Source organism: Lacticaseibacillus hegangensis, assembly GCF_003946465.1.
GTDB classification, from domain to species: domain Bacteria; phylum Bacillota; class Bacilli; order Lactobacillales; family Lactobacillaceae; genus Lacticaseibacillus; species Lacticaseibacillus hegangensis.
In genome coordinates this window covers 1-54,946 of record NZ_RHOL01000012.1, presented here as the reverse complement: position 1 = coordinate 54,946, position 54,946 = coordinate 1, and the positions used below count along the sequence as shown (strand labels likewise).

59 protein-coding genes and 1 pseudogene (1 of these 60 cut by a window edge) are annotated in these 54,946 nt (G+C 58.9%); 37 read left to right on the top strand and 23 right to left on the bottom strand.

The annotated features are described in order from the left end of the window. Positions 1 to 596, bottom strand: the 5' portion of a protein-coding gene (locus EKM86_RS05095) for an LLM class flavin-dependent oxidoreductase (protein WP_125755698.1). 448 nt of this gene lie to the left of the window's left edge; 596 of the gene's 1,044 nt are visible here — the first part of the coding sequence; it begins with the start codon at positions 594 to 596; its stop codon lies off the left edge, out of view. 151 nt (positions 597 to 747) lie between these two features. Here EKM86_RS05095 and EKM86_RS05090 point away from each other — a divergent pair, with 151 nt between their 5' ends. After that, on the top strand, positions 748 to 1,473 hold the full coding sequence (locus tag EKM86_RS05090; protein ID WP_225419356.1) for an alpha/beta hydrolase: 726 nt from the start codon (positions 748 to 750) through the stop codon (positions 1,471 to 1,473). 31 nt (positions 1,474 to 1,504) lie between these two features. On the opposite strand, the gene EKM86_RS05085 is transcribed toward EKM86_RS05090, so the two are convergent. Beyond that, entirely contained in the window at positions 1,505 to 1,918 is a 414-nt protein-coding gene (locus tag EKM86_RS05085) for a hypothetical protein (RefSeq protein WP_125755696.1), read from the bottom strand. 63 nt (positions 1,919 to 1,981) lie between these two features. Between EKM86_RS05085 and EKM86_RS05080 the strand changes: the two genes are divergently transcribed. Both EKM86_RS05080 and EKM86_RS05075 read left to right on the top strand, forming a co-directional pair. Beyond that, entirely contained in the window at positions 1,982 to 3,949 is a 1,968-nt protein-coding gene (locus tag EKM86_RS05080; RefSeq protein ID WP_125755694.1) for an elongation factor G, read from the top strand. A gap of 25 nt (positions 3,950 to 3,974) precedes the next feature. Beyond that, positions 3,975 to 5,126 (top strand): DUF2075 domain-containing protein, encoded by a 1,152-nt coding sequence (locus tag EKM86_RS05075; protein WP_125755742.1) that lies wholly within the window; start codon positions 3,975 to 3,977, stop codon positions 5,124 to 5,126. Between the two features lie 14 nt (positions 5,127 to 5,140). Here the strand turns inward: EKM86_RS05075 and EKM86_RS05070 are convergent, their stop codons facing one another. The 4 genes from EKM86_RS05070 to EKM86_RS05055 all read right to left on the bottom strand — a co-directional run bounded on the left by EKM86_RS05070 (position 5,141) and on the right by EKM86_RS05055 (position 9,013). Continuing rightward, entirely contained in the window at positions 5,141 to 5,728 is a 588-nt protein-coding gene (locus EKM86_RS05070) for a YdeI/OmpD-associated family protein (protein ID WP_225419355.1), read from the bottom strand. Next, complete coding sequence (locus EKM86_RS05065) at positions 5,721 to 6,596, bottom strand: AAA family ATPase (protein ID WP_125755692.1); 876 nt, start codon at positions 6,594 to 6,596, stop codon at positions 5,721 to 5,723. The genes EKM86_RS05070 and EKM86_RS05065 overlap by 8 nt, the downstream gene beginning before the upstream one ends. Before the next feature lie 104 nt (positions 6,597 to 6,700). Then, a complete protein-coding gene (locus EKM86_RS05060; protein ID WP_125755690.1) occupies positions 6,701 to 7,630 on the bottom strand; it encodes a DUF7916 family protein in 930 nt (309 codons plus the stop codon). 36 nt (positions 7,631 to 7,666) lie between these two features. Then, positions 7,667 to 9,013 carry a PTS sugar transporter subunit IIC gene (locus EKM86_RS05055; protein WP_125755688.1) on the bottom strand — a complete coding sequence of 449 codons (1,347 nt, stop codon included), beginning with the start codon at positions 9,011 to 9,013 and terminating at the stop codon, positions 7,667 to 7,669. A 226-nt stretch (positions 9,014 to 9,239) separates the two neighbouring features. On the opposite strand from EKM86_RS05055, the gene EKM86_RS05050 reads away from it, so the two are divergent. Next, entirely contained in the window at positions 9,240 to 10,430 is a 1,191-nt protein-coding gene (locus EKM86_RS05050) for an ROK family transcriptional regulator (protein WP_125755686.1), read from the top strand. A gap of 128 nt (positions 10,431 to 10,558) precedes the next feature. Here the strand turns inward: EKM86_RS05050 and EKM86_RS05045 are convergent, their stop codons facing one another. Next, complete coding sequence (locus tag EKM86_RS05045; RefSeq protein WP_125755684.1) at positions 10,559 to 11,908, bottom strand: PTS sugar transporter subunit IIC; 1,350 nt, start codon at positions 11,906 to 11,908, stop codon at positions 10,559 to 10,561. 196 nt (positions 11,909 to 12,104) lie between these two features. Then, positions 12,105 to 12,227: a hypothetical protein gene (locus EKM86_RS12560; RefSeq protein WP_263853473.1), complete on the bottom strand. Its 123-nt coding sequence runs from the start codon at positions 12,225 to 12,227 to the stop codon at positions 12,105 to 12,107. 210 nt (positions 12,228 to 12,437) lie between these two features. On the opposite strand from EKM86_RS12560, the gene pepI reads away from it, so the two are divergent. Further along, positions 12,438 to 13,316 (top strand): proline iminopeptidase, encoded by an 879-nt coding sequence (gene pepI, locus EKM86_RS05040; RefSeq protein WP_125755683.1) that lies wholly within the window; start codon positions 12,438 to 12,440, stop codon positions 13,314 to 13,316. 21 nt (positions 13,317 to 13,337) lie between these two features. Beyond that, on the top strand, positions 13,338 to 14,090 hold the full coding sequence (locus EKM86_RS05035) for an NADPH-dependent oxidoreductase (protein ID WP_125755681.1): 753 nt from the start codon (positions 13,338 to 13,340) through the stop codon (positions 14,088 to 14,090). Positions 14,091 to 14,146: 56 nt separating this feature from the next. Here the strand turns inward: EKM86_RS05035 and EKM86_RS05030 are convergent, their stop codons facing one another. Both EKM86_RS05030 and EKM86_RS05025 read right to left on the bottom strand, forming a co-directional pair. Further along, on the bottom strand, positions 14,147 to 15,517 hold the full coding sequence (locus tag EKM86_RS05030) for an FAD-dependent oxidoreductase (RefSeq protein WP_125755679.1): 1,371 nt from the start codon (positions 15,515 to 15,517) through the stop codon (positions 14,147 to 14,149). A 167-nt stretch (positions 15,518 to 15,684) separates the two neighbouring features. After that, positions 15,685 to 16,311: a histidine phosphatase family protein gene (locus tag EKM86_RS05025; RefSeq protein ID WP_125755677.1), complete on the bottom strand. Its 627-nt coding sequence runs from the start codon at positions 16,309 to 16,311 to the stop codon at positions 15,685 to 15,687. Between the two features lie 309 nt (positions 16,312 to 16,620). Between EKM86_RS05025 and serC the strand changes: the two genes are divergently transcribed. The 5 genes from serC (at position 16,621) to EKM86_RS05000 (ending at position 20,462) form a co-directional block, all read left to right on the top strand. Continuing rightward, complete coding sequence (gene serC / locus EKM86_RS05020) at positions 16,621 to 17,697, top strand: 3-phosphoserine/phosphohydroxythreonine transaminase (protein WP_125755675.1); 1,077 nt, start codon at positions 16,621 to 16,623, stop codon at positions 17,695 to 17,697. A 12-nt stretch (positions 17,698 to 17,709) separates the two neighbouring features. Continuing rightward, positions 17,710 to 18,885 carry a phosphoglycerate dehydrogenase gene (locus EKM86_RS05015; protein WP_125755673.1) on the top strand — a complete coding sequence of 392 codons (1,176 nt, stop codon included), beginning with the start codon at positions 17,710 to 17,712 and terminating at the stop codon, positions 18,883 to 18,885. A gap of 74 nt (positions 18,886 to 18,959) precedes the next feature. Continuing rightward, positions 18,960 to 19,622 carry a DNA alkylation repair protein gene (locus EKM86_RS05010; protein ID WP_125755671.1) on the top strand — a complete coding sequence of 221 codons (663 nt, stop codon included), beginning with the start codon at positions 18,960 to 18,962 and terminating at the stop codon, positions 19,620 to 19,622. 60 nt (positions 19,623 to 19,682) lie between these two features. Next, positions 19,683 to 20,072: a hypothetical protein gene (locus EKM86_RS05005; RefSeq protein WP_125755669.1), complete on the top strand. Its 390-nt coding sequence runs from the start codon at positions 19,683 to 19,685 to the stop codon at positions 20,070 to 20,072. Positions 20,073 to 20,093: 21 nt separating this feature from the next. Continuing rightward, positions 20,094 to 20,462, top strand: coding sequence for a hypothetical protein (locus tag EKM86_RS05000; protein ID WP_125755667.1), 369 nt, complete (start codon positions 20,094 to 20,096; stop codon positions 20,460 to 20,462). A 61-nt stretch (positions 20,463 to 20,523) separates the two neighbouring features. On the opposite strand, the gene EKM86_RS04995 is transcribed toward EKM86_RS05000, so the two are convergent. After that, positions 20,524 to 21,336, bottom strand: coding sequence for a putative ABC transporter permease (locus tag EKM86_RS04995; RefSeq protein ID WP_125755665.1), 813 nt, complete (start codon positions 21,334 to 21,336; stop codon positions 20,524 to 20,526). Between the two features lie 199 nt (positions 21,337 to 21,535). Here EKM86_RS04995 and aspD point away from each other — a divergent pair, with 199 nt between their 5' ends. The 7 genes from aspD to EKM86_RS04960 all read left to right on the top strand — a co-directional run bounded on the left by aspD (position 21,536) and on the right by EKM86_RS04960 (position 28,570). Next, positions 21,536 to 23,128, top strand: a complete 1,593-nt coding sequence (gene aspD, locus EKM86_RS04990; protein ID WP_125755663.1) for an aspartate 4-decarboxylase — start codon at positions 21,536 to 21,538, stop codon at positions 23,126 to 23,128. Beyond that, positions 23,128 to 23,847 (top strand): GntR family transcriptional regulator, LSA1692 subfamily, encoded by a 720-nt coding sequence (locus EKM86_RS04985; RefSeq protein WP_164506176.1) that lies wholly within the window; start codon positions 23,128 to 23,130, stop codon positions 23,845 to 23,847. Before aspD ends, EKM86_RS04985 begins: the two co-directional genes overlap by 1 nt. 51 nt (positions 23,848 to 23,898) lie before the next feature. Further along, positions 23,899 to 25,212, top strand: coding sequence for a Sapep family Mn(2+)-dependent dipeptidase (locus tag EKM86_RS04980; protein WP_125755659.1), 1,314 nt, complete (start codon positions 23,899 to 23,901; stop codon positions 25,210 to 25,212). Positions 25,213 to 25,227: 15 nt separating this feature from the next. After that, entirely contained in the window at positions 25,228 to 26,181 is a 954-nt protein-coding gene (locus tag EKM86_RS04975) for a N(4)-(beta-N-acetylglucosaminyl)-L-asparaginase (protein ID WP_125755657.1), read from the top strand. Positions 26,182 to 26,225: 44 nt separating this feature from the next. Then, the gene (locus EKM86_RS04970) at positions 26,226 to 26,750 is read left to right on the top strand and encodes a GrdB-related putative oxidoreductase (RefSeq protein WP_125755655.1); all 525 of its coding nucleotides are present in this window, start codon (positions 26,226 to 26,228) and stop codon (positions 26,748 to 26,750) included. A gap of 21 nt (positions 26,751 to 26,771) precedes the next feature. Continuing rightward, a complete protein-coding gene (locus tag EKM86_RS04965; protein ID WP_125755653.1) occupies positions 26,772 to 28,085 on the top strand; it encodes a PTS sugar transporter subunit IIC in 1,314 nt (437 codons plus the stop codon). A 173-nt stretch (positions 28,086 to 28,258) separates the two neighbouring features. Further along, entirely contained in the window at positions 28,259 to 28,570 is a 312-nt protein-coding gene (locus EKM86_RS04960; protein WP_125755651.1) for a PTS lactose/cellobiose transporter subunit IIA, read from the top strand. Positions 28,571 to 28,699: 129 nt separating this feature from the next. On the opposite strand, the gene EKM86_RS04955 is transcribed toward EKM86_RS04960, so the two are convergent. From EKM86_RS04955 to EKM86_RS12360, 4 genes and pseudogenes are all read right to left on the bottom strand, one after another. Beyond that, positions 28,700 to 30,118 (bottom strand): hypothetical protein, encoded by a 1,419-nt coding sequence (locus tag EKM86_RS04955; RefSeq protein ID WP_125755649.1) that lies wholly within the window; start codon positions 30,116 to 30,118, stop codon positions 28,700 to 28,702. A gap of 78 nt (positions 30,119 to 30,196) precedes the next feature. Further along, positions 30,197 to 31,084 (bottom strand): annotated as a pseudogene (locus EKM86_RS04950) (IS3 family transposase); the annotation flags it as partial. Then, a complete protein-coding gene (locus EKM86_RS04945) occupies positions 31,072 to 31,620 on the bottom strand; it encodes a helix-turn-helix domain-containing protein (RefSeq protein WP_225419353.1) in 549 nt (182 codons plus the stop codon). The pseudogene EKM86_RS04950 and the gene EKM86_RS04945, both read right to left, overlap by 13 nt. A 51-nt stretch (positions 31,621 to 31,671) precedes the next feature. Beyond that, on the bottom strand, positions 31,672 to 31,845 hold the full coding sequence (locus EKM86_RS12360) for a hypothetical protein (protein ID WP_164506174.1): 174 nt from the start codon (positions 31,843 to 31,845) through the stop codon (positions 31,672 to 31,674). Between the two features lie 17 nt (positions 31,846 to 31,862). Between EKM86_RS12360 and EKM86_RS04940 the strand changes: the two genes are divergently transcribed. Continuing rightward, entirely contained in the window at positions 31,863 to 32,933 is a 1,071-nt protein-coding gene (locus EKM86_RS04940) for an exo-beta-N-acetylmuramidase NamZ domain-containing protein (protein WP_125755643.1), read from the top strand. A gap of 36 nt (positions 32,934 to 32,969) precedes the next feature. On the opposite strand, the gene EKM86_RS04935 is transcribed toward EKM86_RS04940, so the two are convergent. After that, positions 32,970 to 33,653, bottom strand: a complete 684-nt coding sequence (locus EKM86_RS04935) for a type 1 glutamine amidotransferase domain-containing protein (RefSeq protein WP_125755641.1) — start codon at positions 33,651 to 33,653, stop codon at positions 32,970 to 32,972. Positions 33,654 to 33,917: 264 nt separating this feature from the next. Between EKM86_RS04935 and EKM86_RS04930 the strand changes: the two genes are divergently transcribed. From EKM86_RS04930 to EKM86_RS04910, 5 genes are all read left to right on the top strand, one after another. Further along, positions 33,918 to 34,847 (top strand): L-lactate dehydrogenase, encoded by a 930-nt coding sequence (locus EKM86_RS04930; protein ID WP_125755639.1) that lies wholly within the window; start codon positions 33,918 to 33,920, stop codon positions 34,845 to 34,847. Positions 34,848 to 34,865: 18 nt separating this feature from the next. Continuing rightward, positions 34,866 to 35,489, top strand: a complete 624-nt coding sequence (locus EKM86_RS04925; RefSeq protein WP_125755637.1) for a class I SAM-dependent methyltransferase — start codon at positions 34,866 to 34,868, stop codon at positions 35,487 to 35,489. Further along, on the top strand, positions 35,473 to 36,051 hold the full coding sequence (locus EKM86_RS04920; protein ID WP_125755635.1) for a uracil-DNA glycosylase family protein: 579 nt from the start codon (positions 35,473 to 35,475) through the stop codon (positions 36,049 to 36,051). The genes EKM86_RS04925 and EKM86_RS04920 overlap by 17 nt, the downstream gene beginning before the upstream one ends. 136 nt (positions 36,052 to 36,187) lie before the next feature. After that, the gene (locus EKM86_RS04915) at positions 36,188 to 36,388 is read left to right on the top strand and encodes a hypothetical protein (protein ID WP_125755633.1); all 201 of its coding nucleotides are present in this window, start codon (positions 36,188 to 36,190) and stop codon (positions 36,386 to 36,388) included. Between the two features lie 30 nt (positions 36,389 to 36,418). Further along, positions 36,419 to 36,619, top strand: coding sequence for a hypothetical protein (locus EKM86_RS04910; RefSeq protein ID WP_125755630.1), 201 nt, complete (start codon positions 36,419 to 36,421; stop codon positions 36,617 to 36,619). A gap of 196 nt (positions 36,620 to 36,815) precedes the next feature. On the opposite strand, the gene EKM86_RS04905 is transcribed toward EKM86_RS04910, so the two are convergent. After that, positions 36,816 to 38,096, bottom strand: a complete 1,281-nt coding sequence (locus EKM86_RS04905; RefSeq protein ID WP_404820085.1) for an MFS transporter — start codon at positions 38,094 to 38,096, stop codon at positions 36,816 to 36,818. A 187-nt stretch (positions 38,097 to 38,283) separates the two neighbouring features. Between EKM86_RS04905 and EKM86_RS04900 the strand changes: the two genes are divergently transcribed. The 4 genes from EKM86_RS04900 to EKM86_RS04885 all read left to right on the top strand — a co-directional run bounded on the left by EKM86_RS04900 (position 38,284) and on the right by EKM86_RS04885 (position 40,414). Beyond that, on the top strand, positions 38,284 to 38,505 hold the full coding sequence (locus tag EKM86_RS04900) for a P8 family protein (RefSeq protein WP_082397761.1): 222 nt from the start codon (positions 38,284 to 38,286) through the stop codon (positions 38,503 to 38,505). A 92-nt stretch (positions 38,506 to 38,597) separates the two neighbouring features. After that, positions 38,598 to 39,362, top strand: a complete 765-nt coding sequence (locus EKM86_RS04895; protein WP_125755628.1) for a class I SAM-dependent methyltransferase — start codon at positions 38,598 to 38,600, stop codon at positions 39,360 to 39,362. Next, complete coding sequence (locus tag EKM86_RS04890) at positions 39,362 to 39,988, top strand: LysE/ArgO family amino acid transporter (protein ID WP_125755626.1); 627 nt, start codon at positions 39,362 to 39,364, stop codon at positions 39,986 to 39,988. The genes EKM86_RS04895 and EKM86_RS04890 overlap by 1 nt, the downstream gene beginning before the upstream one ends. Before the next feature lie 15 nt (positions 39,989 to 40,003). After that, entirely contained in the window at positions 40,004 to 40,414 is a 411-nt protein-coding gene (locus EKM86_RS04885; RefSeq protein ID WP_125755624.1) for a peptide deformylase, read from the top strand. A gap of 83 nt (positions 40,415 to 40,497) precedes the next feature. Here the strand turns inward: EKM86_RS04885 and EKM86_RS04880 are convergent, their stop codons facing one another. The 5 genes from EKM86_RS04880 to EKM86_RS04860 form a co-directional block, all read right to left on the bottom strand. Next, positions 40,498 to 41,544 (bottom strand): DUF916 and DUF3324 domain-containing protein, encoded by a 1,047-nt coding sequence (locus EKM86_RS04880; protein ID WP_164506173.1) that lies wholly within the window; start codon positions 41,542 to 41,544, stop codon positions 40,498 to 40,500. Positions 41,545 to 41,687: 143 nt separating this feature from the next. Beyond that, positions 41,688 to 42,836, bottom strand: coding sequence for a hypothetical protein (locus EKM86_RS04875; RefSeq protein ID WP_125755620.1), 1,149 nt, complete (start codon positions 42,834 to 42,836; stop codon positions 41,688 to 41,690). Between the two features lies 1 nt (position 42,837). Continuing rightward, the gene (locus EKM86_RS04870; protein WP_164506172.1) at positions 42,838 to 43,215 is read right to left on the bottom strand and encodes an LPXTG cell wall anchor domain-containing protein; all 378 of its coding nucleotides are present in this window, start codon (positions 43,213 to 43,215) and stop codon (positions 42,838 to 42,840) included. An 85-nt stretch (positions 43,216 to 43,300) separates the two neighbouring features. Then, positions 43,301 to 43,921 carry a WxL domain-containing protein gene (locus EKM86_RS04865; RefSeq protein WP_125755616.1) on the bottom strand — a complete coding sequence of 207 codons (621 nt, stop codon included), beginning with the start codon at positions 43,919 to 43,921 and terminating at the stop codon, positions 43,301 to 43,303. Positions 43,922 to 44,261: 340 nt separating this feature from the next. Beyond that, a complete protein-coding gene (locus EKM86_RS04860) occupies positions 44,262 to 44,957 on the bottom strand; it encodes a DUF554 domain-containing protein (protein ID WP_125755614.1) in 696 nt (231 codons plus the stop codon). A gap of 122 nt (positions 44,958 to 45,079) precedes the next feature. Between EKM86_RS04860 and EKM86_RS04855 the strand changes: the two genes are divergently transcribed. From EKM86_RS04855 to EKM86_RS04815, 9 genes are all read left to right on the top strand, one after another. Beyond that, the gene (locus EKM86_RS04855) at positions 45,080 to 45,910 is read left to right on the top strand and encodes a PfkB family carbohydrate kinase (protein ID WP_125755612.1); all 831 of its coding nucleotides are present in this window, start codon (positions 45,080 to 45,082) and stop codon (positions 45,908 to 45,910) included. Positions 45,911 to 45,913: 3 nt separating this feature from the next. Continuing rightward, positions 45,914 to 46,468 carry an ECF transporter S component gene (locus tag EKM86_RS04850; RefSeq protein WP_125755736.1) on the top strand — a complete coding sequence of 185 codons (555 nt, stop codon included), beginning with the start codon at positions 45,914 to 45,916 and terminating at the stop codon, positions 46,466 to 46,468. Positions 46,469 to 46,529: 61 nt separating this feature from the next. Then, positions 46,530 to 48,332, top strand: coding sequence for an oligoendopeptidase F (gene pepF, locus EKM86_RS04845; protein ID WP_164506171.1), 1,803 nt, complete (start codon positions 46,530 to 46,532; stop codon positions 48,330 to 48,332). 250 nt (positions 48,333 to 48,582) lie between these two features. Then, entirely contained in the window at positions 48,583 to 48,888 is a 306-nt protein-coding gene (locus EKM86_RS04840; protein ID WP_125755608.1) for a helix-turn-helix domain-containing protein, read from the top strand. 23 nt (positions 48,889 to 48,911) lie between these two features. Next, positions 48,912 to 49,196 carry a hypothetical protein gene (locus EKM86_RS04835; RefSeq protein ID WP_125755606.1) on the top strand — a complete coding sequence of 95 codons (285 nt, stop codon included), beginning with the start codon at positions 48,912 to 48,914 and terminating at the stop codon, positions 49,194 to 49,196. A gap of 185 nt (positions 49,197 to 49,381) precedes the next feature. Continuing rightward, positions 49,382 to 50,032, top strand: coding sequence for a response regulator transcription factor (locus EKM86_RS04830; RefSeq protein ID WP_125755604.1), 651 nt, complete (start codon positions 49,382 to 49,384; stop codon positions 50,030 to 50,032). After that, complete coding sequence (locus tag EKM86_RS04825) at positions 50,019 to 51,011, top strand: sensor histidine kinase (protein ID WP_125755602.1); 993 nt, start codon at positions 50,019 to 50,021, stop codon at positions 51,009 to 51,011. Before EKM86_RS04830 ends, EKM86_RS04825 begins: the two co-directional genes overlap by 14 nt. Positions 51,012 to 51,062: 51 nt before the next feature. Further along, on the top strand, positions 51,063 to 51,728 hold the full coding sequence (locus EKM86_RS04820) for an ABC transporter ATP-binding protein (protein WP_125755600.1): 666 nt from the start codon (positions 51,063 to 51,065) through the stop codon (positions 51,726 to 51,728). Between the two features lie 4 nt (positions 51,729 to 51,732). Next, a complete protein-coding gene (locus tag EKM86_RS04815) occupies positions 51,733 to 54,102 on the top strand; it encodes an ABC transporter permease (protein WP_125755598.1) in 2,370 nt (789 codons plus the stop codon). A 100-nt stretch (positions 54,103 to 54,202) separates the two neighbouring features. Here the strand turns inward: EKM86_RS04815 and EKM86_RS04810 are convergent, their stop codons facing one another. Then, positions 54,203 to 54,721, bottom strand: coding sequence for a GNAT family N-acetyltransferase (locus EKM86_RS04810; protein WP_125755596.1), 519 nt, complete (start codon positions 54,719 to 54,721; stop codon positions 54,203 to 54,205). Positions 54,722 to 54,946 lie beyond the last annotated feature (225 nt).

Here is a 54,946-nt window from a genome sequence, read left to right as displayed (position 1 = left end):
ATGTCGTAGGCCACGGCACGAATGATCGACTCTGGCGACCCGCCGACGGCCAGCGAGGTCGAAATGGTCTCCCCGCTTGGGAGCTTCGGGTAAACCGTGGTGTCAGTCAGCTTCTGGGTGTACTTGCCGGTCCAGTTCATCGGCTTGCCTTCCAGCAGCTTTTGCCACATCGCGATTTTTTCCTCAAACAGGCCATTGTAGTCTTCCAGGTTGAAGCCAAACAGCGGGAAGGATTCCGTGAACGAGCCGCGGCCCAACATGATCTCCTCGCGGCCGTGACTTAGCCCATGCAACGTGGAAAAGCGTTCGAAGACCCGCACCGGGTCGTCAGAGGACAGCACGGTCACCGCGGTGCCCAGCTTGATGCTTTTGGTCACGGCGGCCATTGCGCCGAGGACGACCTCGGGGCTGGAGATGGCGAACTCTGGGCGGTGATGCTCGCCCAGCGCAATGCGGTAAATGCCCAGGTCGTCGGCCAGCTTGGCCTCCTTGATCACTTGGCGCAGGGTTTCATCGCCGTTGAGTGGGGTGCCGTCATCTTGAAATGCCAGGTCGCCGAATGTGTCGAGTCCAAACTCATACTTTGTGTCAGTCATGGTTACGCCTCCGATTGCTTACTTTTTGTAAGTTTAAATGTATCGTACCTGCTGGCGAACTAAAAAGCAAGTCTTTGGCGGGATTTTTTCCTGACCGGCCGCGTGGGTTATAATTGCGTCAACTTAGATGCGGTGAAAGGGGCTGTTTCACGTGAAACGAAGGACGAAGATTTGGCTCGGCGTGCTGATCGGCCTGGTGCTGCTGGTCGGGGTCGGCTGGGGCGCGCTTGAGGCGACCATGCACCAGCCCAGTCCCGCAGCGGCACGAGCCGCGCGCAGTGCCGTCAAGACGGACTACGGGCTGGCGTTCAAGGCCAAGCACCCGGCAGGCGCCGGGGTGCTCTTTTATCCGGGGGCACTGGTCGCGCCGGCCAGCTACAGTATTTGGGCCAAGCGCCTGGCCGCCTCAGGGACTTCGGTGTACATTGTCCGCTTTCCGCTCAACTTGGCGGTGCTGCGCGGCAGCCAGGCCGACCGAGTGCTGGCAGAAACCACGGGGCCAGTCGTCATCGGCGGCCACTCGCTGGGCGGCGTCATGGCGGCGCGCTACGCCAAGGCGCACCAAACCAAGCGCCTGGCGGGGGTGTTTTTCCTGGCGAGCTACGCGGACCAAAAGGGGCGGCTGACCAAGCGCGGGCTGCCGGTGCTTGCTGTCACCGCCGACCATGATCAGGTGCTGAACTGGTCGGCGTACCGCAAGGCGAAGACCAACCTGCCGCAAGCGACGCAATATGTTGAACTGGTTGGCAACCACGCGGGCTTTGGCAGTTATGGCAAGCAGCGCGGCGACGGCCAAAGTCCGGTGTCCGATGGGGCCCAGCAGCGCGCCGTTGCGCAGACGCTGCGCCGGTGGCTGAAGACGCAGGTTAACCGCTAAAAGCGCCTGCCAGATCCTGGCAGGCGTGGGCTTAGGCATGGCGGCGGAAAAAGTCGGCGGCGGTAAAGCCCGGCGGCTCCTTCAGGCCGGCCGTCAGCTCGGCAAACAAGGCGCGCCGCTGCTTCGCGTCCAGCGGGTGGCCGCCGGCTTTGGCCAGAAACACCGCTGCCGTCAGCCTTTCCGTGAGGTCCGGGTGCTGGCTTTCCCACAGCAGAATCGCCGCCTTTTTGGCTTTAGCCGCCGCCAGCTTTTCGGGGTAGCGGTGATAATAATAGCCGACGTTGGCACTGTGGAACGACCGGTAGCCAAAGCCGTGGGCGTCGTCGAGGACGGCGTGGGTGTCGGGATCGACCACCCGGATGCGCCGCAGCGGCTTGGCGTCTTTGGCTGCGCCGGCCGGCAGCGGCAGTTCGTAGACTTCCATGACGTAATCGCGTTTGATCATCAGCGAATCTCCTTTCCTTGCGCTAAAATGAGATTACGCATTTCAACTCGGAGGCAGCTAGCCATGAAAAAAATTACCGCCGGCATCATCGCCCATGTGGATGCCGGGAAAACGACGCTGTCAGAAGCGCTTCTATACAAAACCGGTGCGTTGCGCCAGCTTGGCCGCGTCGATAACGGGGACGCCTTTTTGGACTCCGACGCGCTGGAAAAAGCGCGCGGGATCACGATTTTTTCGCACGAGGCGAAGCTTCAATACCAGGACCTGGAACTGACGCTCTTGGACACCCCGGGGCACGTGGATTTTGCCAGTGCGACCGAGCAGGTGCTGTCCGTGCTGGATGACGCGGTGCTGGTGGTTTCAGCAACCGATGGCATTCCCGGCTACACGCGCACATTATGGCGGCTTTTGGCGCGCTACCAGGTGCCGGCGTTCATTTTCGTGAACAAAATGGACGTGCCAGGTGCGGACCAGGCCGCGGTACTGGATCAGGTGCAAGGCGCGTTCGGGGAAGGCTGCATCGCTTTTGCCGACCTGAACCAGGACCGGCAGGAGGCCATTGCCCTGCAGGACGACGCGGCGCTGGACGAGTTTTCGACTGTTGGCCAGCTGGCGGATGCCACAATTCAGCGGTTAATTGCCGCTCGCAAGGTGACGCCGGTGTACTTCGGCTCGGGTCTGAAACTGCAGGGCATTGATGACCTGCTTGCCGGGCTTGAGCGCTGGACCCAGCCGCTGCGGCCGACCGCCGACTTTGGGGCGCGCGTGTTCAAAATTTCTCACGACGACAAAGGCGAGCGGCTGACCTGGCTGCGCGTCACCGGGGGCAGTCTGAAGCCCAAGCAGGTGCTGCTCGGCGAGCAAAAAGCGAACCAGCTGCGGCTTTATAACGGGGAAAAATTCTCGGTGGTGCAGGAAGTGAGTGCCGGCCAGGTTTGCGCGATCCCTGGCCTTAAGGACACCCACCCCGGGCTTGGTCTGGGCGCTGAGCCGGACGCCCAGGCGCCGCTGATGGCGCCGGTGATGACCTACAAGCTGGCGCCCCTTGCGGAAGACCCGCGGGCGTGTCTCACCGCGCTGCGGCAGCTGGAAGACGAAGACCCGGCGCTGAAGGTGACTTGGTCGGAGCAGCTGCAGGAGCTGCGCGTGTCGATCATGGGCAAGGTGCAGCTGGAGATCTTGACCCAGCTGCTGGCCCAGCGCTTTGACCTGCACGTCGCGTTTGGCACCGGCAGCATTTTGTACCGGGAGACCATCACTCAGGCCGTCGAAGGGGTCGGCCACTTTGAGCCGCTGCGCCACTACGCCGAGGTGCACCTGCTGATGCAGCCGGCGCCGCGCGGCAGCGGCATGACCTACGCGAGCGACTTGCCGGTTGAAGCCCTGAGCAAAAACTGGCAGCACCTGGTCCTGGCCAACTTGAAGGCCAAGCAGCACATTGGGGTGCTCACCGGCTCGCCGTTGACCGACGTGAAAATTACGCTGGTGGGCGGGCGCGGCAGCAACGTCCACACCGTGGGCGGCGATTTTCGCGAGGCCACCTGGCGCGCCGTGCGGCAAGGTCTGATGGAACTGAAGCAAACTGGCGGCGACCTGCTGCTGGAGCCGTGGTACAGTTTTCGGCTGGCGGTCGCGCAAGACCAGGTGGGGCGCGCCATGGCCGACGTCGACCGCATGGCCGGCACGGTGGACCCGCCCACCGTCCCGGACCGCAATGGCACTGTGACGCTGACCGGTTTTGCACCGGTTGCGGCCATGCAGGACTATGGCCAAACCGTCAGCACCTACACCCATGGTCAGGGCCAGCTGGAGCTGCTGGTGGCGGGCTACCGGCCGTGCCACAACGCGGCGGATGTGATCAAGGCCATTGGCTATTCGGAGATCGGCGACACCGACAACTTGCCGGGCTCGGTTTTCTGCGCGCACGGCGCCGGGTACCCGGTGGCGTGGCAGGACGTGCCGGCGGCGGCCCATGTGCCGTACCGGTACACACCGGCGGAACTGGCCGCCATGACGGGAAAGAAGGACTAGTTTGACGCTCGCAGAATCAACATTCATGCTGCCAGAGCAGGCGCAGCTGACTGGCGAACAGCAAACCATTCAGCAACAGGTGCTGGCCTTTATTGCCGCGCACCGCCGCGACTCAAAAGCCGCCGTGTTCGTGCTCGAAGGCGACGCCGGCACGGGCAAAAGTGCGCTGCTCAGTGCCGTGTTCAGTGCCATGCAAAAGCAGGCCCGAACCGCTAAGGGCGCGCTTGCCGGCACCACCAATCGGCTGCTGGTCAACCACAACGAAATGCTGAAGATTTACTGGGAGGTGGCCAGTCAGGCCAAGTGGCTGCACAAGGCCGATTTTCTAAAACCGACGCCGTTTATCAACGCTGGCAAAAGGGCGGATGTCGTGTTCATCGACGAGGCCCAGCTGCTGCTGAGCCAGCCCGATCCGTTCAACCGGTTCCGCCAAACCAACCAGCTCATCGAGATCTTAAAACTGGCCCACGTGGTCGTGCTGGTCTTGGACTTGCACCAGGTCACCAAGTTGAAAAGTTTGTGGACCCCGGCGATGATCAAGCAAACGCTGGCCGGCCATGTCGTCCAGCGGGTGCAGCTGACGGGGCAATTGCGGATGCAGTCCCCAGCTGTCGCGGCGTGGGTCGACGCCTTTGCCTCTGGGCGTTTGCTGAAGCTGCCGCATCCGGCCAACTACCAGCTGCGCGTGTTTGACGATGGGGTGCTCTTGTACGACTGGATCAAGCAGATGGATCGCCAGCACGGCCTGGCGCGGCTGCTGGCGACGGCGGATTTCCCGTTTCGCGTGTACACGAAGGAGCCGTGGTACGTGCAGGCCGGTAAGCTGCGGTTGCCGTGGGACCGGGTCAATTTCACCGACCGTCCCTGGGCCAGCCAGCCGCAAACGATTAATGAGGTCGGCTCGATTTACACGATTCAGGGCTTTGACCTCAATTACGCCGGGGTAATCCTGGGACCGAGCGTTGATTACGACGCGAAAACGGACCGGATCACGATCGACCCGGCCCGCTTCGAGGACCAAACAGCGTTTCGGCGGCGGCCCGATGGGACTGATTCGGCGGCCGACCGCACGGCGATTATTTTTGATGTGATCAACATTTTGCTCAAACGTGGCCGCATGGGGCTGGGCCTGTACGCCGTGAATGCGGCGCTGCGCCAGCGGCTGCTGGCATTATAAGGCGATTGGCCTGGTCATTCCTGCTTCTTGCGAGGGTGCCAGGCCATTTTCATGTAGACATTGCCGGCCTTGAGTTCGGCCAGCATCTGGGCCTGGCGCTTGGCGCGAGTCGCCGGCCGCTTGGCCTGAGCGATCCAGTTGAGGTAATCGGTGCGCTGGTAGGGCGGCCGGGAAGCAAACGCCTTACTGAGGCCGGCTTCGGTCAGTGCATCGGCAATCGCTGGTGGGACGGGCACTGCCGGCCGCCGCTTGGGTGCCGCCGGTGCCGCCCCGTTTAGGCGCAAAGTCACCAGCTCAGCGATCAAGGCTTCAGGCAGTGGCTGATCGAAGGCGAAGCGGATCGCGCCCTTGGAGTGCGGGTACGCCGCAATTTTGGCTTGGTCGATTGCGGACAGCGGCCCACTGGTCGGATAAAGCGCGATATCGTGGGCGTTGGCGCCGAAGTACACCAGATCACGGCCTTCCTCGTAAAAGGTCGGTTTGGCGTAGCTGATTTTCTCCTGGGCGGTTGGCAGCAGCGTTTTTAACAGCTGGTACATGGCCCGCAGCTGCGGCTGGGCGTTCGAGGCAGCCTGGTCAATGTAATCGGTAATTTCAGTCATGGCGAGGCTCCTTTTTGAATTCAGCCGCGTGCGCTGCGAAAAACTGGGCATAGGTCTGCACTTCCGGCAGGTCCTGCCAGCGCGCCGGGGCGACCGGCACCTGGTCCAGGTCGTAGATCTTGGCGTGCGGCAGCGCCAGCAGGAACGGCGAGTGGGTGGCGATCACGAACTGATTGCCGAAAAAGCGGGCACGGTCCGCGAGGTCGGCGGCCAGCTTTTGCTGGTTGGCCGGCGACAGCGAGTTCTCCGGTTCATCGAGCAGGTAGAGCCGCTCGTCCTGCAGCTTGTCTTGGAAGAATTGCAGGGCGCTTTCGCCGTTGGAGAACTCACGGGCGTTTTTGGCCAGGTTGTCGCGCACGTAGCGAGACTGGGTCTTGCTGCGGGCCTCCAGCACTTTCTTCAGTTCATCGTAGTCGCTGAGGTCGTGGTACTGAAAACTGGCGAACTTGTTGTCCAGATAGTCGTCGAACATGTCATCGCGGCGCCGGTCGATCCGCTGGTTCAACGCGCGGGTGTTCAGCATGGCGTCGAACACTTCGTCGGACGAGATAATCGCGGACCCGTCCGGGATTGGGGCGGCGAGGTCAAAATTGCACAGCGCCAAGTAATCGGCCTCAAAGCTCGAGCGGTTGTAGAGCGTGCCGCGCGCCAGGCCCAGTTTTTCGGCGATCACGTTCAGCAGCGTCGATTTGCCCGAGCCGTTGTCGCCGTAGAAAATTGTGATGGGTTCAAAAGTCAGCTCCGGCACGTGCTTTTGCGGGAATATCTGGAAAGGGTAGTAGGTTGAGTACGCCCGTGATTTTTGTTTGATGAAAAAGTTCCACTCCGCGTCCTCATCGGGCAGGGTGAACGTGCTCAGAAAAGTCATGGGCGCACCTCCTTTGGGGCAATTGTACCCAGTCAAGGGCCGGCGTGACAATAAAAAAACAGCGGCGCATGATCATTGCGTCACTGTTTGATGAGAAGTTTAGATTAGCGGTTGATTGACCGGGCCATGCGGGCGATCGCGTGGCGGGTACCACGGATGGCCTTGCTCAGTGGGTAGATGGTTTCGGTTGGCGGCACCACGCCCCAGCCGGCATCGCCGATGTGCTGGATGTCGACCCCGTCGATCTTGTTGCGGATCGCGACGGACTCAATGTAGCTGGCCCCGGAGCCTTCTTGCGAAGTCCCGATGGTGCTCATGACCAGCGCGCCATTGGCGTGGGCCAGCTTGACAATCTTCTTGATCTCATCATCGTCCAAACCAGGCACAGTGCCGACTGCAGGCACCAGAATGACGTCGGCTCCGGCGTCCAGGAAGGACTGGGTGGCTTCCACGGAAACAACCGGCTCATTGACGCCAGCGCCGTGCATCTTGCCGGCGATGATCAGGCCCTTGAAGACTTTCTTGGCGACCTTGATGTTCGCGGCGATTTGGGCGTTAGTGACGCCAGTGCCGGGATTACCGGTCAGGCAGACAAAGTTGAAGCCAAGGCGCTGAACCTCAGTCAGGGTCTTCTCGGAAGCCATGCGGCCCTCGGGAATGACCAAGCGGGTCTCAGCCATGTCGGCGTTGGGGTCGACTGGCTCCAAGTTGACGCCGATCGGGCGCCCGACCAGTTTCTGCAGGCGGTGAATGCTTTCCCCGTCGTGGTGCGGCTCGGCAGTCGAGAGGTCATTTTCGCCGGGATAGAGGCCCAGAATGATGGGATTCAGGACGTCCATGCCGTTGAGCAGGATCAGGTCGGCGCCAAACGCGGCGGCGACTTCGGAGTATGTGATGCCGTCCTGCAGTGGGGTGAGCACGACATTTTCGGACAACACGGTGCGGCCTTCGGAGGCCTTGATGCTTTGCTTGAGCTCGGCCCCGTTCATGGCGAGGACTTCGCTGGTGGTGGTACTGATCAAACGTTTAACCATGAGAAACTTCCTTTCACATTAACTTGATAGTGGTTCTTAAGCAGCGTCCTGCTCTGCCCCAGCCTCTTCAACCTTTTGGACCCGGTTGACCGTAATTAGGAACGGCAGGTAAATCAAGACATCGATTGCAATATTGAAGAGCTGGATCAGTGAGCCCGACAGACTGTTGGTGGTCAAGAAGCCGGAAATTAAAGGCGGCATGGTCCACGACACCATCGTCCCAGTCGTAAGTGGGACGATACCAGTCGCCATGACGAAGTATGTCGTCAGGGTGTTCCACATCGGCGCGAGAATGAAGGGGATGATCAGGGTCGTGTTGAGCACGATCGGCATCCCAAACATGGTCGGTTCGTTAATGTTGAACAGACCCGGGACAATGGTCAACGGTGCCAGAGCTTCCAGCTGTTTGCTGGAGCGGTGCATGAGTACCAGAATCCCGATTCCAAGGACAAGGCCGATGGTGGCACCGCCGCCGCCCATGAAGACGAAGTTGTCGACAAAGGGCTCGGTAATAATATGTGCACCATGCGCCAGGGTCAGCTTGCCGGCCTGGGCCAGTTTTAAGTTAGCCCCAGAGTTCATCAGCCAAACCGGTTGGATGATGTTGTCCACGACATTGGCCCCATGAATCCCGACAAACCAAAACGCACTGTTTAGGAAGGTGATGACCAGGGTGCCGCCCAGCGTATCACCGAGCAGACCCAGTGGCTTGGATAGGATGTGCATGATCAGCAGGTGAATGTTACCCAACCCGGTCCAGGCGAAGATTGCATAAACAACGCCCCAGAGCGCGATGATGGCAAAGCCGGGGATCAACGCAGAGAAGCTCTTGCCAATGGCAGGCGGAACGGTGTCAGGCATGTGGACCTGAATATCGTGGTTGATGAACCACTGGAACAACCAGCCACTGACGAGACCAATCAGAATGCCGACGAACAGGCCTTTAGAGCCCAAAAAATCGTATGGCATACCTTCCGCGGGGACCTTTGCCCCAGTGAAAATGCTTGGGGTGACGACGAAGAACGAGGCCACCGCGATGATGCCAGCCGACTTCCCGTCAGTTTTATACTGCTCCGCGTAGCTGGCCGCGATGCCGAAGCACCCAATCAGCCCCAGCAGGCCAAACGACCCGTTGGTGATTTTTGCAAACACCGATGCCAGCGTCACGCCGTGCATGGTGACGCTGGCGATCCAGGCCGTCCAGGCCGCAACTGGGAAGTTGGCGAGGATCATGAAGAACGATCCGACGATGATCAGTGGAATGGTGGTGGTGATCCCATCACGTACCGCAATCAGTGGCTTGAACTGACTTAACTTAGTGGCAACCGGCATCAGGTATTTCTCAACAGCGCCGGTAAAGCCGCCTTCTTTTGAATCAGCCATGGTGCATTCCTCCTTTGAAGACGGCGCTTAATATCACCGCCTTCGACACTAAATAATGGCATTTATCGCAACACGGCGGGCCCGTCCGAGTTGACCGCACCTCATTACGGTTCAAGAATAAACAATAATTTATAAATAGTCAACCGCTTTCACAGCAAAAAATCCTATTCATTGGTTATTATTTATAATAAATGCTATACTCAGTTAAGGAAGACAAGGAGGGCTGATGATGACGAAAAAGCAGTTGCGCCTGCAACAGGAGATTCTTAAACAGCTATACACTCGCGGACCAATTTCGCGTAGTGATATCGTTAAACAGACCGGGATCACGCCGGCGACCACCAGCGCGATGACCGCGGAGCTGCTGAGCGAGGGCATAATTCACGAGGCTGGTGAAGCGGCCAGCGGCGGCCCGGCCGGCCGACGCAAGATTCTGCTAGAGGTAGCGCCGGGTGGGCCGAAATTTCTTGGGCTTGAACTCACGGCCTCCAATTACACTTTGTGCATCATCGATCGGTTGGGGCGGGTGTATGCCACCCGTGCCCGGCAGACGCCGCGTGACTATGACCTGACTTTTCTGGATCCCACTGCGATTGTCGCTGACATCAAGGATTTTCTCGCCGCGCATCCCGAGTGGCCGATTACGGCAATTGGCGTCGCAGTGCCGGGGCACTACTTGGCCGGCCAGGAATTTATTGTTTCCGCCAATCCGACTTGGCGCCATTTCAGCCTGCACCCTCTCAATGAGGCGTTCAAAGACACGCCCATCTACTATGAAAATAACGTTCACTGCATGACGGTGGCTGAGCAGCTGATCGGGGCGGATAAGAGCGGCGTTAACTTCACGTTTTTGCACGTCGCCCGTGGGGTTTTTTGTTCCACGGTTTATAATGGCCGGCTTTACGGCCGAGAAAACTTCGCCAACGGTGAAATCGCCCACATGATTGTTGATCCCAATGGCGAGCTTTGCGACTGCGGCCGGCGCGGCTGCCTTCAAACAACTGCAAGCCACGAGTGGCTGGTCAAAAAGGCCAAGTTGCTATACGAAAATGCCAGTTCCACCTACCTGCGCCAGTTGGTCAACGACCCTGCGGACATCCACATGGACACGGTGTTCAAGGCCTTTCAAATGGGCGATCAGGGCGTAGTGACCATGCTGCGGCAGGCAATCGAATCACTGGCCGTGACTTTGAACACCCTCGCCTTAGTGATTGACGCCAAGCGCATCGTGCTGCATGGTCAGCTGTTTGACCAGCCTCAACTGCTGGCGCTATTTCAAAAGACGCTAGTTGAAAATCAGTTTCAGCTGACCTCGGTGCAGCCGCAAAATGTGACCGTGAAGCCCTTTGGCCCAACCGATGGGGCAATTGGCGGCGGCATGCTCGCGGTCGCGTACCAGTTGCTTGGCGAGGTCTGATTTCAAAGTGGCGGGCAAAGCTGCAAGTCGCTTTGCGAAAAACGGGAATGCTCGGTCGGACGTCGTTGAAGACGCTGATTGAACCGGGCGCTCCCGTTTTATTTGGCTAACTGACCAAGACAGCTTGACTAGGCGGCGTCTTCCGCAGCCTGGCCAGCCTCTTCGATTTTTTGCGACTTGTTGACGACCAGCAGGAATGGCAGATAGATCAGCGTGTCGATGACGATGTTAAAAATCTGGATCAATGCGCCGGCAAAACTGTTGGTGGTCAAAAAGCCCGAAATGATTGGCGGCATGGTCCATGACACCATGGTTCCGGTCGTCAGCGGCACCAGGCCGGTGGCCATGACGATGTACGTGGTCAGCGTGTTCCACATCGGCGCGAGGATGAAGGGGATGATCAGCGTCATGTTCAACACGATCGGCATCCCGAACATGGTCGGTTCATTGATGTTGAACAGACCAGGCACGATGGTCAACGGCGCCAGTGTTTCCAGCTGCTTGCTGGAGCGGTGCATGAGCACCAAGATCCCGATGCCAAGGACCAATCCCAGTGTAGCACCGCCGCCGCCCATGAAGACAAAATTGTCGATGAACGGTTCGGTGATGATGTGGGCGCCGTGGTCGAGCGACAGCTTACCGGCCTGGGCGAGCTTCAGGTTGGCGCCGGAGTTCATCAGCCACACCGGCTGGATCATGTTGTTGACCACGTTAGCGCCGTGAATGCCGACGAACCAGAAGGCACTGTTCAGGAACGTGATGACCAGGGTGCCGCCCAGGGTATCGCCGAGCAGCCCCAGCGGTTTTGACAACACGTGCATGATGAGCAAGTGAATGTTGCCCATCCCGGTCCAGGAAAACAGCGCGTAAACTGCGCCAAATAGGGTGATAATGGCAAAACCTGGAATCAGCGCAGAGAAACTTTTCCCGATAGCCGGCGGCACGGAATCAGGCATGTGGATCTGGACGTCGTGGTTGATGAACCACTGGAAAATCCCGCCGGCGAGAAGGCCGATGATGATGCCGACGAACAGGCCCTTGGAGCCCAAAAAGTCGTACGGCATGCCCTCGGCCGGCGCCTTGCCTCCGGTGAAAATGCTGGGGGTGACGACAAAGTAGGACGCGACGGCGATAATGCCGGCCGACTTGCCGTCCGTATTGTGCTGCTCGGCGTAACTAGACGCGATGCCAAAGCAACCGATCAGGCCCAGCAACCCGAATGACCCGTTGGTGATCTTGGTAAAAATCGAGAGCAGGGCCACGCCGTGCATGCTGACGCTGCCGATCCAGGCGGTCCAGGCCGCGACTGGAAAATTCGCCAGAATCATGAAGAATGACCCGACGATAATCAAGGGAATCGTGGTGGTGATCCCATCGCGAATCGCGATGAGTGGTTTGAAGCGACTAAGGGTGGTGGCGACCGGCATCAGATACTTTTCAATGATGCCGGAGACGCCGCCTTTCTTTGAATCAGCCATAGATAATTCCTCCTTTAACGCCGGCGCTAGCGCCTGGCGTCATCCTCCCAACAATGAATAGTGTGGTCTCGCAGTGCTCCCCCGTAACTCGATCACTGTTGATCACAACTTAAGCCTAAAACAATAAATTCTCGGTAGTCAATCAATCGCACTGCCAACGGTTTTGTTATTATTAAGGCTATTATAAATATTGTTATTATTGCCACTGATAAGGCTGCTTGGTCAGCTCTTCTGATGACAAGGGGAGTACCCAATCGGTGGCGAGGACGGTCGACGCCGAAGCATTGACCGACAAATTGACGTCGCTGTTAGGTTTCATCTGCAGGGGCCTCCCACCAGGTGCTAGACCAATTTTAATAACTCGTTCAATATACCGCCATGAAAACAGATGGCAATAGATTATGTCAGATTTTCTGACACCAGGACCAATTTTTATTTGCGAGTCATTAGCGCCGCATTCGGCTTTTACACGCACGACGGATAAGGCCTATAATGACGCTTATAAAGCGAAGAAAAGAAGGCATCTCCCATGAAAATCGAAGAAGGCTACATGCCGTTTCACGGCTACAAAACGTACTACCGCATTGTCGGCGAAAAGACGCCAGGCAAGGCGCCGCTGCTGCTGATCCACGGCGGCCCAGGCTCCTCGCACAACTACTTTGAGCTGATGGATGACTACGCCGAAACCGGCCGGCAGCTGATCATGTACGACCAGGTCGGCTGCGGCAAGTCATCGCTGCCGGAGGACGAAAGCCTCTACGTTCGCGAAACCTGGCGCGAAGAACTCGTCGCGCTGCGCGAGTACCTGCACCTCGACGAGATCCACATGCTGGGCCAGTCGTGGGGCGGGATGCTGGAAATGTACTACCTGACCACGCTGGATCCCAAGGGCATCAAGTCCGTGATGATCGATGGCTCGCCGTCGTCCATTAAGCTCTGGATCAAGGAGCAGCACCGGCTGATCTCCTACCTGTCCTACGAGGACCGCACCGCGATTGCCGAGGCCGAGCGCACTGGCGACTTCACCAGTCCGAAGTACCTGGCCGCCAACGACCGCTACATGGAGCGCTATTGCTGGGACGACCCAACACCGGACTCCCCGGAGCCGCTGCGCCGGCCGACCAACGGCAAGCGCGCGAGCCTGATTGCGGAAGGCCCGAACGAATTCACCGAAAACGGCACAATTTCCGACTTTGAAGTGACCGATGACCTGCACAAGATTCACGTGCCAGTATTGGTCACGAACGGCACCGATGATCTCTGCACACCGTTGATCGCCAAAACCGTCTACGATCACATTCCAGGCGCCAAGTGGCACTTGTTTGCCAACTCCCGGCACCTGGCACTGCTCGACCAGCACGACGAGTTCATTTCCGTGCTGGACCAGTGGCTGAACGCGCATGACTAATCATGCCAGAGGGACAAAACCATGAGCGAACCGCTAAATGACACCATCAACCGGCAACTTCAGCATCGCACCATCCGTTACTTTACAGATGCGCCGGTGTCGCAGGAGACCTTGACCCAGCTGGTCGCCGTCGCCCAGCACACCGCGACCTCGCATTATTTGCAAAGCTTTTCGGTGCTCTCGATCACAGATCGGCACCTGCGCGGCCAGATTGCGGCGATCGCCAAGCAGCCGTACATCAATCAAAATGGGCACCTGTTTATTTTTGTTGCCGACCAGCACCGTGCGGCAGTGATCGCCAAGCAGGCCGGTGTTTCGCAGACCCACCTCGGGTCGACCGATAAGTTTATTCAGGCGGTGTCCGACGCTGTGCTGGCCGCGCAAAACGTGGTGAACGCCGCCGAAAGCTTGGGTCTGGGCACGGTGCTGCTCGGCAGTATCCTGAACGACCCGCGGCAGCTGATTTCGCTGCTGGGACTGCCGCAGCTGACCTTCCCGGTGCTGGGCCTGATCGTCGGCCACCCGGCGCAGGCTCCGCAGGCAAAGCCGCGACTGCCGGAAGCGGCCGTGCATTTTGAGAATCGGTACGCGCTGCCAGAGCCACTGGCGCTGGCGGATTATGATCAGGTCATTCACAACTACTATGCGACCCGCGACACCAACCGGCGCGAGGAGACCTTCACGGCGCGTATTGCGCGATTTGCGCAGGTTCTGCCGGAAAAGCGCGGCGAGCTGCAGGCGGCAATTCGTGAGCAAGGATTTCTAGCAGATTAAACTGCGCAAAAGCGGCGTCGGAAAATTTTCCGACGCCGCTTTTGACGTGCCTCAACTCATTCCGCTATCGCAGTGGTTTTACGCAGCAACGCCGCCTGGGCCGCGACGTTGATAATGTGCCACGGCCGGTCGAACCCCGGTTGAAAGAAAAAGTCGGCGTAGGCGAGGTCGCTCAGGGTCATTTTGCCTTGAATGGCCAGGCTGATGGCGTTGATGTTGCCCGTGACATCGACCTTGGACATGATCTGTGCGCCTAAAATGCGCTGGCTATCCGCCGCGTAGGTCAGCTTGAAGTACACCGGCGCGTTGCCCGCAGCCTCTGGGACAAACGGCGGCCGCGCGGTGTCTTCCACGTAGATGGATTTAATGGCGATGCCAAGCTGGTCTGCGGTGCCCGCCTTTACGCCGGTGCTGGCAAAGTGGTAGTCAAACACCGACAGCGCTGAGGCGCCTGAGACAGCCGGCATTTTCATGGGCTGGCCGAGAATATTTTTGGCCGCCGTCCGGCCCTGCCGGCGCGCCACTGTCGCCAGCGCGATGCGTTGTTTGCCCCCGACCGGGGCGTAGGGTGCGAGGGTGGCATCGCCCACGGCGTAAACGTCTGTCGCTGAGGTTTGCTGGTAGTCGTTCACCTTGATCAAGCCCTTGGCGTCAAGGTCGACGGCGCCTTTCAACCAGTGGGTGGCCGGCTTGATTCCGGCGGAGAGAATCACTAGGTCAGCGGGAAACTCCGCCTGATCCGTGAGCACACCGGAGACTTGCCCGTCCTTACCGGTGAATTCCTCCACACTTTGCCCCATGGCGGGGGTGATGCCGTGTGCCACCAGGGTTGCCGTCAGTCGGGTCGTAAATTCCTCGTCGAGGTAAAGCTGCAAGGCACGCGGCAAAATGTCAATCAAGGTGACATGCTTGCCGGCTTTGGCAAACACCTCCGCGGCCTCGACCCCAATGTAGCCGGCGCCAATCACGACGACATTCGCCACATCCGGGTCCACAGTTTTGGCCTTCAACCGGATCGCCCAGTCGCGGCCGCGCATGGCGTAAACGTTGGCAAGCGCTGCACCGGGCACGGCCAGTTTTGCCGGCTCGGCCCCGACCGCCAGGACCAGCTGGTCGTAGTGCTCGGTGCGGGTGGTGTCCTTGGTCAAGTCGTGCACTGTGACTTCGTGCTGCAGTGGCGCCACTGCTGTGATCTCCTGGCGCACGAAGACGTCGACGCCCTTGGCCCGAGCGCTGTCTGGGGTGGCGTAGCGAACATCATTCACGTTTTTCACGACGCCTTCCAGGTACAGCTGCATGCCGCAGGAGAGAAATGAGATAAAGTCCCCTTTTTCGTACCACTGGATCTCGGTTTCCGGCGCTTCTTGCAAGATGCCGCGCACCGCCTCGTATCCGCCGTGGGAAGAACCAACTACGATCACTTTCATCTGTTGAACCATCCTTTTTGATTGCTGGCGATTAAAACAGCCACAACCAGTTTGATGATTTCAGCATATCATAAGGATGGTGTGAACGGTTACATTATCATTAGCTTACTTAGTCAACTATATTAAACCCCTGGCATAACAAAAAAATCGCCGCTGGCGGCGATCACTTAATACGTTTGGGCGTCAAACCGATTGTAGTACCACAGGTGCGCGGCACCGCTGGCGGTTTGCGTGATTTTAGTCACCGAGGTGTTGTCTGGCTCCGGCAGGCTCATGGGGTCTCTGGGCTGCAGCACTGCCAGCGCAGCGGCCTTGACCGTGAAGCCGTGGGTGACGATCACGATTTTCTGGTCGGGATAGGTCTCAGTCTGCGCGGCCATGAAGTCACCCACGCGGGCCACTACGGCATCAAACGTCTCACCGTCCGTGGCGTACTTCACGTAAGTCGGCAGGACGTCGTGCAGGATCGGGTCATACACGTCCGGATACTGCCGTTCCAGCTCGTGGTTATTTTGCCCGTCCCACTTGCCGTAGGAAATCTCGAGCAGCCGCTGGTCCAGCGTGATCGGCAGGTGCGCCTTGGCGTTTAAAATGGCGGCTGTTTCCTGCGTGCGGGCCAGCGGGCTGACCAGCATTGCGGCGCACCCGCTGAGGTCAAAGCTGGCCGCGAGATGTTCGGCTTGCTGCTTGCCAGTCTCAGTCAGGTGGGTCCGCTCGTCGTTGATGATGCCCTGCTTGATGTACTGCGTGTTGGCCGTGGTCTGGCCGTGGCGAATGAAGTAAAAAGTGGTCATGTTATCCTCCCTGACTGCTGTTGCTTGTATTATCGCACACCTCATCAAGTTGACATCGAATTTTAATCATGCTAGAGTGTGAGCATTCAAGGAAGCAGGAGGTTACATTATGACAACCCAACATATTCACAACCTCATTTCATCATCACGGTCATGCTGCTCGCATTTGCGCAGACCGTGATTTGAGCTTCCTTCAAACCAAATGGTCTCGCAGGTGCTAATCCTGTGAGACCGTGAATGTTTCATCTCACGTCCTCACAGTCAGCTGTGAGGACGTTTTTTATTGGGACATTCGAGGAGGAGAAAATTATGCCAGTTTATAACTTTGCTGCAGGGCCCGCTGTCATGCCGGTGCCGGTCGTCAACCAGATTCAAAAGGAGTTGCCGTCGCTGAACGGGTCGGGGATGAGCATCATGGAGATCTCGCACCGCTCCGCCCAGTTCGATGAGATCCTGCAAACCGCCAAACAGGACCTGCGCGACCTGATGGCCATTCCCGACGATTACGCAATCCTGTTCTTCCAAGGCGGCGGCACCGGCCAGTTCGCGGCCGCGCCGCTGAACATGGCGACCAAGCACCACCGCATCGCTGTGCTGGACTCGGGCCAGTGGGCGACCCGCGCGCGGGATGAGGCGGCTAACCTCGGGGTGACCGCCGACACGGTGGGCTCGAGCCTAGCCGACCACTATCACCACCTGCCGCACCTGGCCGCCCCGCTGGCCAAGGACACCTACGACTACCTGCACATCACGACCAACAACACCATTGAAGGCACCGCGTACCGCGACCTGCCGAACGCCAACGGCACACCGCTGATTGGGGATATGTCCTCGAACATTTTGGCCCAGCGCTACCGCGTCGAAGACTTCGCCGAGATTTTCGCCGGTGCGCAGAAAAACCTGGGGCCGGCCGGCGTCACCCTGGTTATCGTGAAAAAGGCACTGGTGCACCACTTGGCCGGGCTACCCAGCATGCTGGACTACGACCTTTTCATCAAAAAGGACTCGCTGTACAACACGCCGCCGGTGTTCGCCATTTACGCGCTGGGGCTGACCCTCAAGTGGGCCAAAGACCAGGGCGGGGTCGATGCCTTGCAGGCGCGCGATGAGCAAAAGGCCGCGAAGCTTTACGCCTTTCTCGACCAGTCCAAGCTGTTTCACAACTTAGTCAAGCCGGAGGACCGCTCGCTGACCAACGTGCCGTTCGTCACTGGCGACGCCAAGCTCGACCAAGCGGCCGTGGACGCCGCGGCAAAGGCGGGGCTGATGAACCTCAAGGGCCACCGCAGCGTCGGCGGCCTGCGCGCCAGCTTGTACAACGCGATGCCGGAAGCCGGCGTCGATGCGTTGATCGATTTTCTTCACGACTTTGAGCAGCACCACTAGGAGGCAAACGACATGTATCAAGTGAAAACGTACAACGCGATCGCCCAGGCCGGGCTCGACCGCTTCACCGCAGATTTTGCGCTTAACCAAAGCGCTCAGCCGGACGCGTACCTGATTCGCTCGGTCAACTTGCGCGAGGCTGAGTTCCCGGCGAGCCTGAAGGTGATCGTCCGCTGCGGCGCCGGTTACAACAACATTCCGCTTCACCGCGCCACCGAGGCCGGCATCGCCGTCTTCAACACGCCTGGCAGCAACGCCAACGCGGTCAAGGAGCTGGTCGTGGGAATGCTGATCATCGCCTCCCGCAACCTGTACTCCGCGGTCACGTATGCGGAGCACAACAGCGGGGCGGACATCTCGACCCGCACGGAAAAGGAAAAGACGCAGTTCAACGGTACCGAGCTGGTCGGCAAGACGCTGGCGGTCATCGGCGTCGGTCACGTTGGGGCCAAGGTCGCCGCAGCCGCCAGTGCCTTGGGCATGAAGGTGATCGGCTACGACCCGTACCTGTCCGCCGACAGCGCCTGGCACATCCCGACCGCTGCGATCCGCGCCCACACGCTGGCAGAGGCGCTGAAGGACGCCGATTACGTCACGGTCCACACCCCCAAAAACGAGGAAACCACTGGCCTGATTGGGGAAAAAGAGTTGAACGAGATGAAGCCGGGCGCCGTGCTGCTGAATTTTGCGCGGCTCGGCATTGTCGATAACGCCGCGGTGCTCAAGGCGCTGGATGGCGGGCGGCTCAAGCGGTACCTCACCGACTTTGGCGAAGACAGCATCCTGGATCGGCCGGACATTCTGGTCACACCGCACATAGGCGGCTCGACCGCCCAGGCCGAGGACAATGGGGCAGTGCAAGGGGCCGAGACGGTGATGCAGTTTCTGGAAACCGGCAACGTCGTCAACTCGGTCAACCTGCCGCACCTGGACGTGCCGTTTACCACGCGCTTTCGGCTGACCGTCATGCACCAAAACATTCCTAACATGGTCGGGCAGATCACCACGCTGCTGGCCAATGAAGACATTAACATCGAAGGTATGAGCAACGCGGCGCTGGCCAAAACGGCGTACACTGTCATTGACATCGATGCGCTGAATCAGGCCGACGCAGCGGCGCTCTTGACCAAGCTCAACGCCATTCCGGCCGTGTATCGCACGCGCCTGCTGAACAACCCGCGCCTGTGATCGACGCGGTTGAAGCCACCTGGCGCGCTGGTGATCTTTGACTCAGCAAAACAATGCCGACAAGGAGGCGTGAGATGACAGACGGACCTCAAATTTCAAGGTTTCAGTTGGTCGGCGAGCCAGCCAATGCAACGCCAATGGCCAAATACATGAAGAACCAGTTTCCGTTCGTCGGGGTGAAGACGCCGGCGCGCCTGGCTCAAAGCAAGGCGCTGCTGCACGCCAGTTTGCAGGTGCCGACGCCTGCGGTGATGGCCTGGAGCCAAGCCCTGTATCGGCGGTCCGAGCGCGAGTACCAGTACGTCGCGATCGACCTGGCCAAGCACAACTGGCGAAGATTTTCCGTCGCGGAGCTGCTGGCGCTGCGGCCGCTGGTCGTGGCCAAGCCTTGGTGGGACACCGTCGACGCCTGGCGCGTGGTGTACGGCCGCGCCGCCGACGCCGACTCGGCGGTTAAGCGGCAGTTATTTGACGTATTTGAGGCCAGCGATAATTTCTGGGAGCGGCGCATCGCGCTGAACCTGCAGCTGATGAGCAAGGACCAGACGGACCTTTCGATGCTGCAGCAGGCGATCCTGCGCGACCGCGAGACACCGGAGTTTTTCATTCAAAAGGCAATTGGCTGGGCCCTGCGGCAGTACAGCAAAACCGACCCGCAATGGGTGCGCGCCTTTATCTCCGGACACCAGTTGAGCAAGCTGGCGGTGCGCGAAGGCAGCAAGTATCTTGACCGCTAGGGTTGTATTCGCTTGCATGGGTTGCGATAATTGAACCAATAGCTTCAGGGGGGCTTTTGCATGAGTGTAAAAAAGTGGAACACCATCTTCACCATCGCAGTGCCGGTCGGCGTCGCACTGATTTTCATCTTGACGCGCATCTTGACCGGGCCGCACACGCGCCTGTTGGCCTGGATCGGCCTGTTTGTCTGGCTGATTGGGTCGCAGGTCTGGCAAAGCCGCGTCACGATGAGTCGCTACCGCGCGCAAGCCAAGCTCTGGGAGCTGGCCGATGACCGCGGGCTGACGACCGCCGCGGTGCGCCAGCTGGTGCCGCAGTATTCCGAGCATGACTTGGACGAATCGCGGCCGGAGAACCACCGCTTTTTGATGAGCAAGGCCGCTATCTCAACGCTCACCGCCAAGCTGCCGAGGCAGCAGGCGCCGGTGAAGAAGCACCATCGCAAGTAGACCCAGTAAAGGAGCAGTGGGATGAGTCTGACAAAATCGCGGCTGCTGTACGCGGCCTTAATGCTGGTGACGTTGGTGGTCGCCGTCGCGCTGGGCGGCAACTCCTCACGGCTGGGAATGCTGTTGTGGGTGATGTGGCTGCTGCTTTCGGCCGGCTACAACAAGCAGCGTCTGCGCGCGTTGGACCAAAAGCTCGATGAGATCTGGCGGCTGGCCGATGCGCAGGGACTGACCGCTGCAGATTTGAAGCAGTACACGCCGCAGTACGGCACCCTGGACCTCAAAATGACGCGGCCGGGCAGGCGCCAGTTTTACCCCTCGATGAAGGCGACGGATAAATTGCTGGCTGCGCTGCGCGAACAGGCGCAGACCGCCGCGGATGATCAATGAGCACACCATAAAAGCAGACGGCAGCGATCCGATTCGGACCGCTGCCGCCTGTTTTTTGCTGTTATTTACCTTGCTTGTGCCGCCGCTTCAGCAGTTCGGCCAAATCGGCGATGTCCTTCGGCGGGGTCTTGGTGTCGTGCAGCTGCAGGTGCGGGAAGGAATTCAGCAGGCGCCGCTGGACCCAGCTCAGGCTCGGCAGCTTGGCCATATCGGCCTGGTGCTGGCGGTAATCCTCCAGCCAGCCGTGTTCTTTTTCCAGCTTGGCTGCGGCGGTATCGACCGAGGTGCGCAGTTCCTGTTTCTTCTGGTCGATGGCGTCGCCGATTCGCTTGGTCGCGGCGCCCATGGCCAGAACGTTGGCCAGCGTGAAGCCGAAGTCGAACATGAACAACGTGAGAAACAAGATTGCAGCAAAAATCCCGTATTTAACGTCCAGGTGGGTCACAAACCGCGCGACAAACGGGTGCACGACCTTGACCACGAACACGACCCCGATGCCCCAAAACGCGGAAATCGGCAGGGCAACGCGGCCCTGGAAGTTCAGGGGGATGTTCGAGTAGTCCCACCACCGGGCGTGGAACAATTTTTCCATCAGCCAGGAGGTCACATATTCGATGATGGTGATCAGCACCGCCGACCCCAAGTAGAGCCACAGCAAGTTATCCTCAACCGGCCGCAGCAGTGCGAGCACGGCGGTGATGGAAAAGCCGTACACCGGGATCACTGGGCCGTTGAGAAACCCCGAGTTGACCCACTGCCGCTTCTTGAAACTGACATAACCCGACTCCCACACCCAGCCGACAAAAGCGTAGGCGAAAAAGTACAGGACCCAAAGGGTGAATTCTTGTTCGATGAGGAGCGTTTGGGTGTTCATGTTGGGCCTCCCGGCGTGCGCGGATAAATTAATCTAATTGTACTTTAGCATAGCGGCCGCGTGGCGACACGCATTGGCCGATGTCCGGTCAGCTGGTATACGCAAAAAGCCTATCAGACGGGCTTGTCATCGCTTTCTGTAGCGGCTAGTATATACCATAGAGATTATCCTAAAATCTGGTGAAGCGAGGTGAGCAAGGTTGGCCGAGTCAGAACTAGAAACCTTGTCCCCATTTGAACTGAGTTTGTACCTGGAGCGGCAGATCGACCCGCACCAAGGGCTGCCGCTGCTGAACGCGGGCCGCGGCAATCCCAACTGGACGGCGCCGACGCCGCGCGACGCGTTTTTCCTGCTTGGGCAGTTTGCCGTGCAGGAGACCCTGCGCAGTACGCCGCAGCTGACCGCGCGGCAGATTCAGCCCAGCGCGCAGCGGGCGGCGCGGTTCGCCACCTTTTTGGCGGCGCATGCCGGCCCGGGTGCCACTTTTTTGAAAACTGTGAGTGAAGCACCTGAAGATCAGCTGGGCGAGCCCTTTGCCGTCTGGCTCACCCAGGCCTGCGACGCGATCATCGGCGACAATTACCCCGCGCCCGTACGGTGCCTGCCGGTGGCGGAGCAGCCGCTGAAGGCGTACCTGAGCCGCGAGCTGTTTCAAAGCCGGCCGCTGGCCTTCGACGTGTTTCCCACCGAAGGCGGAACGGCCGGCATCTGTTACCTGTTTGACACCCTGATGCACACCGGGCTGCTGGACGCCGGCGACCGGATCGCGCTGTTTCTGCCGACGTTTGCGCCGTACCTGGAGCTGCCCAAGCTCCCGCACTACCATTTTGACGTGGTGAAGATCCGCGCCCACCAGGTGCAGGAAGCCGGCGGGCGCACCAGCTACTGGTACGCCGATGAGGAACTGGCCAAGCTGCGCGACCCGCGGGTCAAGGCAGCGTTCATCGTCAATCCCAGCAACCCGACCGCCAACGCCTTGGCGCCGGCCACGCTGAAAACCCTGCAGCAGCTGGTGGCTGGACCGCGGCCGGATTTGATGATCCTCAGCGACGACGTTTACGGGACGTTTGTACCGCAGTTCCTGTCCGTCTTCGCCGCACTGCCGCACAACACGGCGCTGCTGTATTCCTTTTCCAAGTACTTCGGCGCGACCGGCTGGCGCGTGGGCGCACTGGCCGTGGCCAAGGACAATATTTTCGATGAGCTGATCGCCAAACTCCCCAGCGACGTGAAAACGCGCGTTGATGCGCGCTACGCCTCGGTCACGACCGATCCCGATGATCTGGGCTTCATCGACCGGCTGGTCGCCGATTCGCGGGACATTGCGCTGAATCACGCGGCCGGACTTTCCGGGCCGCAGCAAGTGATGAGTGCGCTGTTCGCCCTATACGGCATGGCCACGGAAGGCCAGGCCTACAAGCGTGAGGTGATCAACATCTGCCGCACTCGCGAAAAACAGCTGCTGGCGGTGATGGGCCTGGCCCAGCCGCTGCCTGCGCTGGACACGGCGTACTACTGCGACATCGACCTGCTGAAGTGGATCACGACCCGGTACGGCACCGCTTTTGCCAAGTACGTCCAAAAGCGCTGGACCGTGACCAAGCTCTTAGTCGCGCTGGCCAAGCAGCAGCACGTCATGCTCCTGAAAACCAGCGCCTTTGGCAGCAGTCCCTGGGCCGTGCGGGTGTCGCTGGCGAACCTGGCGACCAGCCAGTACGAGGAGATCGGCACTCGGCTGATCACGCTGATGGATGGGATCCAAGCCGATTGGCAAAAGGAGGCGCTGGCATGATCACCAAATTTGAAGAGGTGGCCGGGCAGCTGGCCGACCGCGTGCGCCGCGGCGTGTACTCCACCGCCCAGCGCTTGCCGTCGGAATACGACCTGGCCAAGGAATTTGACGTCAGCCGGCTCACTGTCCGCAAGGCGATCGACCTGCTGATTCGCCAGCAAGTGATGGTCAAGGACCCGGGTAAGGGCACCTATGTCATGGCGACGCCGGAAAAAGTCGAAAGTGGGCGCATGGGCCTGCAGGGCTTCACCGAAGCGGCCAAGGCTTACGGGAAGGTCAGCCGCACCGAGGTCCTAAGCTTCGGGCCGGCTGAACACCTGCCGCCCGTCGTCACGCAGGCGCTGCAGCTGGAAAACCGGCACGACCAGCGGGTGGACCTGCTGGTGCGGCGACGGTTTTGGGACGATGACCCCATGACGATCGAAAAAATTGCGATTTGTCATGAGTACGTTGCGGACCGCAAGGCGTCAGACTTCACGGGGTCGCTGTTCGACCTGATCGAACGCGAGGTGCCGATTGCTTACTCTCATCAGGAAATCGAGGCCATTTTGGTCGATTCGGAGCTGGCGGACCTGCTACACGTGCACCTCGGCGATCCGCTGCTCCGGGTCAACTCGGTCACCTACACAGCCGACGCCAAGCCGATTTTCTATGACACGTCGTACTACCGCGCCGATAAATATTCGTTTAAGTCCACTTTGACGCGGCAGAATCACTGACAGGCTGTGACGAGAGGACGAGTCAGAACCGCAGATTTTAAGGAGGTAGCTATGGACACCGAGACAATTAAGCAGTTGATCGCAGCGCATCGCGATGAGTTTCTCAAGGCGCTGGATGCAATCATGCAGATTCAAAGTGTGAAGGGTGAACCCGAGCCGCATGCGCCGTTCGGCAAAGGCCCGCGGGCTGTGCTGGAAGCCGTTGTGAAGCTCGGCCAGCAGTACGGGTTTCAGACTGGGATCGTCAACGACGCGATGGCCTACGTGCAGTGGGGCGACGACAATGACGATTACGTCGGCATTGTCGGCCACCTGGACGTGGTGCCGGCAGGCGACGGCTGGTCATATCCGCCGTTCAAGCTGAGCGAAAAGGACGGCCGCTTCTTTGGCCGCGGCGTGCTCGACAACAAAGGCGCCAGCATTGCCAGTCTGTACGGCATGAAGCTCCTGAAAGACGCTGGCGTCAAGCTGCACCGCACCGTCCGCCTGATTTTCGGCTCGGACGAGGAAAGCGGGTCTGCCGATGTCCCACTGTATTTGAAGCAGGAAAAGGCCCCGCGCTTCGGCTTCACGCCCGACTGCAAGTGGCCGGTGGTGTACGGCGAGCGTGGCATCGTGAACTACCAGATCAAAACGCCACTGCCGACCAGCTCGCTCGACCAGCTCAGCGACATTGTCGGCGACCAGGCAATGGATCACGTGCCCGACGAGCTGACCGTGGCGCTGAACGGTAAGCCGCTGACCGTCAAGGGCAAGCGCACGCCGACCAACGCCCCGGAAATGGGCGAAAATGCGATCACCTGGCTGGCTAAGCACGCCGTTGACGACGACCTGGTCCAAGGCCCGCTGAAGGATTACTTCCAGTGGGTGGTCGACGCCCTGCACGAAAAGCACTACGGCGAAGGGCTGGGCATCGCGTTTGAAGACGCTGATTCCGGCAAGCTGATCGTCACGCCGTACAAGCTGACTAAGCAAGATGACGCGATGGTGCTGGAGGTGGCGATGCGCTACCCGGTCAGCTTCACCGAAGTCGACGTCACGGCTGGCCTCAAAAAGGCCGTGCCGGCAGGCAGCACGATCACCGTCGTTCGCAGTATCCCCGGCGTCATGCACGACAAGCACGACCCGTTCATCGCCGAGCTGTCCAGGGTCTACGAGGACGTCACCGGCCTGGATGGCACGCCTTTGACCACCACCGGCGCGACGTATGCCCGGGCGATGCCGAACATCGTGGCATACGGGCCGAGTTTTCCCGGGCAAAAAGGGATCGCGCACAAGCAGGACGAGTGGATGGATGAGAAGGACCTGATGCTGAACATGGCGGTTTACATGAGCGCCATCATCGCAATGGGCAACCAGCAGTAAAGGAGGAATTTTCTGATGAGCAAATGGGGCACAATTGCCACCTGGCGCATGGCGCACGAAGGCGTCGTGAAGGCCAGCAAGTTGTTAGCTGAAAACGGCAGCGCGGGGGATGCGGTCGAGACCTTGATCAACGAGGTCGAGGCGTTTCCGTTCTATAAATCCGTCGGTTACGGCGGGCTGCCGAACGAGGAAGGCGTGGTCGAAATGGACGCGGCCTTCATGGACGGCGACACGCTGGCACAAGGCGCAGTTGGCGGCATTCAAAACGTCAAGCACGCCGTTTCCGTGGCGCGGGCGCTTAGCCACCAGCACTACAACAGCTTCCGCGTCGGCGAAGGCGCGACCAAGTTCGCCATGAAAAACGGGTTTGAAATGACCAACATGCTGACGGATCGCGCCAAGGCCCGCTGGCAAAAGCGGCTCAAAGAGCTGCAGGCCACGGACAAGCCGTACGACGGTCACGATACCGTCGGTGCGATCACCCTGGCCACCAGCGGCTCCATGGCCGCCGGCACCTCGACGTCCGGTCTGTTCATGAAAAAGGCCGGCCGCGTCGGCGATTCACCGCTGTCTGGCTCCGGCTATTACGTGGATTCGACCATCGGCGGCGCCGCGGCGACCGGTCTGGGCGAGGACATCATGAAGGGTGTGCTGTCCTACGAAATCGTCCGCCGCATGGGCGAAGGCGAAACGCCGCAGGACGCATGCGACCACGCCGTTTACCCGTTCATCGAAAAGTTGAAGAAGCGCTACGGCAAGGCCGGCGAATTTTCACTGGTTGCGATGAACAACCAGGGCGAGTGGGGCACGGCCACCAACGTGGAGTTCACGTTCAGTGTCGCGACGGCCGATGAGCCGGCTCGGATCCTGATGGCGAACCCGGGCCCGGATCACACCACCGTCATCGAACCGGTCACCCAGGAATGGCTCGATGCGTACGAGAAGCGGATCCACGCACCAATTGAGTAAACTTAAGTTAGCAGTTAGTTCACTAGGTGAAGGGGGGAATAACCATGAAAGCAATTATTATTTTGGATCAGATGCAGGCGGGACTTGGCGGCAAAGAGCGCGCGGACACACCGCTTGGCGGCCAGCGCGTGGCCATGGGGTCGGCCGACACGACTGAGAAGGCCCTTGCGAAAAATGACGGCGAGCTGCTGGGCACTTTTTACTGTGGGACGGACTATTACGCCGAAAACCGCGAACTGGTGCAGCGCAAGTTCACCAAGATGGCCGAGAAAATGGGGGCCGATGTGGTCGTGATCGGGCCGACCTACGACTACCCGGAATTTGCGCAAATGGCCTGTGAGGTGGCGACGGCGTTCCAGACCCAAACCAAGATCCCGGCCATCGCGGCGATTGCCGAGGAGAAAAACGCGGACCTGATCGCGCAGTACAAGGACCAGCTGACAATCGTGCGCGCGCCGAAGAAGGGCGGCACCGGCTTGTCCGACGCCGTTGATCACCTGGCGGAAGGCGCTGCTTTGCTCGCCAAGGGGGAAGATCTCGGCGCCTTTAAATCAAGTTACTGTTACTAACACTCAAAGGAGGGGAACGCTATGCAAAAGAAATTTGAGTCGGTCTTGATGCCTGTTGCCACCAAGCTCGGCAATAACGTGGTGCTCAGATCGCTGCGTGACGGCTTTCTGATCATCACGCCGCTGATCATTGTCACCTCGATTTTCCTGTTGATCGGCAACTTCCCGATCCCCGGCTGGGAGAATTTCTGGACCGGGATCCTCGGCCCGCACTGGATGGAGTGGTTCAGCGCCGTTTCTAATTCCGTGTTCAGCTTCACCGGGATCCTGTCGACCATCGGTATCGGGTATGCTTACGGGAAAAACCGCGGGTTGGAAGCTATCCACGCGGCCATTGTCGCCCTGGTCAGCTTCCTGATTCTGACGCCGACCAGCTTCAATGTGGGCAAGACTGCAGTGTCTGCGGTTCAGACCATGTACGTTGGCCCCAACGGGATTTTCCTGGGGATCTTCATCGCGATTTTCTCGGTCGAGATTTATCGCTTCGTGGTGCGGCGCCACTGGACCATCAAGATGCCCGATGGGGTGCCGCCGGCCGTGTCGCAATCCTTTGACGCCCTGGTGCCATCGGCGTTCGTCATTCTCGCGTTCTTCCTGGTGCGCGTACTGTTTTCTCTGACCTCATTCGAAACGGCGTATAACTTCATTTATACGATGCTGCAATCGCCGCTGAAGCACGTCGGCAACTCGCTGCCATCAGTGCTGCTGTACAACTTCCTGGCGTCCTTGCTGTGGTGCTTCGGGATCAACGGGCCGACCATCACCAACTCGGTGTGGTCACCGATTTTCTTCGTCCTGACGCAGGACAACCTGAAGGCGTTCCAGAACCACCTGCCGCTGCCGCACATTTACACGCAGCCATTCATTGATATCTTCACCACATACGGTGGCGGTGGGTCCACGTTGTCGCTTTTGATCGTCATGTTTGCGGTCTGCAAGTCCAAGCGGATTCGCGAGCTGGGCAAGTTGGCGATTCTGCCTGGGATCTTCGGCATCAACGAGCCGATCATCTTCGGCCTGCCAGTAGTTTTGAACCCGATCATCGCGATTCCGTTCATCACCGTGCCCGTGCTCAACACCTTGATTTCCGGCCTGGTCATGACCGCCGGCTGGGTGCCGCGCACGAACGGCGTGCTGCTGCCATGGACCACGCCGCCGATCATCTCCGGGTGGCTGGCGACTGGGTCCTGGACCGCGTCGGTGCTGCAGCTGTTCGAGTTGATTTTGGGAATCCTGATTTACTACCCATTTGTCAAAATGCTCGATAAGCAGTATCTCGGCGAGGAACAAGCCGCTGCGAAGAAAGACCTCGATATCGATTTTAGCGAGGTTTAACCAACTGATTGCTTGTGAAAAATGTGGCGCTGCCGCTGGCGGTGGGGCTGCATTTTTGTTCTGTCGCTTGTGCACTGTTTTTTGCACGTCACGAAACGCCTTGACAGACGGCGCTTTCAACAACATACTGAAAGTGGTTACAAAATCAACTTAGACGAAGAAGGTATATTAGATTGGATGAAGATGTCGCACAAACTGCAATGCAGATTATTTTATCAGCTGGTAATGCCAAGTCGACCGCGCTTGAGGCGATTGACGCCGCTCTTGCCGGCGACAACGACGGCGCCACGAAGAAGATTGCGGACGCCAAGGAACAACTCAACGGCGCGCACAATATTCAGACTTCGCTGATGACCCAGGAAATGAACGGGAAGATGATTCAAAAGTCGATCCTCCTGATCCACGCACAGGATCAGTTCATGGCCGCCAACACGGAAATCGAACTGGGCGAGCGGATCATCAAAGCCATCGCGCTCAAGAAGTAAAAATCATTGCGTTCATGCACTGAAGCGGCCGTGTGCCGCTTTTTTGATTGGGGCACGGACACAGCTTGGAACACCCAAAAGGGTCGAACCGGCGCTGAATGCGGGCGGTTCGACCCTTTTCGATTGTCCCTAGTCTGAGTAACGCATGGCCATGACGCTGGCGGTGAGGGCCGGATCTTCGCTCAGCACGCCCGACATCAGACCAGAATATACGGTCCCGTCCTTGGCGAGAACAACTCGCCCGACGTGGCCAAACTCAAGTGTATCGGGATCAGAATCGTTCTGATAGCCGAATAAAATATCATACTGTGCAGCAACGGATTTGTCTTGGCTGTCATCGCCATCAGCGAGTGAAAATTCTGCAGTGGTGTCAGTTGTCTGGTCCTCTAAGTCCGGGTCGCCGGGATCTAGTTCGCCCATTGCCCAGTCATAAAAGTTTTGAGCAGTGGGGAAGACATCGGTCAGCGCCTTCTCCTTTGGCTCCTTGCCTTTGGTCACATCGGCACGCACGGTTTTGAGCTGAGCGGCGGAGACGTCCTTGAGCAGGTTGCCGGTTTTCACCGTGGTCGCATCGTGTGTCATGGTGTAGTCGCCGTTCAGGGCGACGCTGATGGTCGCCAGTTCGTGACTTGAAGGACCCGCGGCGTCGACGTAATTGCCCCAGATGTCGGCGGTGTAGGTGTCGCCGCTGAATCCGGTCATGCCGTTGGCGGTGTCGATGTAGGCGGCGTCCGCGGCTTTGCCGTCGCTGTAAACGTAGAAGATTCGCCGCTGGAGCTCTGCTTCAGAAATGCCTTTGATGTTCATGCTGGCCAGCGCCTTGGTGGCCGCCGCGGTCAGCTTTTTCTGTTGTTCGGCCAGGCCTGGGTACTTCATCTGCTTGATAAAGGTCAGGTAAGCGGCCAGATCCTCGTAATTTGGGTTGGCTTTCAGCTTACCCGCGCTGGCGATTTTAGCCGTGGCGGCGACCAGCGCCGTGCGCTCCTTCAGCTGAGCCGTGCAGGTCGCCAGCACCCGGGTCAGGGTGTGCTTGAGGATGGCGCTGCTGGTGGCGATGGTTTCAGTCGCCTTGGCGATTTTGGCCTGGTTGGTGCCGGCTTTGATCAACGCCTTTGAGTTGACCTGCTTGCCCTGCAGTGCCTTGGGCTTGGTCAAGGCATTGACCCGTTCAGTGGCCTGGGTGGCCCGGCGAAGCAGCTTGAGCGCGTGCTTGCGCTTAGCGGCCGCAGCGTCGAACTGTTTGAGCTGGTTGGCGACGGCGCGGCGCGCGTTTTTCCGATACGGCGCGACTTGCCTAGTCAGCGCGGCCGACTGAGCGGTCAGCGCCGTCACCTGGTGGCTTGTCGTGTTGGCGGTGATATAGACGTTCGGTTGTGCCCAGTGGTCGTTGATTTTGCGATCCAAGTCCACGCTTTTGCTGATTGCCTGGGTCACCTGCTTGCCGGCATCGTTCTGCCGCTGGTGGGCTCGCAGCGCGAAAACGCCGATAATCAGTAGGATCAGTGCGATCACAATGCCGCCTAAGCTCACCCAGCGCTGAAGTGCCATAGAAAAGTTAGACAAATTTTCTACCACAACAATATCTGGTTCCTTAATGAAGTCTACCTTCAACGGAAGGTAGGCTTTTTATGCGACTTCCATCTGCTCAGTTACCATCATCTCTCGGTACTCCACGGGCGTTAGACCATCCTTGTTCAAGGAAATCCGTTCATGGTTGAACCAGTCGCTATACTCGGCCACAGTGTCGCGTAAGTTTGCGATATTGCCGATAGTGAGACGGTTCAGGCATTCTCGTTTAAGCAAGTTGAAGAAGCTTTCGATGGGCGCATTATCGTGGCAATTACCTTTACGCGACATGCTTTGCTGAATGTTCATCTGCTTGAGTTGAGCTACATAACTAGGAATCTGATATTGCCAGCCTTGATCTGAGTGGAGAATCGGGCGGGAGCCAGGCAAGAGGTGGCGTTTGAGTTCATTTAACGTCTCTTGGATCATTTCCTTGTTAGGAGAACTGCTTACTGAGAACGCAAGAACCTCACGGCTTGCCTCGTCAGTAATGGCTGAAATATAGCCCCATTGACCGTTAGTGAGCCGTACTTGGGTCACGTCGGTATGCATCACTGTGAGCGGTAATGTGGCGTTGAAGTGCTGCTTAAGCACGTTTTTCGCAACGGTTCCGACGGTTCCCTTGTAGGAGCTGTATCTGGACGTATGCTTTGAATATAGCGTCACAGACAATCCCATACTCCGCATGACTCGCCAGACTGTCTCTTCCGCGTACTTAAACCCTGCTTTTAGCGTTTCCCTGTATATGCGACGATAGCCGTAGATTTCATGTTTTTCATGGAATAGCGGCCTGATAAAGGCTTTTAGCTTGGCATATTTGTCCGGTTTTTTGTCACGCTTGAGTCGGTCGTAATAGGTTGCTCTTGGTAGCTTCAAGGCAGCTAACAGTGCTGGAAGCCCATATTGCGGCCGTAACGAAGTCACGACGCTCGTCTTCACTTTCGTGGTGAGTGAGTCTGCGAGTTCTCCGTCATGGTCGCTAGCACTTTTAAAATGTCGCGATTCATCTCTGCCTCGTGCAGCTTCCGCTTAAGCTCTATAATCTCTTGCTGATACTGTTCTTCTTTGGTGGGCTCGATGGTCTTAAAGATCTTCTCGCCGTTCTTCTTGTTCTTTCGCTTACTCGTGGTATGCCTTCCCTTAGGCTTGGGCCGCAGGCCAGCAACACCTTTCTTTTGGACGATTCTCACCCAGCTATTGACCTGACTCGGTGAGATGCCAAAGTGTGCCGCTGCTCTGCGACGACTAGTCTCGTGTGTTTGCACGTATTCTACCACTGCTACTTTAGTGTCTACTGAGTAGTCAGTTTTCCTATGTTTGACTCTGAGAGAGCTAAGACCATGTTGCTCCGCTTCATTAAGCCACGTTTGAATTGTCGCGTGAGAGCCAATTCCATACTTAATACAGAGGTCTCCCATACTAATTCCGCCTCTGCGATATTCGCCAACCACCTTTGCCCTAAGATTACTAGAATACTTTGTCATCAAAAAAGCCCCACAATCATTAGACTCTTTGTCTAACAATTGTAGGGCACTTCACGCGCCTTGGCGGACATTTTTTGCCATTTCATCATGTTTTTCCCCTCCATTGCCTAAGTGATATTTAATCATGACCGGCAGCATAAGGCGAATCTTTTTCGCAGCGGCTAGGTGCAGGCAGGCCACAAAGGTTTGTTTTTGGGCGGGGTTGAGGTAGGGTGGAATTATCAAAATGCGGAGGGATACTGATGGCCAACAACGGGATCGACAACAGCCAAATGGCGGAAAAAACACTGAAGGGGCAGCGCATTGGGCTGATTACCAATCAGACCGGGGTCGCTAAGGATTTCACTCCTGACGCGCAGGTGCTGAACACGCTCGGGACAGTCGTTAAACTGTTCTGCCCGGAGGACGCGATTGCGCCAGGTTCGGCGGTTCCGGTCGTGACCCTGACCGGCGCCAATTTGCCCACAGCGGCGCTGGCGGACGTGGACGTGCTGGCCTACGACATCGCGGGCACCGGCGTGCGGTTCGACGCCAGTATGGTGCTAGAGCTGGCGGGCATGCAGGCGGCAGCCGAGGTGGATGTGCCTTTCGTGGTCTTTGACCGCGTGCTGCCGCTTGGCCGCCTGGATCCGGAAGGCACGCCGATGCCGGCAGCGCTCGCCTCTGAAAAAGGGGTGGGCGGCCTGCCCATCTTGCACAGCCTGACGCCCGGCGAGCTGGCGCGCTGGGCGAATCCGCAAATCGAGTGCGACCTGCGGGTGGTGCCGGTGACCGGGTGGGACGCGACCGGCACGGTGGCGGAAAATGACCTGCCGTGGATCGCCCCGGCGCAGACGCTGCCAGCGCTGGCCAGCGTGGCACTGCTGCCGGGACTGGGGATGCTTGAGGGGCTGAACGTTTCGGTCGGGCGCGGCACCACGCTGCCGTTCCAGCAGTTTGGCGCGCCGTGGCTGAACAGCCAAAAACTCAGCGAAATGCTCAGCCAGACGCTGGCCGGGCAAAGTGGCCAGGTCCACTACCGGCCGACCGTGTTCAAACCGCTGGCGGGCCAGTACCAAGGCGAGGTCTGCCAGGGCATTCAGGTCCACCTGCAGCACCTGTGGCAGCCGCAACTGCTCAACGTCGGGCTGGACATCCTGTTTGCGCTGCACGCGCTGCACCCCAGCGAGCTGGTGGTCGATGCCAAGCGGCTGGCCGCGCTGACCGGCGAAGTTGATGTGTTCAGTCAGGAACTCACCGCCCTGAAAAGTGCGAACAAAAAGGCGGGCGCCAAGTTTGCCGAAGCAAGCAAGGCCGCTCGTCTCTATCAGTAAAGTTTCAAGACCCGTGCACAATCCGCTGCGCGGGTTTTAATTTGTCCCAGTCAGCGCCTGCAGCAAGGTGTTGGCAACGGATTTGACGCTCCACGGGTTTTGCCCCGTGATCAGCTGGCCGTCCTTGATGGCAAAGGGGCGAAACGGCACTTTTTTATCGAAGTGGGCGCCGCGGTCGCTCGCGACTTTTTCGTTCAAAAACGGGACAAGGCCGCGCTTTTGCGACAGGATCTCCTCTTGAGTCGTGAACCCGGTCACGTGGCGGCCGGCGATCAGGTACTGGCCCTGGTTGTCTTGCAGGTTGAACAGGCCGGCGATGCCGTGGCAGACCGACGTCACGTAGCCGCCAGAGGCGTAGATTTGCTGCGCAATGGTTTGCAGCGCTGAATTTTCCGGAAAATCAAACATCACGCCGTGGCCGCCGGTGTAGTAAATGGCCGCGTAGTCGGTGGGGTTGATCACGCCAGGGGCTAACGTGTCGCACAAAGCGTTGCGCTGGAACTCACGGTCGCGGTACCGCGCCAGCACCGCGGCGTCGGCGGCTTTCAGGCTGCGCGGGTCTAGCGGCACATAGCCGCCTTGCGGGCTGACGTAATCGATTTGGTAATGCGAAGCGATGACGTCGACGAACTCGGTCGCTTCACCCAGCCAGAGGCCGGTGGCTTCAGGCTTTTTGGTGAACTGAGTCGTGTTAGTTAAGACAACGAGGATTTTTTTCAAGACCACTCCTCCTATAATATCCGGCATGTGCAATGGGCAATGAGTTAGCAGCACATCGCTTATGTATGCGCTTTAATTCTAACGCATTATTGGCGGTTCGAATAGGGAAAACCTGGTTGGCGCGAGATCGTTGTGTGGTGCGCAAATATTTTCTTTTCCCCGACGCGGCCTGTATACTGAAGACGCAACGCGAGAGCTGCCAGGCGCCTATAGGCCAGTATTCAGCGGTGGTCACTTCACTCAGTCCATAAGGAGGCATTCCTCATGAAATCAGCCAATATTGTCTTGATCGGCGACGGTGCGATCGGTTCCAGCTACGCCTTTAACCTGCTCACCAGCGGGGTGGGCGGCAGCCTGGGCATCATCGACGTCAACATGACCCGCGTGCAAGGTGACGTCGAGGACCTGTCCGACGCGCTGCCGTACGTGGCGCAGAAAAGTATTTACGCGGCGAGCTACGCGGATGTCGAGTACGCCGACCTGGTCGTGATCACGGCCGGCGTCGCGCAAAAGCCTGGCGAGACGCGCCTGCAGCTGCTGGCGAAAAACGCGGCGATCATCACGGACATCACCAAAAATATCATGGCCAACCACTTCGATGGCATCATCCTGGTGGCGTCCAACCCGGTCGATGTGCTGACCGAACTGGTGCTGCGCCTGTCCGGTCTGCCGCGCGACCGCGTGCTGGGCTCGGGCACGGCGCTGGACTCCGCCCGGCTGCGCTCGGAGATTGGCCGCCGCTACAACGTTGACGTCCGGACCGTGCACGCGTACATCATGGGCGAGCACGGGGATTCCGAGTTTCCAGTGTGGGATTTTGCAACGATCGGCGGCCAGCCGCTGTGCGATTTTGTCCCGAAGGCCCAGCAGGCGCGCGATTTTGACGCGTTGAGCAACCAGGTCAAAACGGCGGCGTACTCGATCATCGATAAAAAAGGCGCGACCTTCTACGGCATCGCCGCCAGCTTGACGCGCCTGACCGCAGCGATCATGAACGACGACCACGCGGCGTTTGCGATGTCCGTGCACCTGCAAGGCGAGTACGGCCTGCGCGACGTGTCGATCGGCGTGCCGGTGCTGCTCGGGGGCCAGGGGCTGGATCGCATTTTACAGTTGGACTTGAACGCGGATGACTTGGCTAGGCTCACTGAATCGGCGCAGGTCCTGAAGGATAACCTCGCGACTGTGATTTAGCGGGGTGGAAGGAATTTCATGCAGATCGATTACCACGATGTCTCTTTAACATTTGAAACGGATGCCACGGTGTTCTCGCCGCACGGCCTAGACCGCGGCACGGCGGCGATGCTTGACGCCGCTCAGCTGAACGACGGGAGCCGCATCCTCGACTTGGGCTGCGGCTTCGGGTTCGTCGCCACTTTTCTGGCCAAAACGCTGCCCGACGCGGTGCTGACTGCGGTCGACGTCGACCCGGATGCGGTGCGGCTGACGCAGCATAACGCCGCGGCCAATGGCGTTCGGGTGCGGGCACTGGTCAGTGACGGGTGGGGTCAGCTCAACGGCCAGACCTTTGATGCGGTGCTGTCCAACCCGCCGTACCACACGGACTTCAAGGTGGCCAAGGGCTTCATCGAAGGCGCCCATGAGCATTTGAGCGACTTTGGCAAGTTGTACATGGTGACCAAGCGCCGCACCTGGTACGAAAACAAGATTCGAAGCGTCTTCGGCTTCGTGCAGGTGACCGAGCGCGACGGCTACTTTGTGTTTTACGCGGAGAAGCGGCCGCACAAACGGGTCGCCAAGCCCAACAAGCATGGCCTGTCGAAAAAACTCGCCCGCAAGGAGGCCAAACAGCATCAGCATGCAAACCGCCAGTGAGATTTTTAACGCCATCATGGCCGACCCGCAAAACGCCGCGTACACCGCGGCCGGGATCAAGCCGCTGTACAAAATCGACCCGGCCGCGCGGCTGCTCATCATCAGTCAGGCGCCCAGCCGCAACGCTCAGGAAACCGAAAGCTTTTGGAACGACCCCAGCGGCGACCGGCTGCGCGACTGGATGGGCGTGACGCGCGAGGAGTTTTACGAGACTGGCCGCATCGGCATCCTGCCGCTGGATTTCTATTATCCGGGCAAGGGTAAGTCCGGCGACCTGCCGCCGCGCAAGGGCTTTGCGGAAAAGTGGCACGCGCCGCTGCTCAAGCTGATGCCGCACGCCGAGCTGGCGCTTTTGATCGGTCAGTACGCTCAGCACTACTACCTGGGCAAGCGCCGACAGAGGACCTTGACGGCCACGGTGCAGCATTATCAGGATTATTTGCCGCAATACTTCCCGCTGGTGCACCCTTCGCCGCTGAACTACGGCTGGATGAAGAAGAACCCGTGGTTTGAGGCCAGCGTGGTGCCGGACTTGCGGCGGCGCGTGCGAGCGCTGATTTAAGCCTGACCTTCCTCCAGTCCCACCAGTCAAATAAGCCGGTTTTGCTCAGCCTTTAGCCGGAGCCAAATCGCGGCCAAGGCCTGATTTAGCCGCCCAAGAAAGCGCTATGCTGAGGGCAGTTAAAGGAGGAAGTAACATGTGGGAAAGAATTGTTGGGGTGCTGTTCGTTCTGCTGGGGATCTGGCAGATGGTGGTCAGCAAGCGCTACGGTCATCAGGTGACGCATCATGGGAATGCGTCGACCTCCTCGTTTTCGCTGCTGGCGCTGGCGGACAGCTTTTATCTAGGCGTCGTGTTTATTGGAATCGGGATTGCGACGTTCTTCATGCAGTTCTGAGCTCGCACCACGGGCAAGGGAGTGATGATCATGTGGAAAACCATCGCAGGCATCGCGCTGATTTTACTGGGCGCTTGGCAAGTTTACTTAAGTTTTCGGTTTCGGCACACGCTGACGCGGCGCACGGACCCGAACCCCGCGACCTTTTCGCCATTCGGGCTGGCCTACAGCTTCTTCATCGGGCTTGTGTTTGCCGGCATGGGGGTGGCCCTTCTGCTGGGGGCATTCTGAATGATGGCGCCACATAAAACAACGCGCCTTGCACATTGAAGTGCAAGGCGCGCTGTTGTGTATGGGAATGCTGACACTTTTTCTTTTGCGAGAAAAGGTGATTCAGAATCGCGCTTGAAGACTTACAGGGTATGTTTATTATCGCTAAAGCTCCTGACCAACACCAGATGCCTCGGCAAACATTTTGCATCTCGAACTATTGCCCCGACGCTTCGCGAATGCTGTCAGCGCGGCTTTGGTGGAACCATTTTGACACCAGCTTGCGGTTGACGAGCAGGGTCGGGATCAGCAGGATGAGCGCCAAGATGCCGCACGACGGGAAGCCCCACAGGCCGCCGAACACGTCCATGACGCTGCCGACATAGAGCGAGCCAACCGGCGTTGAACCCTGGTTGAGCAGGACGTAGACGGACATGATGCGCCCGCGCAGCTCGTTTGGAATGTTGAACTGGAACGACGCGTTGGACTGGTTGAGAAAGACCATGTTGCAAAAGCCGACCAGCACCATCACCAGCATGGCGAGCCAGTAGCTGCGCACAAACAGCATCCCGGCCTGCAGGGTCGCGGTGCCGATGCCGACCCAGAGGTAGATGTTGCGCTGCATGCCGTAGCGCGACAGGTAGCTCATCAAAAAGGCGGCGATGAGCGACCCGACGCCGGTGGCAGAGAGCAGGTTGGCGTAGGTCTGCGCCCCGCCGTGGAAGACGGTTTTGGCCAAAATCGGGATGATGACGTTGTTGTTAAAATTCAGCGTGCAGACGATCAGCATAAGCTCGGCGGACAGGCGCACGGCGGCGTGGGTCCAGACATAGTGCAGGCCTTCCTTGAGGTCGGTCCAGACGCGCTCGTGCGAATGCGACGCGACGACGTGGTCCTGCCGGATCAAAAACAGCCCAAGCAGCACGGCCAGGTACGAAATGGCGTCGACCAGAAAGCAGAAGCCGACGGAAAACTGCGCCATCAGCACGCCCGCCAGTGCCGGGCCGGCGATTTTTGCCAGGTTAAAAATGGTGGAGTTCAGCGAAATGCCGTTCATCAGGTTCTTCTGGCCGACCAGCTCGACGACAAAGCTCTGGCGCGTCGGGGTGTCGAAGGCCTGAAAGCAGCCATACAGCAGCGCGATGATCAGGATCTCCCAGTACTGCACGATGCCGGTGTAGACCAGCACGGTCATCACCACGCCCAGCAGCAAGAACGCGCTTTGCGTGATCATTAAAATGGTGCGCTTGGGGAAGCGGTCGATCAGGGTGCCGGCCACCAGCGTCAGGCCCATGATGGGGATGAACTGAAACGCGGACAGCAGGCCGACCTTGAAGGCGGACTTGGTCATTTCGTACACCAGCCAGGTCTGCGCGGTGCGCTGGATCCAGGTACCCATGGTCGAGACGCACTGGCCGAGCCAGAAGTAGCGGAAGTTTTTTTCACTGAGCGAGGAGAACATGGTGCGCAGAACATTCATGAGCAGACTCTTTTCCATTGTAGTGACAACTATATGGTTGGCTTATCTGGAGGCCGTGTCAATCGAAAAGTGCCCGCGCCGGGCAGTGATTTGTCAAGCGTTAGCACTCAACAAAATAAAGTGCTAGAAAATTTAACACTTTTAGGCAAAAGTGTTCTATAATGAATTTGTTGTTAATTAAGACAAAAACATACGGAGGTATTAAATCATGGCAGTAGACCCAGAAAAGACTCTTGTACTCGACGAACCGATGAACGCAGTGTTTGACTGGAGCGATGAGGAAACCCCTGTCCGCGACGCGATCTGGGACGCTTACATGGAAGCGAACAACCACGACACGATCAAGACCGAAGAGCAGATGAAGCCGGTGCTTGACATGAGCGACGACGACGTCAAGGCCCTGGCCGAGAAGCTCCTGAAGAAGTAACTCAACCACACCGTCAAAATCAGCGGGCTGCCCAATGCAGCCCGCTTTTAATATGCTATGATTAACGCAACTAATTTTTCGCGGAGGCACTCATGGGTTATCAGGACATTAACGCAGACACGGTGGACGGCTGGGTGAAGGCCGGCTGGCGGTGGGGTCAGCCGATCGATCACCAGACCTACGTCAACGCGCAGCACGGCCAGTGGGACATTCTCCTCACGCCGACGCGGCCGATGCCGCACGACTGGCTGTTTGCCGACATGCGCGGCAAGAAGGTGCTGGGCCTGGCGTCCGGCGGCGGTCAGCAGATGCCGCTGCTCGCGGCGATGGGCGCGGAGGTGACGGTCCTGGATTATTCTCAGGCGCAGCTACAGACCGAGCGCATGCTGGCCGATCACGAAGGGTACGCCATCACAATCGTGCGCGCCGACATGACCCAGCCGCTGCCGTTTGCCGATGAGGCCTTTGACCTGATCATCCAGCCGGTGGCGAACTGCTACATTGAAGACGTGCTGCCGCTGTGGCGCGAGTGCTGCCGCATCCTGAAGCCCGGCGGCCGCCTGCTGGTGGGGATGGACAATGGCATCAACTACATCGTTGACGAGGACCGCGAGGAAAAAATCATCCGGGGGCTGCCGTATAACCCGCTCAAAGACGCCAAGCTGATGGCGAGCATCGACACCAAAGAAGACGGCATCCAGTTTTCTCACACGCTGGACGAGCAGCTGCGCGGCCAGCTCCAGGCCGGCCTGTCGTTTAAAGATATGTACGAGGATTACAACGGCGAAGGCCGCCTCGACCAGCTGCGCATCCCGACCTTCTGGGCGAGTTTTGCCGAAAAGCCGGCGGCGCGCTGATGCTGGCGGTGTACCTGCGCGCCTTCGTGATCGCGCTGGCGCTGGTGTCGTCGATTGGCATGCAGAACATTTTCGCGTTCAATAATGCGCTGAGCAACCCGCTGAAAAAGGCGCTGATCGTGCTTGGATTCATCTGGCTGTTCGACACGCTGCTGTCGACCGTGGCGTTTCTGGGCTTTGGGTCGCTTTTGGCCAGCAACGAGGTTCTGCGCATCGGTGTGATGGGCATCGGCGGGGTGGTCGTGATCTGGACCGGCTGGGGCATTTTGCGCGGGGCCAACGCCGCCGCGTTTGGCAACAGTCAGCAGGAACAAAGCCTGCGCCAGTGGTTCACCGGGGCCTTCGTGGTCTCGTTCGGCAATCCGCAGGCACTGATCGACACCGGGGTGACGCTGGGGGCACTGCGGGCGCCGTTGACCGGTGAGCAAGCCGTCGTCTTTCTGGGCGGCATTGTCTCCGCCAGTGCCGTGTGGTTCACGGTCATCACCCTCGCGCTGAACCTGCTGAAGGACCGGCTGCCGCGCCGGCTCATCATGTGGATCAACATTGTGTCCGGCGTCATCGTGATGGGCTACGGCGTGAACTTGGTGTTCCAGGCCGGCCAGGCGATTTTGAAGGCCGTTTAGAAAAGGGGCAAGCAGATGATCAAACCAATTGAAAAAGACCAGCTCTTCCTGCAGCAAAAAGCAAAGCCGGCCACGCCTGCCGACCGCCCAGTGATGCAGGACCTCGAGGACACGCTGGCGGCCAACGCCACGCGCTGCGTCGGCATGGCCGCCAATATGATCGGCGTCGCCAAGCGCATCATCATCGTGCAAATGGGTCCGCTGCCGGTGGTCATGGTCAATCCGCAGATCACGGCCAAAAGTGGCCAGTACCAAACCACCGAAGGCTGCCTGAGCCTGGATGGGGAGCGGCCTGCCACCCGGTTTGAGCAGATCACTGTCCAGTTCCAGGATACGCAGTTTAAACCGCACACCCAGGAATTCACCGGCTTTGTCGCCCAGATCATTCAACATGAGGTCGCGCACTGCGAAGGCGTGCTGATCTGACAAACTGGCAACGTCAAAAATCCCTCAAATCTGGCAGTAGTGCCCAGATTTGAGGGATTTTTTACTTGTGTCAGTGCGCTTGGTTAAGCTGCCGGTGCCTGCCGACTGCGACGCCGCCACCAGAACAGGCCGCCGGTCAGCGCAAGCAACGCCACGCCGCCCGCTGCGAGCCAAGGCCAGTTGCCACTGGTCGGACCGCTTGGTGGTGGGGTCAGGCCCAGCGCCTTGTTCACCTTCTTAGCTTCTTTTTCCTTGATGGTGAAATGCTCGGTGAACTGCCAGTCCTGATCCGGGGTGGCGGCTGAAATCTTCACCGTGTAGTCGCCGGCCTTGAGTTCCTTTTTGGCTGGCACGGTCAGCGGCAGCACGGAATTTGGCGCCATTGACCAGTCGCTGACGGTGCGCTCCAGGGTCGGCTTATCCTCGCCCTTGCGCGTGACCGTTACCGTTGCTTTGAGATTATCGATGTAAATTGGCGCGATGTTGCGCAGGTTGACGATGACGCCACCGTTCGCGTTACCCTTTTCGGTGCCGGCCGCGACGGTCCCGAGCTTGAGGTCCGGCTTGGTCAGCACTACCGCATCAGCGTTGGTCTGGAGCTGAACGCCCATGACCATGGCGAAGCGGTTGCTCAGACTGATGCCTTCGCCGGCCTCGGTGGGCTCGCTGACGCTTTGGTCGAGCACGTAAATCGCCCCCAGCTTGACGCCGTCGAAGCCTTCCGCCGGGACCTGAAGCGGCACCGTCACCAGCTGGCTGCCACCGGCGGGGATGCGCACCGTTTGTTCAGGTTGGCTGCTCATGCTGGTGAGCGGCACCGTCAGGGAACTGTCGACTTGACCTTTCGGTTCGTAGCCGATTTCCCCGTTGCCCTGACTAAAAGCGTTGGTCAAGGAGACGGTGAAATCCTTCGCACTAGCACTGGTGTTTTCAATGGTCACCTGCAGCGGGCGCGATTGCCCGGGCTGAACGAGCAGGTTGAAATAGTCGGTGGTGCCATTGATTTGATCTTGGCCCAGCTGCGGCGTGACGGTGAAATCGGCACCGGCGGCCTGCACGAGTTGGTGGTGGCCAAACGCGAGGCAGACGCCGAGCGTCAGCGCACCAAGGAGGAGTCGTAAGGTTTTCATTGGCATATCTCCTGACTTATGAGAATGAGTAGAAAATGCTTTGGTTTACTAATTTAATTGTATTAAGGTGGCGGCGAATCGTGCAACTTTGAACCCTTCGCCATAATTAAAAAGCAGGGCATAGCGCCCTGCCGTGGTGCTAGTTAGTGCGCGTTCGTCAGTGTCCAGGTGATCTCCGCGGCTTTTTCGCCGGCGGTGATACCGCGGAACTGATTGATGATCAGCTTGCTATTCGTCAGCTGATAGGTGTTGCTCTTGCCGTCAGCGATGGTCAGCGGCGTCGCATCGTCGCGCAAGGTGATTGCCTTGTTGCCGATGCCGAACTGCAGCGCGACGTTGCCGGCTTGATAGCCTTGGCCTAGTTTGAAGCTGGTCATGCTAGCGGTGACGCGGCCAGCCTCGTGCGTGTTTTTCACGGCCATGGTGCTGTTGGCAGTGCTCAGCGTCACTTGGCCCAGCGCGATGTCGCGGACCGAAGTCTGGCCAAAATTAAACCCTGGCACGGTCAGCGAAACCTGGTGGCGCGGCTTGGTCAAGTGCTTGCTGGTGGTAGCGTGGTGGCTGCCCACGAAGAAATTACCAGTGGCAAGATTTTGCCGACCTTGGTCGTTTTTCGCGATCAGCGGCACGTCGACAGTGGCTTGGCCGCGAGTCGGGATCTGAATCTGACCTAGCTTGAACTCGTTCAGGTTACTGGTCTGAATCTGCCGGTTGGCCCCATTGACCTGAATCGTGACCCGCCCGTTCTCGGCTGCGAGCTGGTAGTCGGCCGGAATCGCAAATTCCGCCTGCAACTTGCCCCAGTCAATATTCTGGGAGGAGCCGCGGTCAAAGGAGTAGCGCATCACGACCCGGTCGCCCACGTTCACGGTGGTGCCGATTGGCTGGCTGGCATTCCAACTGGTGCCCAGGCGGGCGTCGCTGGTAGCCTTGCCTTGCCAGTTTTCGCGAACCGGTTCGACCGCTTCTGCGGGCGTTTCGGCTTCTGGGGCAGTTGCTTCAGGAACAGCCGTCTCAGGTGCTGGGGTGGCGGGCTGATCCGGTGTTTCTGCCGGCGCCGCAGGTTCAGGTGCTGCAGCCTCAGGGGCTGGGACCGCCACGCTTGGTTGTTCGGCCGAAGCGTCCGCTGCCGATGCAGTTTCTGTTGTGTCCGTCTCTGCCAGTGCGGTGTCAACGGGTGAGGTTGTCGCTGGTGTGAGATCATCGATCGCCAGGACCGGGCTGATACTGGAAAGCGGCATCGCAAGCGCGCAAGCCAGGGTCACCAGGGACAGAATTTTCTTTTGCCGCATATTAACCCTTCTTTCTATTGCGCGTGGTCAAGCTGGCCGCTGCAATCGCGCCCAGCACCATCAGTCCGGCGGCAATGAGCACGACGCTTGACTGGCTGCCGGCTTGCGGCAGGGCCTCGTTCTCATTTTTGGTTGGGTGATCAACCGGTTCCGGCGTCGGATCGCCCGGTTCCTTGTCGGTTGGATCCACGACGGCGCCTTCTTCAGGTTCTTTGTCTTCCTCGCCAGGGTCGGGCTCTTCGATCGTATCGTCGATGACCCTGACGGTGGCATTGCTGTCTAGGCTTTGAGTGTTATCCGCGGCGAGTGCCGGCGAAGCACTTGCGAGCATCAGCGCAGCGGCCAAGGCAGCGAGCCAACTGAGAGTGGCTTTTATCAAGTTCGATCCCTCCTTTGCCAAAGAAAAAGCCGATGACACCATGCCATCGGCTCACAGTCAAGGCTGTGACTGTGGTGAAATTAGATTAGCGAGTGGCGAACAGTGACCAGGTGATTGTACCGGAGTAGTCACCAGCGGTTGCCTTTTCTTGCTTGCCAATGTTCATCTCAGCGTCCACCAGATACTTCGCTGCGCCAAAACCATTTGTCTTGTTGGTCTTCAGCAGACTTTCTGCGTATCCGCCGGCATCCAGGACAACGCCGCCCTTAAGCATGTTCGGCATATTGAGGTCTTTGCCGCTCTGATTGTCCAAGTGCATATGGATCTTGGTGTTCGACAGCTTTGTGTTGTCCTTAAGCTTTAGGTCACCAAGTTGCGCACGCAGTTCCCAGCCTTGCTTGTCGCCGCGGAAATCTTCCAACTCAACCTTTGGTGCGTCGCGGCCACTGAGCGAAGTCTTCGTGTTCTGCTGAGTCGCAAGGTTCTTGACCGTAACAGAATTGAACTTCAGATTTGGAACCGAGATTAACTGAAGTTTGCCAGGTTTTACGGTAACTGTGGCCTTGGACGTCTTTTGGTCGGCCACTTGAGCCTGGCCCTTTGCTGGTTCTACATCAACCGTGTCTGCCAGCACCGGTGCGCCGGTCCCTAAACCCATCGCAACGAGCGGGAGAACTAAAGCAGAAGTGAATAAACCTTTCTTCATGAAAAAACTACCTCCTGTAGTGTTGTGAGTGACAGTGACATTACTAGCTTACGTAATTAATCATAACGAGATAATTCACATGCCAGCAACTCAGAACCCTTGAAAAATTTAAAATAATTATAGTTATCATAAATAATGCTGGTATAAAAGGGTTTTAGAACGTTCAATAAATATAAAAATGCTTGTTATTTTAGCTAAAAGTGCCGCATATAAACGATCGTGAATGAAAAAATAGGGCCGAGTCAAAAAAATAGTTGGCGGCTGCCAACTATTATGGTTCATGGATTGAATTAGGCACTTGATATTGTGCAGTGACACGCATGCAGGCCTGAACAATGCTTCAGGAAAAATGGCTCCACAGCGCTAGCACGCCGAAGAATAGCGGTGGGATCGCCAGCGCAGGCAGGAGGTTCAGCGTTTTGATTTTGGCCAGGCCGAGGAGGTTGACGCCAGACGCGAAAATTAAGACGCCGCCGACGATCGAAATCTCGGTGAGCAGGGCGGAAGAAATCGCGCCGCGCAGCAGCAGCGCGATCAGGTAGATGCCACCTTGCCAGCACAGCAGCACCGGCGCGGCCAGCATGATGCCAATGCCGAAAGTTGAGGTGAGGACCATCGAGGTGATCAGATCCAGCGTGCCGTTGGTAAACAGGAAGGTGTAGTCCTGTTTGAGCGCGGCCTCCATGGGTCCGACGATCGACAGGGTGCCAATGCAAAACAGCAGAATCGCGGTCGACAGGCCTTCGCCCAGGTTGGAGCCGCTTGTGCTGGCGCGACTCAGCAGCCGGTTGAAGCGGCCGTCCAGGTCGAGGCCGCTGCCGATGAGGACGCCAAGCGCCATGCTGGCGATAAAGAGGACAGGGTAATGAGATTGCGGCATTTTCTGAATCGACGTATTGATGCCGAGCATCATGACCGCCAGGCCCATCGCCGTCATCAGCGCGTGGTGCGCAGAATCCGGGATGCCGCGCTTAAACAGCGCTCCTACTGAACTGCCAATGATGATCATCGTGACGTTAAACAGCGTGCCAATCATAGTCTCGCCTCCACATATTAAGTTCGATTATACCTTAATTAGGCGGCGAACAGATTTTCAGAAATAGAACGTGGTCGCGCGCGCAAAAGCTGGTATGATTGGCTCCTAGGAGGTGGGGTGCCTTGACACAACCACAGGTGATCATCAGCGAGGATTTGTCCGGGGTCGGGCAGGTGTCGCTTGGCGTGGCGCTGCCGGTGCTGGCGGCCCTGGGCTTCAACTGCGCAGTACTGCCGACTGCTTATCTCTCAACGCACACCGGTGGCCTCGGCCGGCCCGTGGTCACTGACCTGGCCGCGCAAATCGCGTCCACGTCGGCGCACTGGCAGGCCCTGCCGCTGCAGCCCCAAGGCGTTCTGCTCGGTTACTTAGGCAAAACGGCGCTGGCGGCCTGGCAGCAGGTCTTGCCCGACTGGCATGCAGCACCGGTGCGGCTGCTGGACCCGGCCATGGCCGATGGCGGCAAGCTGTATGTGGGCTTTGACGCCGCGTACGTGGCGGCGATGCGGGAGCTGATCCCACAGGCGTCCGTCATCACCCCGAACCTAACGGAAGCACAGCTGCTGTTGGGCCAGGAGCCCGACCTAGCGCCGCAATCCGATGAAGCAGCGGCAGGTTTGGCGACCCAACTGGTCAAAACATTTGGTGTTCAAGTGCTGGTCACGGGGATTCCGTTGCTAGATGGGTCACTCGCGGTGGCCGGCTGCACCGACGCGGCCGCTCCGGCCTGGCTGAACCGCAATCAGCGCCTGCCTGGCCATTACTTTGGCACCGGGGACCTGTTTGCCGCCGTTGTTTGCGCGGCGTTGATGCGCGGCCAGACGCTGCAGCACGCCGCCATTTTAGCGGCCAATTTTGTTGCCCGGGCGATTCAGCAAACTGACGACCCGCGGCTAGGGCTGAACTTTGCCGCCGGGCTGCCGTGGCTGAGCCGAGAATTGGAGGAGTTATAAATGATGAGTGATCGCACATTACGCACGCGTAAACTAATTTTTACCGCGTTATTCGCTGCTATTATTTACATTGGCATCTGGGTGCTGCGGATTCCGCTGCCGGCAATCGTCGGCCGGCCGTTCATCCACTTCGGCAATCCGCTGATGATCCTGGCCATTATTTTTCTCGGCGGGGGCTGGGGCTTTGTCGCCGGGGCGATTGGGCTCGGCGGCTTCGACGTGCTCAACGGGTACGCCGCGACGTCTTGGCTGACGGTGTCTGAGGTTGCCGTGATGGCCATCGTGGTCACGCTGCTGGTGCGGGTGCTGAACCTGAAAAACCATCCCGGCCGCATTGTGGCTATCGGCATCATCGCTGGCTTCACCAAGGTGGTCACCTCGTACTTGGTCGGGGTGGTCGAGGCGCTGATGGTTGGCACGTCGTTCCACGTGGCGGTCGGTGCCGCGTTTGCGAGTCTGCTGGCGGCGGTGATCAACGCCGTGGCGACCGCGTTCATCGTGCCGATCCTGTACCTGGCCTTGCATAATGTTTTCGCCCGGCTGCTTGCCCGGCGCTAGTGGCGTGTAGTCTCATGTGCTACGATAAAGAAATCAATCAGTAGGGAAAAGGGGATTTATGATGGCAGAGCAGATTCAGCGCGCTGATGCGCCAGTTGAGTTGACCTGGAATTTGAAGGATTTATTTGCGACCCCGGCGGACTTTGACGCGGGGATCAAGGCTGCTGACACCGCGACGGCCAAGCTGGCCGGTCAGGCGAAAAGCTTTACCGCCGACGCCGCGCACTTTTATGAGGTGATCCGCAACTACTTTGAGGCGCAAGAACGCCTCGACCGCCTGGGTTTGTACGCCGAGCTGGCCGTGTCGCAGGACACCACAGACCCCGCAGCCGCGCAGCTGGCGGCCACTTTTAACCAAACGCAAAGCAGCTTTGACGCGCAGCTGTCCTGGTTCGAGCCGGCCATTGTGGCAATGCCCGATAGCCAGGTGACGGCGTTTACGGAAGCTGAGCCGCGGCTTAAGCAGTACACTCACGCCTTGGCGCGCATTCGCACCCAGGTCGGGCACGTGCTGACGCCGGACCAGGAAAGCCTGCTGGCCAGTTTTGGTACGACTTTTGACAGTGCCGAGGACATCGAATCGACGCTGGACGACGCGGATCTGACTTATGGCAACATTGACTACGAAGGGAAAACGCAGCCGCTGACCAAGGGCCTGCGCCGCGTTATTTTGGAAAACGGCGACGCCAAGACTCGTGAGCAGGCGACGCGCCAGTTCGCCAAGGCATACTACGACCACCGCTACACCTTCGCCGCGACCATGCAAGCGCACATGCACACCCAAAACACGCTGGCCCGCGTCCGCCACTATAATAGTGCGCGCGACATGGACCTGTCCGCCAACCAGATCCCCGAGGCCGTGTACGACACGCTGCTCGACCAGACGCACGCCCACCTCGACCTGCTGCACCGCTACTACGCGCTGCGCAAGCGGGTGCTGGGGCTGGACACGCTGCACACCTGGGACCTGGCGATTCCTTTGACCGGGACCAAGCCGCCGTTTGCGCCGACCTACGAGGAAGCCAAGGCGACTGACCTGGCCGCGCTGGCGCCGCTGGGTGAAGATTACCAGGCGCACCTGAAGGACGAGTTTGCGCACCGCTGGGTCGACGTGCTGGAAACCAAGGGCAAGACCTCGGGCGGCTTTGAAAATGTCGCGTACGGCGTTCACCCGTACATTTTGCTGAACTGGACGGATACCTACGACGCCATGAGCACGCTGGCGCACGAATCCGGCCACGCGATGCAAAGTGTCTACGCCAACGAAAGCCAGCCGTACTGGGACCACGAGTACCCGATCTTCACTGCGGAAATCGCGTCGACCACCAACGAAAGCCTGCTCAACGCGTACATGCTCGACCAGACCAAGGGCGACCACGACAAGCAGGTTTACCTCCTGACGACGGCGGTCGAGGACTTCATCGGTACGGTTTACCGCCAGTCTCAGTTCGCCGAGTTTGAAAAGTACATGTACGAAACCGAAGCGGCCGGCACGCCGCTGACCGCGGACGACCTCAGCGCCAAGTACCATGAGATCGAGATGACCTTTTACGGGCCGGATGTTGAAGCCAACCCATGGCCGGAAGCATACTGGGCGTATATTCCGCATTTTTACTACAACTACTACATGTACCAGTACTCGACTTCCAAGGCGATCGCGACCACGCTTGCCAATCGCATCCTGACGGAAGGCACGCCGGCGGTCGCGGCGTACAAGGAGTTCCTGCGCGCCGGCAACTCCGACACGCCGGTCAACATCCTGAAGCGCGCCGGCATCGACGTGACCAAGCCCGACTACCTGGAGGCGGCGTTTGCGACGTTCCAGCGTCAGCTTGAGGCGCTGGAAGCGGCGCTGGAGAAGTAAGTTTGAGTCAAAAAAAACGGGTCTCACCTGCACTGGCAATTACAGCGGGGTGGGGCCCGTTTTGTTATAGCTTAGCAGCGCATGGTACTATATCATCGTATAAGCTTCCGAAAAGTGGCAGGGTGCGGGTTAGCTACTGAGTGGTCACACTGAGGGCGATTGGTTTATTCGACGTTTAACGCTATCAGAGAAAGAGAAAAGTGCGTTTGTGAGATTGCTCCGTCTACTACACAATGAGGGGTTTTAGATTATGGCAGACAAAGCCACTTTAATGCAGAGTTTGAAGGCACTCGAGAAGTACGCTAACGGCGATGACAGCGAAGTGATCGTTAAACATGCCAAATTTGCGAATCCGCCGAAGTATAGTCCTGAGCAAATTAAGCAAATTCGCAGCAAGATTCCCGCTACGCAACGCGTGCTTGCCCGTGGCCTCGCCGTTTCTCCCCGGACGGTTGAGGCCTGGGAAACTGGTCGGTCGAAGCCGAGCGGCAGTTCACGGCGGCTTTTGGAACTCATTGACAAGGATCCGGCAGTCTTTAAGCTAATCATGGCCTAGAGGGGCATTGGGGGACATACGTGATGGAAGATTTATTGGGCTGCCTGCTGGAACCGCTATTGGAGCTGATCCTACTCCCACAGTTTGACGCAGGGCATCGCCGGCGCGCCCTGATCCAGCTCATCATTGCGGTGCTGGTTGATGGTGCGGGCACGGCTTTGGGCGGTTGGCTGACGTGGCAGATGATGCGCGATCGCGATTGGGGCCTGCTGATTGTCGGGCTGATTTTACTTGGCCTCTTTGGTGGCTTACTGATCCAGACGCTGAGGCGATACGTCAAGATGCAAGTTGAGCGGAAACGCAGTTAGGGCTGGTGTTTCTGGTTAACTGTTCTTAGTCTGAAAGTGTGAACCTTAGGCCTTGTTGACTTCAGCAAGGCCTATTTTTAATTAGCTGAATAAGCAGCATCCTAGCGAGCCGAAATTGTATTGATGGGTGGCAAGGCTTACAATTCGATTAACGTACGGTAATCTGGCTGACTGGGGGAGTAGCAATGAAGCTGCTAATTATTGAGGATGAGCCGGCCCTGCGGCAAAGTATGGTAAGCTTTTTCGCCGCGCAGTATCGCGTGACCGAGGCGGGCACACTTGCCGAAGCCAACCAGGCGGTCGCAGCGAGTCCGGACACAATTATTTTGGACCTTACGCTGCCGGATGGGGATGGACTTACTTGCCTCCAAGATTGGCGGCCGCACCTGACGGCGAAAGTACTGGTGCTCACGGCAAACGATCAGGAGCAGGCTGAACTAGCTGGGTTGCAGCTTGCCGACGACTTTGTGGTCAAACCCGTCAGCTTGGCGGTGTTGGCGGCTCGCCTGAACAAGTTTTGGCCTGACGCGCCGGTGCGGCTCGGCGATGTCACAGTCAACCTGATGAGCGGCCGCGTAACGAAAGTAGGCGTCCCCGTTGCGCTTGCGGCGACAGAGTGGCGGCTCTTAAAATATTTGGTCCAGCACCGCGGTCAGCTAGTCAGCCGCGAGCAGCTGATCGCCGGGTTGTGGGATGCGCGGGAGGCCTATGTGGCCGACAACACGCTGACGGTGACCATCAAGCGTCTGCGTGAAAAGCTTGAGACGAAACCCACTGCGCCGCAGCTGATTCGAACCATCCGGGGAGTGGGGTATTTTCTCAATGACCAAACCTGAAGTGCGCAGCATCACAGAATTGGCAGGCGTCCTAGCCTTGATCCTAACGCTGACTTGTGGCGCGCTGGCGTGGCTGAGTCCGAACTTGGGACTTGGTCTTTTTGGCGTCTGGTTACTTGGGGCGAGTACCATCGCATTCTTTTCTTGGCGATGGTGCCGCATGACCCGGCAGCGGCTGGCCGCCATTGAGGATCAGCTTCGCAGCGCCCGCTTTGGTCAGGCGGACTACCAGATGACGCTCAACGACGAGGGCGCGTTCTCAGCGCTGCACAACGAGCTGTTTCACTATGCCCGCCAGACTGAGGCGCTACGTGAGGACTTGCAGCGCGACCGCGATCAGCTGACGGTGGCCATCACGGACATCGCCCATCAGCTGCGGACGCCCATTGCCACGGCGACGAACTTGAGTGAGCTGCTGACGAGTGCGAATGCGGCAGCAACAAGAAAAGAACTCTTGGTTCAGAATCGCCGCCTGGCGCAACTAGTCGAGCAGCTGATCTTGCTGGCGAAGGTGGACACGCATACGCTGAGTCAGCGCCGCACCCCGGTTAGCCTGGATACGCTGCTGCGGGCCAGTCTGGCGCCGCTTTTGCCGGTGGTAGCCGACCGGCACGTGACGATGAAGTGGCAGGTCGCCCCTGACCTGACCGTCAACGTGAACCAACGGCTGATGCAAGAGGCGCTGATCAACTTATTCAAAAACACCTTCGAGCACGCTCCGGCGGATTCCCTTGTGACGGTGACGGCGGCAGCGACGGCAATCTCGACCATCGTGACCATCACCAATGAGGGCCCGGCCATTCCCGAAGCGGATCTGCCCCATCTGTTTGAGCGGTTTTATCGCGGCAGCCAAAGCGCGCCGAACAACCTGGGTGTTGGCTTGGCGATTGCCCAGGGCATCATTGCGGCGGGGGATGGCCGCCTGACCGTAGGCAACGAGGCGAATTGCGTCAGCATGCGGGTCGAATGGTTCCACTAGTCACTCTCTTGTCACTTTAGCAGGGTAGTCTTCAAGCTGGAGGTGAGGACGATGGCAATTCTGACTGCCACGAACCTAGTCAAAAAATACCCTGGGGAGGATCAGGCCGCACTGGATAACGTCAGCCTGAGCATTGAGCCGGGTGAATTTACCGCGGTCGTGGGCCCGTCTGGCTCCGGCAAGTCGACCCTGTTGCACCTGCTGGGCGGCGTGGATCGCCCGACCAGCGGCACGGTTCAGCTCTACGACACTGACTTGTATCAGCTTAACGAGACCCAACTGGCCATTTTTCGCCGGCGCCAAGTCGGGCTGATTTATCAGTTCTACAATTTGATTCCCAGCCTGACGGTGGCCGAGAACATCACCCTGCCCACCGAACTGGACGGCAAAACGGTCCCCGAGGAGCGCCTCAACGCGCTGCTGATCCAGCTGGGCTTGGCGGCGAAAAAGGACAGTTTGCCAGGGCAGCTGTCCGGTGGTCAGCAGCAGCGCGTGGCGATCGGCCGCGCCTTGATCAATCAGCCGGCGATCGTGTTGGCCGATGAGCCGACCGGTAATTTGGACCAGCGCAACTCCCAGGAAATCATGCGGCTGCTGCACGCGGCCAACGTTCAGCAGGGCCAGACCATCATTGTGATCACGCATGATCCGCAAGTCGCCGCCCAGGCCAAGCGGGTCCTTACCATCACCGACGGCCGCCTGACGGAAGGGGCGTGAGCAGATGGGTATCATCACCAAACTCAGCTGGCGCAGCCTAAGAACCGAACGGAGCCGCACCCTGATGACGATCGGCGCGATGACCATTGCGGCGACGCTCGTGGTCGCGACGCTGGTGGGCCTGCGCAGTCTGCAGACGGCGTTTTACCACCTTGAGCTCAATGACACCGGCGGCATGGTGGCGACTTTCCCGGCTAGTCCTGCCAGCACGGCTAAGCGGCTTGCGGCTGATCCGGCCTTTGCCAAAACGCTGCGGTACCAGGTGAGCGGCAAGACGGTCGTGGCCGGAACAACGCACACCAAGATCACCGCAACGCTGCCGACGACCAGCCTGGCGCTGGGCGACCGCAAGCAACTGGCCCCGCTGCTGTACAGCGGGCGGCTGCCGCGTCAGACCGATGAAGTTCTCTTATCCACTGAGCTGATGGGTAAAAAACGGCAGGTGGGGCAGCGAGTCGCCATCACCATCGCCGGGCGCACGGCCCATTACCGCATCGTGGGGACGGTGTCGCCGTACAGTCGCACTTATTTCCCGACGACCGGCGTGGTGCGGCTGCTCCCTCAGCTGACGGGCAACCAAGCGCTCGCCGTTTTGCCTAAAGACCCCTTCAACCTGCGGCATCGGCTGGGGGCAATGGCGGCGGCCAACGGGCTGAACCCCAAGCAAGTCACCTACAACACTCTGGCCCTGGCCGTCTTGGGAGAGGCTGATCAGTCGCGTAGTGTTAAAACCATTCTCGCGGTGCTCGTGATCATCTTGACGATCATCGGCGCAGTGTCGTTGACCCTGATCTACACCAGCATTAATCTCAGCGTGAAGGCGCACCGTCAGCACTACGGTCTCTTGCGCTCATTGGGCGCCACGCCGAAGCAGCTGCGGCACCTGGTGTACTGGCAGGGCGTCACGCTGGCCGTGCCTGCGTTATTACTTGGCGGGGCGCTTGGGATTGGCGGGTTGAGCCTCACGTTTCACTTTCTCAATCAGATGCTGCGCAGCAGTGAGCTGCCGCTGGCGCTGGTGCTGACGATTGACTGGCTGCCACTAGTGATTGCGGCGGTGTTCCTGATTCTGGTGACCTTGCTGGCGGCGGCCCGGCCGGCTTTTCGCGCCAGTCGGGTGACGCCAATCGCGGCGGTCCGCGCACTGGAGCCGAAGCCCAAGCTGGCCAAGCGCAAGCTGAAAAGCACCTGGCTGATGAAGCGCATCAAGCAGCCGCTTCTGCTGCTGGCCGCCAAGTTCAGCCGCCGGCAAGCCGGACGAGGCACCATGCTGGTGACGCTGACCCTCACCGTGATGCTGTTTGTCGGCCTGACCGGCTTTGTTGGTAACATTTGGCGCAATTTTGCCGCGCCGGAGAATGCCGATATTATTGCCGAAATCACCGATCAGGGGGATCAGACGCGGACGGCGCGCACCCTGGTGAAGCAGGCTGCCGGGATCAAGACCAGCCTGGCGGTCCGCACGGCTAACTTGGTCATTCAAGACGCCGGGCAAAACGACGGGGAGGTCGTCAAGCTCGCTGTGGTGAGCGATTCGGTCGCTCAGGCTGTCTTTGCCGGGCGGCCCACCGTGTTGAATACGAAGATCCAGACCGGAACCGGGAGCAGCGCCCAGGAGCGGTGGACCATCGCGGGAAAATCTGGGCGCACCTTGACCCTCTTGTCAGGACGCGCGTCCGGGCAAAAGCCTGGTCAGCGCATCCGCGTGGCCATCAAGCCGTTGGCCGAGCAGCCACGGTTCAGGCTGTTTGAGACGTACGGCTACCCGCTGTTGGTGCTGGCTGCCCGTGACTATCACCGCTGGCAAAAAAAGCTCGCGGTCGCGCCTGGTGATTTAAGCACGACACTCATGGTCAAGCTCGCACGCCCGTCGGCACACACTGCGCTCGTCCATGCCCTCAAGGCCCGATTCGGGCAGGCACAGATCACGGATATTGTGGCGGACAACCAGCAAGCCGTCGCGGTGACCACGGCGGTCAAGGTGGGGGCGTACGGCTTCATTACGCTCATTGCTCTAGTCAGTTTGGCGACGGTCATCAATCACACCTTCGCCAATTTACTGGAACAGCGCCGCGGATTGGCGATGCTGCAATCCATCGGCACGACGCCCAAGCAGCTGGTGCTGATGCAAACGGCCCAGTACGGCCAGCTGTTCGCCCAGGGCTGGCTTTTGGGCAGTGTGCTTGGGCTGGGGTTAGCCTGGCTGCTCTACCGCGTGATGGCGATCGGTGCGGTGGGCGTTCACCTGTTTTTGCCGCTGCCGCAAATCGCCATGGTGGCACTCGCCCTGGCGGTGATCGGCTTGGTCTTCGGCGCGGTGACGTGGCGGATGCTGGTCAAACAGGATATCGATCAGCTGATCCGTGCGGAATAAGTGAATCTGGTCTAAAAGGCGTCGGCTCCTTGACTGGAGGCGGCGCCTTTGTGGGTACGCGGTGATTTTTTGCATTCGGCGGAGACGAACCGTACCAGGCTCAGCACTGAGGCCGCGGAATGCGCACGTAATTTTCCTTCTCGTCGCGGTCTACCACGCGCCCGCCGTTGTTGCGCATTACCTGCAGTGAGGCGAGATTGGTGCGGGCGCACGAGAGGTAAATCTCGGTTTCTGCCGCCGGCATCAGGCGGGCGCAGGCCTTGATCGCCAGCGCGAGCCCGCGGGTGCCGTAGCCCTGGCCGCGAAATTGCGGCAGGATGCCGTAGCCGATGTGGCCGGCGCCGTGGCGGAGCCGGTCATTCAAGCGGTGGCGGACTTTAAACAGCCCGATCAGCTGGCCCTGGTCCCACAGAAAAAAGTACGTGTCCGGCACGCGGCCGATTGCCGGACCGAGCCCCTGGGCACTGAGCAGCCGTTCCGGAATGGCCGTCTCGACAAATTCCTGAAAAGTGATGCTCTGGTACGGCACCTCAAAGCCATTTTCCTCCGGCATGGTCTGGAAAAACCGGTATTCAGCTTCCGCGTCCTGCGGATTTAATGCGCGCAATGCAATCGTCATAGGCTCACCTCGAAAATGATTACGCCAAGGATAGCACAACGCGCCGAGCTGGGAGTTTTTCTTGCGACAAAAAATAGCGGTTGCTTGGCTGAGTGCCCGACAGTAGCCATCTTGTGACATGAGGTCTCCGCGCTGCGGAGGCCTTTTTTTATAGAGGCTTTAGCCGGGCTCGCGCGGAGACGCGCGAGGCTCAAAACCACCCGCTGTGCGGGTGGAGTCAAATGA

What these genes read in the sequence shown, in the direction of transcription:
- EKM86_RS05085 (WP_125755696.1), bottom strand. Translation starts at nt 1,918, where the DNA reads ATGATCAAACGCGATTACGTCATGGAAGTCTACGAACTGCCGCTGCCG.
- EKM86_RS04885 (WP_125755624.1), top strand. Translation starts at nt 40,004, where the DNA reads ATGATCAAACCAATTGAAAAAGACCAGCTCTTCCTGCAGCAAAAAGCA.
- EKM86_RS05080 (WP_125755694.1), top strand. Translation starts at nt 1,982, where the DNA reads ATGAAAAAAATTACCGCCGGCATCATCGCCCATGTGGATGCCGGGAAA.
- EKM86_RS04970 (WP_125755655.1), top strand. Translation starts at nt 26,226, where the DNA reads ATGAAAGCAATTATTATTTTGGATCAGATGCAGGCGGGACTTGGCGGC.
- pepI (WP_125755683.1), top strand. Translation starts at nt 12,438, where the DNA reads ATGAAAATCGAAGAAGGCTACATGCCGTTTCACGGCTACAAAACGTAC.
- EKM86_RS04825 (WP_125755602.1), top strand. Translation starts at nt 50,019, where the DNA reads ATGACCAAACCTGAAGTGCGCAGCATCACAGAATTGGCAGGCGTCCTA.
- EKM86_RS04975 (WP_125755657.1), top strand. Translation starts at nt 25,228, where the DNA reads ATGAGCAAATGGGGCACAATTGCCACCTGGCGCATGGCGCACGAAGGC.
- EKM86_RS04905 (WP_404820085.1), bottom strand. Translation starts at nt 38,096, where the DNA reads ATGGAAAAGAGTCTGCTCATGAATGTTCTGCGCACCATGTTCTCCTCG.
- EKM86_RS12560 (WP_263853473.1), bottom strand. Translation starts at nt 12,227, where the DNA reads ATGAAACCTAACAGCGACGTCAATTTGTCGGTCAATGCTTCGGCGTCG.
- EKM86_RS04920 (WP_125755635.1), top strand. Translation starts at nt 35,473, where the DNA reads ATGCAAACCGCCAGTGAGATTTTTAACGCCATCATGGCCGACCCGCAA.
- serC (WP_125755675.1), top strand. Translation starts at nt 16,621, where the DNA reads ATGCCAGTTTATAACTTTGCTGCAGGGCCCGCTGTCATGCCGGTGCCG.
- EKM86_RS04945 (WP_225419353.1), bottom strand. Translation starts at nt 31,620, where the DNA reads ATGACAAAGTATTCTAGTAATCTTAGGGCAAAGGTGGTTGGCGAATAT.
- EKM86_RS04850 (WP_125755736.1), top strand. Translation starts at nt 45,914, where the DNA reads ATGAGTGATCGCACATTACGCACGCGTAAACTAATTTTTACCGCGTTA.
- EKM86_RS05060 (WP_125755690.1), bottom strand. Translation starts at nt 7,630, where the DNA reads ATGGTTAAACGTTTGATCAGTACCACCACCAGCGAAGTCCTCGCCATG.
- EKM86_RS05005 (WP_125755669.1), top strand. Translation starts at nt 19,683, where the DNA reads ATGAGTGTAAAAAAGTGGAACACCATCTTCACCATCGCAGTGCCGGTC.
- EKM86_RS05015 (WP_125755673.1), top strand. Translation starts at nt 17,710, where the DNA reads ATGTATCAAGTGAAAACGTACAACGCGATCGCCCAGGCCGGGCTCGAC.
- EKM86_RS04865 (WP_125755616.1), bottom strand. Translation starts at nt 43,921, where the DNA reads ATGAAGAAAGGTTTATTCACTTCTGCTTTAGTTCTCCCGCTCGTTGCG.
- EKM86_RS05000 (WP_125755667.1), top strand. Translation starts at nt 20,094, where the DNA reads ATGAGTCTGACAAAATCGCGGCTGCTGTACGCGGCCTTAATGCTGGTG.
- EKM86_RS05025 (WP_125755677.1), bottom strand. Translation starts at nt 16,311, where the DNA reads ATGACCACTTTTTACTTCATTCGCCACGGCCAGACCACGGCCAACACG.
- EKM86_RS04880 (WP_164506173.1), bottom strand. Translation starts at nt 41,544, where the DNA reads ATGAAAACCTTACGACTCCTCCTTGGTGCGCTGACGCTCGGCGTCTGC.
- EKM86_RS04940 (WP_125755643.1), top strand. Translation starts at nt 31,863, where the DNA reads ATGGCCAACAACGGGATCGACAACAGCCAAATGGCGGAAAAAACACTG.
- EKM86_RS04965 (WP_125755653.1), top strand. Translation starts at nt 26,772, where the DNA reads ATGCAAAAGAAATTTGAGTCGGTCTTGATGCCTGTTGCCACCAAGCTC.
- EKM86_RS04810 (WP_125755596.1), bottom strand. Translation starts at nt 54,721, where the DNA reads ATGACGATTGCATTGCGCGCATTAAATCCGCAGGACGCGGAAGCTGAA.
- EKM86_RS04840 (WP_125755608.1), top strand. Translation starts at nt 48,583, where the DNA reads ATGGCAGACAAAGCCACTTTAATGCAGAGTTTGAAGGCACTCGAGAAG.
- EKM86_RS04860 (WP_125755614.1), bottom strand. Translation starts at nt 44,957, where the DNA reads ATGATTGGCACGCTGTTTAACGTCACGATGATCATCATTGGCAGTTCA.
- EKM86_RS04930 (WP_125755639.1), top strand. Translation starts at nt 33,918, where the DNA reads ATGAAATCAGCCAATATTGTCTTGATCGGCGACGGTGCGATCGGTTCC.
- EKM86_RS05010 (WP_125755671.1), top strand. Translation starts at nt 18,960, where the DNA reads ATGACAGACGGACCTCAAATTTCAAGGTTTCAGTTGGTCGGCGAGCCA.
- EKM86_RS04955 (WP_125755649.1), bottom strand. Translation starts at nt 30,118, where the DNA reads ATGGCACTTCAGCGCTGGGTGAGCTTAGGCGGCATTGTGATCGCACTG.
- EKM86_RS04815 (WP_125755598.1), top strand. Translation starts at nt 51,733, where the DNA reads ATGGGTATCATCACCAAACTCAGCTGGCGCAGCCTAAGAACCGAACGG.
- EKM86_RS05055 (WP_125755688.1), bottom strand. Translation starts at nt 9,013, where the DNA reads ATGGCTGATTCAAAAGAAGGCGGCTTTACCGGCGCTGTTGAGAAATAC.
- EKM86_RS04830 (WP_125755604.1), top strand. Translation starts at nt 49,382, where the DNA reads ATGAAGCTGCTAATTATTGAGGATGAGCCGGCCCTGCGGCAAAGTATG.
- EKM86_RS04910 (WP_125755630.1), top strand. Translation starts at nt 36,419, where the DNA reads ATGTGGAAAACCATCGCAGGCATCGCGCTGATTTTACTGGGCGCTTGG.
- EKM86_RS05045 (WP_125755684.1), bottom strand. Translation starts at nt 11,908, where the DNA reads ATGGCTGATTCAAAGAAAGGCGGCGTCTCCGGCATCATTGAAAAGTAT.
- EKM86_RS04820 (WP_125755600.1), top strand. Translation starts at nt 51,063, where the DNA reads ATGGCAATTCTGACTGCCACGAACCTAGTCAAAAAATACCCTGGGGAG.
- EKM86_RS05075 (WP_125755742.1), top strand. Translation starts at nt 3,975, where the DNA reads ATGCTGCCAGAGCAGGCGCAGCTGACTGGCGAACAGCAAACCATTCAG.
- EKM86_RS04915 (WP_125755633.1), top strand. Translation starts at nt 36,188, where the DNA reads ATGTGGGAAAGAATTGTTGGGGTGCTGTTCGTTCTGCTGGGGATCTGG.
- EKM86_RS05070 (WP_225419355.1), bottom strand. Translation starts at nt 5,728, where the DNA reads ATGACTGAAATTACCGATTACATTGACCAGGCTGCCTCGAACGCCCAG.
- pepF (WP_164506171.1), top strand. Translation starts at nt 46,530, where the DNA reads ATGGCAGAGCAGATTCAGCGCGCTGATGCGCCAGTTGAGTTGACCTGG.
- EKM86_RS04980 (WP_125755659.1), top strand. Translation starts at nt 23,899, where the DNA reads ATGGACACCGAGACAATTAAGCAGTTGATCGCAGCGCATCGCGATGAG.
- EKM86_RS04890 (WP_125755626.1), top strand. Translation starts at nt 39,362, where the DNA reads ATGCTGGCGGTGTACCTGCGCGCCTTCGTGATCGCGCTGGCGCTGGTG.
- EKM86_RS04835 (WP_125755606.1), top strand. Translation starts at nt 48,912, where the DNA reads ATGGAAGATTTATTGGGCTGCCTGCTGGAACCGCTATTGGAGCTGATC.
- EKM86_RS04895 (WP_125755628.1), top strand. Translation starts at nt 38,598, where the DNA reads ATGGGTTATCAGGACATTAACGCAGACACGGTGGACGGCTGGGTGAAG.
- EKM86_RS04925 (WP_125755637.1), top strand. Translation starts at nt 34,866, where the DNA reads ATGCAGATCGATTACCACGATGTCTCTTTAACATTTGAAACGGATGCC.
- EKM86_RS05050 (WP_125755686.1), top strand. Translation starts at nt 9,240, where the DNA reads ATGATGACGAAAAAGCAGTTGCGCCTGCAACAGGAGATTCTTAAACAG.
- EKM86_RS05030 (WP_125755679.1), bottom strand. Translation starts at nt 15,517, where the DNA reads ATGAAAGTGATCGTAGTTGGTTCTTCCCACGGCGGATACGAGGCGGTG.
- EKM86_RS04995 (WP_125755665.1), bottom strand. Translation starts at nt 21,336, where the DNA reads ATGAACACCCAAACGCTCCTCATCGAACAAGAATTCACCCTTTGGGTC.
- EKM86_RS05035 (WP_125755681.1), top strand. Translation starts at nt 13,338, where the DNA reads ATGAGCGAACCGCTAAATGACACCATCAACCGGCAACTTCAGCATCGC.
- EKM86_RS05065 (WP_125755692.1), bottom strand. Translation starts at nt 6,596, where the DNA reads ATGACTTTTCTGAGCACGTTCACCCTGCCCGATGAGGACGCGGAGTGG.
- EKM86_RS04875 (WP_125755620.1), bottom strand. Translation starts at nt 42,836, where the DNA reads ATGCGGCAAAAGAAAATTCTGTCCCTGGTGACCCTGGCTTGCGCGCTT.